Here is a 57,671-nt window from a genome sequence, read left to right as displayed (position 1 = left end):
TTTCATCTTGCCAATCACATGCATTTCGCACGGACGGCAGTCAAATTTCAGGGTCAGCACTTCGTCGCCATTCACCAGCTGCATCGGTGTGGCCTTCCAGCTTTTAATATTCCCTTTCGCCTGTTTCGGGCAGAGGTTGAAGGCGAAGCGGAGACAGTGCTTGGTGATCATCACCGGCACGTCGCCCTTCTCTTCATGCGCTTCATAGGCTGCGTCAATCAGCTGTACGCCGTGACGGTGATAGAATTCACGCGCTTTGTGGTTATAGACGTTCGCCAGGAAGGACAAGTGCGTGTCAGGGTAAACCGGCGCAGGAACGGTTTCGGCCTTGCGGCTGCCGCGTGGATAGTTAGCCAGGCGGGCGGCATCCAGCATTTCTGCCGTCTCGCGGCGGAACTGATTCAGCTGGCTGTTCGGAACAAACAGGGCATCCGGCAGGTTAACGTCGATATGACGCGCGTAGTAAAGGGTCTGCCCCAGCTTCGCCACGCCATCCTTCAGGTTGTTAAGGGCTTTTTCCGCGTTGTTTGCCACCTCGAACAGACCATCAAGCGTATGCGTCACGCTGATACCGTCTTCACAGGTCATGGTCAGGATCAGCTGCTCTTCCCAGCCGCCCAGTTCAATGTCCACCGCGATACGACGTTCGCTCGAGGTTTTCAGTAGCGCCTGCTGCCAGTTGTGGTCAAGGTTACGGTTCAGTGCCGCGTTAGGGCGCGCTTTGTAGAGATCCGCAGGCATCTCGTTTGGCCATACGCGATAGCGATTTTCACCGGTTTTTTCCACCGTATTCGCACGGAAGCCCACCACTTCACGCTTGATCATCACGTTCAGGCCATCGCCGTTGGCCAGCGGCTCGGTCACTTCCACGTCGAGGTGATCTTTTGCCACTTTCAGCACTTCACCCACCGGTAAACCGATAAACTTCGGTGAATCAAACGCGCCGATATCCCCTTTACGGGCATTCACAAAGTAGTCAGTGCTGCCGCGATGGAAAGTTTTGTCCGTTGACGGAATAAAGAAATGCTCGGTACGACCGGCCGACGCACGCGCCAGGTCACCGCGATCTTCAATGATGGCATCCAGCATCTGACGATAGTGAGCGGTGATGTTCTTCACGTAGCTCATGTCTTTATAACGCCCTTCAATCTTGAAGGAGCGCACGCCAGCGTCAATCAGCGCACCCAGGTTGGCGGTCTGATCGTTATCTTTCATCGAGAGCAGGTGTTTTTCGAACGCCACAACGCGGCCCTGATCGTCTTTCAGGGTATACGGCAGACGACATGCCTGAGAGCAGTCGCCGCGGTTGGCGCTGCGCCCCGTCTGGGCGTGGGAAATATTGCACTGACCAGAATAGGCGACGCACAGCGCGCCGTGGATAAAGAATTCAATGGTTGCGTCGGTCGCCTGGTGAATATCGCGGATCTGGTTCAGGTTCAGCTCACGCGCCAGCACGATCTGGGAAAAACCCACATCAGAAAGAAACTTCGCCTTCTCTACCGTGCGGATATCGCACTGGGTACTGGCGTGCAGTTCAATGGGGGGAATATCCAGCTCCAGCACGCCCATATCCTGCACAATCAGGGCATCGACGCCGGTCTGGTAGAGATCGGTAATTAAACGTTGCGCAGGCTCCAGCTCATCATCATGCAGAATGGTGTTCAGGGTCACGAACACTTTCGCCCCAAAGCGATGGGCGAACGGCACCAGTTCAGCAATATCGCTCAGGCTGTTGCTGGCGTTATGACGGGCACCAAAGCCAGGCCCACCAATGTAGACGGCATCAGCACCATGAAGGATCGCTTCACGGGCGATGGAGGCGTCGCGGGCCGGGCTTAAGAGTTCGAGATGATGGGATTGCAGGCGCATACTTCGTCGTTATCCGTTATGGTCAAAATGGCGGCTATTGTAGTCAGAAGTATGCGGCAGCGAAACAGTTTTGCGTCGCTTCAGCGGGGATAATGGATCAGGGAGTGAAAATGTACCGGCCGGTCGCTGCTGTTGCGATAGGCGTGCGGTTTATCCCCGGCAAAACGCACCCCCGAATCGGCAGTAATGGTCTGCCACTCGCCATCGATGTTCATCTCCAGTTCGCCGCTGATCACCACCACGTGTTCAATCACGCCAGCCTCGTGGGGCGTGGATTCGCTCAGGGCACCGGCAGCGAGGGTTATCGAAAAGTGGTCGAATTTTAGCGTCTCATCCCACGGGAATAACGGTTTCACCACCATCGCCTGCTGCTCCGGGTCGAATACCGCCTGCCTGTCAGCTGCCGGCGTGATGAAGGCAGAAAAAGGGATGTTCAGCCCCGTGGCGATTTTCCACAACGTGGATACCGTCGGGCTGGATTCATTGCGCTCGATTTGCCCGAGCATGGCCTTTGAAACGCCGGTCTCTTCCGCCAGTCTGGCGAGGCTCCAGCCACGCGCCTGACGCTCGGTTTTCAGTGTGTAAGCAAGATGTTGTGTGATGTCCATGTTCCCTCCTGAAGCGACCGATCATACCACTTGTACGCTATAACGCACAGTGTTACCTTAGGGCGGACGTTATAACGCACAACGGAGTCTTCATGCGCCCTTCATCCTCACTCTTTCCTGCCGTTCTCGCCGGTTTTGTCGCCGTTCTGGTGGGATATGCCAGTTCCGCCGCCATTATCTGGCAAGCCGCTGCTGCCGCAGGCGCAAACGCGCAGCAGATCGCCGGCTGGATGACGGCCCTGGGGATAGGTATGGGGGTCAGCACGCTGGCGCTTTCCTGGTGGTATAAAGCCCCGGTACTCACCGCCTGGTCTACGCCCGGCGCGGCGCTGTTAGCCACCAGCCTGCACGGGGTAACGCTTGCCGAGACCATCGGGATTTTTATCTTTGCCAACGCGCTCATTCTGCTGTGCGGCGTAACCGGGTTGTTTGCTCGCCTGATGAAGCTTATCCCGCATTCCCTTGCCGCTGCTATGCTTGCCGGGGTGCTGCTCAGGTTTGGACTGCAGGCGTTCAGCAATCTTGAGGGGCATTTTTTACTGTGCGGCAGCATGCTGGCGGCATGGCTGTTCGCCAAAGCGCTGGCCCCCCGCTACGCCATTGTCGCCACGTTGCTGGTGGGCAGTATGGTGGCCTGGGCGGGAGGTGACGTTGTCACAAAAGAGTTAACCCTTTCCGTGGTGATGCCCACGTTTATCGCGCCAACCTTTACGTTAACCAGTCTGATAAGCATTGGCGTGCCCTTCTTCCTGGTCACCATGGCGTCCCAGAATGCGCCGGGCTTCGCCACGATGCAGGCTTCCGGCTATCCTCTGGCCGTATCACCACTGATGATCGTCACCGGAGGGCTGGCTCTGGTGTTATCCCCGCTCGGCGTCTTTTCCATCTGTATCGCCGCGATCACCGCTGCGATTTGCCAGAGCCCGGATGCGCACCCGGATGCCAGCAAACGCTGGCTTGCCGCCATGGCCGCAGGCGGGTTTTATCTGCTGGCGGGCATTTTTGGCGGATCCATTTCCGGGCTGATGGCCTCCCTTCCCCTGAGCTGGATCCAGATGCTCGCCGGCCTGGCGCTGCTGGGCACCATCAGCGGGAGCTTGTATCAGGCACTGAACAACGAAACGGAGCGCGACGCGGCAATTGTCACCTTTCTGATGACCGCCAGCGGCGTCACGATCCTGGGTATTGGCTCTGCGTTCTGGGGGCTGGTGCTGGGCGGCGTATGTTATACGGTCTTTTCACACCTTCGCCGCGCGTAGCTGCGAGGGCGTTATGCCCATCATGCTGCGAAAGCGGTTACTGAAATGGCTGGCGGAGTTAAACCCGCAGGCCAGCGCGATATCCGTGAGCGGTGTGGTTGTGTGCTGCACCAGCGCTTTGGCTTTCTCCATTCGACGCTGCATCACGTACTGATGCGGTGCCAGCCCCATGGACTGACGGAACATCCTGGCGAAATGATACTCGCTCAGCGCGGCCTGTTCGGCCAGTTCCGCCAGCGTTAGCGGCTGGGAAAGGTTCTCTTCGATAAACGCCAGCACGTTACGCAGCACAAACGGCGACAACCCGCCGGTCACCACCGGCAGTTTCCACTGCACGCTGGAGTAATTCTGTAACAGGTGGGTCATCAACAGCGTAGACGCGGTACTCAGGGTGAGCTGGTTAGCTTTTTGCTGCCAGTCGCAGCCGAGCAAAAACTGACGGTAAAGCGCGGTAATTTTCGGGTCGCTGCCGAAGATCTTTTCATCCAGCGTCAGGGACAGCGGGCGCTTGTCCCAGATTTTTTCCCCGACATCACGCAGATGCTCATCGGTGCAGTAGAGATGGACAAACGTCAGGTCATCGCGAATATCCCACGTCGATTCACTCTCTTTTGGCATCAGACAGAAACGGTCCGGGCCGCCGCCGTTTTTCCAGCCGCCCGGCGTTTTTTGATAGCTCTCATAACCGTCCGCCACGTACAGGCTGAGGGTATGGTGATTACTTTTTACGGTTATCGTGTCGTGCTTGTTGTACCAGGCTGCCAGTTGAATACCGGAATTCAGCGCAACGGTTTCCCGCAGCACGGCGTTCTGCTGGCGTAGCGTTTCAAAGGTATCGTAAGCGCGAGACATAGCTATTAACGGGTGAGTAATCAGACTCTCAGTCTATGAAGTGTTGCGCCACGATGCCAGATCTGCAGCCACAAAAAAGCGCAAGAATATGCAAGTCCACCGCAAATCGGTGAAAGCAATGTCATGCCACTCGCGCCAGACTGCACTTTTCAGTATGTGAGAAGAGAGCAACAATGAACGCATTACTCTATGGACTGGTGGTGGTGATATGGGGAACAACCTGGATTGCCATTTTCCTGCAACAGGGGCCAGTCGCAGCCCCGGTGTCAATTTTCTGGCGCTTTGCCGTGGCCTGCGCCACGATCATGATCGTCTTAATTGCCCTGCGTCGGCTTCGTAAGCTGGCCTTGCGGGATCATCTCTTTTGCATGCTGCAGGGATGCTGCGTTTTTTGCTTCAACTTCTGGTGTTTTTATACCGCCGCCGCGCACATCAATACCGGGCTGGAGTCGGTGATTTTCTCGATGGCCGTACTGTATAACGCCATCAACAGCTTTATTTTCTTCGGTCAACGCCCACCCGCACGCTTCTGGACGGCGGCGGCCCTGGGGCTTATCGGGATCGTCACCCTCTTCTGGGACGACCTGCTGGCGAGTGGCTGGAGTGCCTCCCTGCTGACGGGGATTGGTCTTTCAGCACTGGGGACCTACGGGTTCTCGCTGGGCAATATGATCAGCATGCGCCACCAGCGAAAAGGGCTGGAGACCATGACCACCAACGCCTGGGCGATGTTTTACGGTACGGTCATTATGGGCTGCATTGCCCTGTTCCGGGGTGACAGTTTTATCCCCGAATGGACGGTGAGTTACATTGGCGCGCTGCTTTATCTCGCCATTTTTGGTTCGGTCATCGCTTTTGGTGCCTACTTCACGCTGGTGGGACGCATTGGCCCGGGCAAAGCGGCATACAGTACGCTGCTCTTCCCGCTGGTGGCGCTGTCCATCTCCACGGTCTATGAAGGTTACGTGTGGCATCTCAACGGCATCATTGGATTACTGCTGATTCTGGGCGGGAATATGGTGATGTTTACGAAACCGGAAACCTGGTTCAGACGTTTGCGTATGGCATAAAAAAAGGCCTGCATTGCTGCAGGCCGTTTTGATTATTTCGCGGTTTTCTTAACATCAAACATGGTGGCATCCGTCGCCATGTCATCCACAACCTGTTTTAACGTTGCGAAGCCCATTGGCGTGTTTTCGTTCGCCAGCTCTTTACCTTCGCCTTTACGCACGACCTTCATGACCGGCTTATTCGTCGCCGAATCAATCAGCTCACCTTCGAAGAAGAGATGGGTATCCATGGTGCGGTGCCCCGTTGCCATCTGCGTACCTGCTACCACTAACGCGACGGGCACTACTTCATAGAACTGCAGACCTTCTTTCTGTGAACTCACACCGGTAATCGCACCGCGGAAGATCAGGCTGTGTTTACCTGGTGTCGTAACAACAGGTTTACGCTGGCTGATTGCCGCTTTCATTTTGGTGTTGGTATAAGCCAGAAGCTCATCAAGCGTTTTTTGACCAATTTGGGTCGTTGGTTTTGGCGCTGGATAATAGGTGATTGGCGTCCATAAAATACTGTCGTAATTTGCCTCGTTATACGACGGGTCGACCCAACGCAGCGTCGGTTTACCCGTTGCGGACGTTGTTTGCTGCAATCCAGAATAATCTTTTAAAAAGCCTGAATATTGTTCGGGGGCGGCGACTTTAGACGAACAGCCCGCTAACGCCAACAGACCAGAAAGCACTGCAACTTTAAAAAAAGTGTGAGTACGCATGATGGTATTCCATGTTATCTGCAAGTATGCATTTGAAGTTATAGCAAAAGTCTGGCGGGTTTGTTGTGACAAAAAATGATGTAAGCAGCACAAATTGCGAAAAGATTGCCCGACTGAACGCCGGGCAGAGAAAAACTACTGATTAATATCAACCTGCCAGAACAAATGCTTGCCAAACGGATCGATTTCATAGCCCGTGACTTCCTTGCGCACCGGTTCAAAAATCGTCGAATGGGCAATCATTACTGCCGGCATCTGGTCATGCATCATCTGCTGGGCCTCTTTATACAGCGCCACGCGTTTATCATGATCGGTTATCGATTTCGCTTCAGCGATAATTTTATCAAATGGTTTGTAGCACCATTTGGCGGAATTAGATCCACCGTTAGCCGAAGTACAGGTAAATAACGGACCAAAGAAGTTGTCCGGGTCCCCGGTTGCGGTGGTCCAGCCCATCAGCGCGGCCTGATGTTCACCGCCCTTCACCCGCTTAAGATACTCGCCCCATTCATAGGTGACGATTTTGGTCTGGACGCCAATCTTCGCCCAGTCGGCCTGAATCATCTCCGCCATCCGTTTTGCGTTCGGATTGTAGGGGCGCTGAACCGGCATCGCCCATAAATCGATGCTGATGCCGTTTGCAAAACCAGCCTCCTTTAACAACGCTTTCGCTTTTTCCGGATCGAAGTCGTAATCCTTCAGTTCGCTGTCGGCGCTCCAGACGCCGGGTGGCAGCAGGTTTTTCGCCGCCGTGCCGGTGCCGTGGAATACCGCGTCAATAATGGCCGGCTTATTGATGGCCATTGCCAGCGCCTGGCGGACCTTCACGTTATCCAGCGGAGGTTTTTGCGTATTGAAGGCCAGAAAACCGGTATTCAGACCGGCTTTACTCATCAGATTAATGTCTTTGTTAGCCTTCATGCGCGGCAGGTCCGCCGGGTTTGGAAACGGCATCACCTGACATTCGTTCTTCTCGATTTTAGCAAAACGCACCGAGGCATCGGGCGTGATGCTAAACACCAGTCGATCCAGCTTCGATTTGCCCTGCCAGTACTCCGGAAACGCAGTGAACAGGATGCGCGAATCTTTCTGGTACTGCACCAGCTTAAACGGCCCGGTGCCAATCGGGTCCATATCCACCTTTTCCGGCGTGCCGGCTTTCAGCATCGCGTCGGCATACTCCGCCGACAGGATCGAGGCGAAATACCACGCCAGATCGGCGACAAACGGCGCTTCCGGATGAGCGAGCGTAAAGCGCACGGTGTGGTCATCGACTTTATCAATGGCCGTGATCAGGCTACCGAACTCAAGGCTCTCGAAGTTGGAATAGCTGCCGTTAGAGACGTTGTGATAGGGATGGTTTACATCCTTCTGGCGCATAAACGAGAAAATCACGTCGTCGGCGTTAAAGTCGCGCGTCGGCCTGAACGATTTATTACTCTGGAATTTCACCCCTTTACGCAGATGGAAGGTATAAACCTTGCCGTCCTCGCTCACCTCCCAGCGTTCCGCGAGGCTCGGGACCAGTTCCGTTGTACCCGCCCTGAAATCGACCAGCCGGTTATAGACCGGCACGGCACTGGCATCCACGCTGGTTCCCGACGTGTATAACTGAGGATTAAAGTTTTCCGGCGATCCTTCAGAGCAATACACCAGCGTTTTTGCCGCGACGGTGGAACTGACCGTGAGCGCAGCAAGTGCCAGCGTTAACATTGTGAGTTTGCATTTCATCATTTATTCCTGTCTTTTTAATTCGACGGCTAATTAATTCTTTTGCCATTTCATAAATATCATTAAAGTGATGTAGCAAACACCTGAAAAATAAATACAGAAGGAATCACTATGGGCTCGGCACTCTCCAGACAATTAACGCACCGCTTCTTCCGCTATCTCGCCATCACCAGCCAGAGCGATCCCAGAGTGAACACCCTTCCCTCTACGCCGGGCCAGCACGACATGGCGCGTGAGCTGGCCCAGGAGCTGGCCCAGCTGGGTTTAGACGATATTGTGATTGATGAATACGCGACGGTTACTGCGGTTAAAAAAGGTAATGTAGCCGGGGCGCCACGCATCGGTTTTATTACCCATATTGATACCGTCGATGTCGGTTTATCACCGGATATTCATCCACAAATATTAAAATTTACGGGTGAAGACCTCTGTTTGAATAAAGAGAAATCAATCTGGTTACGCGTAAAAGAGCATCCGGAAATTCTGGCTTACCCGGGTGAAGAGATTATTTTCAGCGACGGGACCAGCGTATTAGGCGCAGATAATAAAGCCGCCGTCACCGTGGTCATGACGCTGCTGGAAAACCTGACGCCAGAACATCAGCATGGCGACATTGTGGTCGCGTTTGTGCCGGATGAGGAGATCGGCCTGTGTGGCGCGAAGGCGCTGGATCTAAACCGTTTTGACGTTGATTTTGCCTGGACCATCGACTGCTGTGAGCTGGGTGAGATTGTTTACGAGAACTTCAACGCCGCGGCGGCAGAAATTCGCTTTACCGGCGTAACGGCTCACCCCATGTCCGCCAAAGGCGTGCTGGTTAACCCACTGCTGATGGCGACAGACTTCATCAGCCATTTTGACCGCCAGCAAACCCCGGAATGCACCGAGGGGCGTGAAGGCTATATCTGGTTTAACGGCATTCAGGCGGGGCAAAACGAGGCCGTCTTAAAAGCGAATATCCGTGATTTCGATAAAGCACAGTTTGCCGCCCGCAAGCAGCAGATTGCCGATGTCGCGGCGTTGATTGCCGGGCAGCATCCTACGGCAAAGGTGGAGTATCGCATTGAAGATACCTACAGCAATATCAGCAATGCGATTGGTGAGGATCGTCGCGCTATCGACCTGATGTTTGAGGCCATGGAATCCCTTGGGATCACGCCCAAACCGACGCCAATGCGCGGCGGTACTGACGGCGCAGCGCTCTCGGCAAAAGGCCTGCTCACGCCAAACTTCTTCACCGGCGCGCATAACTTCCACTCGAAGTTTGAGTTTTTGCCGCTGTCGTCGTTCGAGGCCTCATACAACACGGCCCTGCAGCTCTGCCTGCTGGCCGCCCGTTAAGCGGGCTTGCGCGCCAGCAGCGTGGCAAAACGCAGTTTGATGCGGTTACCGTTCTCGTCAGTGCGGTGCAGTTCGCCCACCTCTTCGTTGTACTTGAGCAACGCCCAGCCCTCGTAGTAGTTGCTCAGTTCACCGCTTTTGAACGCAAACGGGAAGCCGACGGTGCACGGGTAATCCGCCGTGTCCATCGCGGCAACAATCAGGTTATAACCGCCGGGTCTGGTGCAGCGCTGCATATTGCCGATCAGGCCCGGAATGGTTTTCGCTTCCAGGAACATCAGCACCACGGTAGAGAGAATAAAATCGTATTCGCCCTCAAAGCTCAGGTTGTTCAGATCTTTGATTGCCGTCTGCAGGTTTACGATGCCTTCTTCCGCTTTGATGCGCTCAATATTATCGATACTCAGTGGATTTTTATCCCACGCGGTCACGTCGTAACCGTTGGCTGCCAGATAGAGGCTGTTACGCCCGTTACCGCAGCCCAGATCCAACGTTTTACCCGGTTTCACAATGCCCGCGCTGTACAGCACTTCTGAGTGCGTACGGGTTAAGCCATATTTCTCTGTGAAGTAATTTTCATCAACAGCCATTATTGTTCCTCAGATTGCATAAGCAGCGCTTTATCAGTGCGCACCAGAAGTTTGCCCTGTATCAGCAAGATAAACGTTCGTACCAGCAGCATCCCGATGATGACATTGGTAAAGATAAACAGTGGGACGGCAATGGCGTGAAAAAAGCCCGACGGACTGCTCTGCCCAAGATGAAGCCCCGTGGTGGCCAGGGCCGACACGCCAAACGAGAAGCTCCAGAACGAGGCGTTAAACGGCTGGGATAAATACCATGGCATCAGCCGTAACATAAACAGCAGTTGCAACAGGCCGTAGCCGAACAGCATTTTGGCGAATGTATCCGCCTCACCGCCATTGACGCTAAACCAGGCGCTGCAGGCCACCAGCGCGGGGGCCAGCTGAATACCCAGCGAGGTTCGCAGCGCGGAAGGCAACTCCCCGGCGCTACGAAGTCGTTGCAAAATTACCGGCTCAAGGCTGAGCCAGGAAAAAACGCCCGCCCCGAGAAACACCAGCCCGGCATCGTTAAACCCCAGCGTGCCGCACGCCATGGCGCTGATAAAGTTGTTTGCTACCGTGGGCAGATATAACCCCGGCGTGGTGGCCTCTTGCGGATGGTTACCGCGCCATAATCCGGCGCTTTGCCAGGCAGCATAAGCCAGCTGTATCACCACCCCGACGCCAAATAACACCAGTGACACCGGGCGCAGCCAGGGCACAAAACCGATGGCGACCAGCATCGTTGTGGCGGGAAAAAGGCTGACAAAACTGCTCATCACCGGGTGGCGCATCTCGGCCAGCACACTTTGTGGGAAACGGATCGCCCGGGCGATAAACGCCACCGTCAGCAAAAACCAAATCACAATCGCAAGGGCCACCAGGCTCTCACCAGGCCAGCGCGTCACGGGCCAGAGCGTGCTGGCGTATCGCCAGGCGAACCCCATCCCAATGATGCCAAGCACCATACCGAAGTAACCCGCGGGCAGGTTAAGCACTTGTTGAGCGTTGTTATTTTTATTCATTAATTTGAATTTTTAAAATGTATTTTAAATGCCATTTTAAGGGGTTTCCGCGACGGATGCCAGCACTACGAAACGCCGAAAGTTTGCTACGTTTAGTGGAGACGCTTACCCGAGACTCCATGATGAAAAAGTACAGGCTCAGCGAGGACACCCGCCTCTGGCAATGGAAAAACGGCGAGACAACGCACACGACGTCGTTACGACAGATTATTGCCACGGCGAATTTTAACGACATCGTGAGCGGCACGAAAGGCGGCTGGGTTGAAGATGAGAGCGCCCTCGCGCACGAAGGCGACTGCTGGATCTACGATGAAAACAGCGTCGTCTTTGCCGGTGCGACGGTGTCCGGCAACGCCCGCCTTACCCTGCCTTGCATTGTCAGTCATGACGCGCAGATTGGCGACAACTGCTGGCTGGACGGCGCGGAGGTCAGTCACGGCGCGCGCATAAGTGACAACGTCACGATACAGCAATCCTGCGTACGCGGCGAATGCCATATTTTCGGCGAGGCGCGGGTGCTTCATAACAGCGTGGTGATTGCTGCCAAAGGGCTTACGCCGGACCATGAGCAGATCCTGAAAATTTATGACAAGGCGACGGTGAGCCAGTCCCGCATTGTGCATCAGGCGCAAATCTACGGCGAGGCAATGGTTAATTATGCCTTCGTTGAACACCGGGCGGAAGTTTTCGACAGCGCCATCCTCGAAGGCAACGATCTCAATAACGTCTGGGTATGTGACTGCGCAAAAGTGTACGGTAACGCCCGCGTCATTGCCGGTTTTGACGACGATGCCATCCCTACCGTCCGCTACAGCTCTCAGGTGGCTGAAAACGCGGTGGTGGAAGGAAATTGTGTCATTAAACACCACGTCCTGATTGGCGGTCAGGCCTGGCTGCGCGGCGGCCCTATCCTGCTGGACGATAAGGTCGTGATCCAGGGACGGGCGCGTATCAGCGGCGATGTGCTTATTGAGCATCGGGTTGAAATCACCGACGATGCGGTGATTGAGGCTTTTGCCGGTGAGAACATCCACCTACGCGGCGAAAAGGTGATTAACGGCGACCAGCGCATCACTCGTACGCCTCTGTTAGGGGCGTTATAGCGGGTAAATTTTGCCGTAGAGATTCACATCGTCATAACGGCCATTCAGAAACTCTGCTTCCCGCAGGCACCCTTCCAGCGTAAAACCGTTGCGCAGGGCAACGTTGTTGCTGGGTTTATTTGCCACCCGACACTTAATGACAAAACGGCGGATCTCGCCTCGCTCGACGTAATAGCGCATAAATGCCTGCAGCGCCTGCGACAGAATGCCCTGTCCCTGATGCGCCTCGTCCAGCCAGTAACCGATGTATCCGGCTTTGTTGGCGGGTTCAATTGCATTAAACGACAGCACGCCGACCAGGTCCTCATCCTTGAAAATCAGAAACATTTTGGCGTAGCCGCGCTGGTGCAGCATCTGATTACTCAGCACATTACGACGGGTGTCATCTTCGGTGCCCACATGCTGCGCCCAGTCAAAGGCGGTTTGCAGCCAGGCTTTGTTTCTGATGACCATGTTGTGCAAATCGGCGGTATAGCGCTCTTCGACGGCGCGAAGCTCGAGATGGTCAGTCACCGGGATAATTTCAGATTCAGTGGCGGTCATGGTCCCTTCCCGTCACCCTCTCCCCGCCGGGGAGAGGGAATAAATGGTCAACGCATGATGCGATCGTCAACGTAGTTACGTTTGTCCGGCGCAGGCGGGAAATACTGATACAGCCAGGTCTCACTGATCGCATCTCCCTGACAGCGCAGGAACAGGCGCATGTCCACCGGTTCGGTCGAATCCGAGGTAGGATACCAGTCGAACAGAATGCGATAGCCGTCAAACGGCTCAACGTAGAGGATCTCAACCTGCTTCGCTTCGCCGCTGGAGAGGGTAATGACCGGCTCAATGCCTTTTGGCGCGGCAGCTTTCAGATCGCCCCCGACGAAGTCGATAGCAAAGCGACGGGCCCACACTTTCGGGTAGTTTTCGCCCGGCGCCCAGCCTTCCGGGAACCCACCCATACCGGTACGGGTCGCGAAGACATTCGCCAGTGGGGAACGGACCGGCGGCATGGCGCTCCAGTAAAGACGGTATTTAAAGTCCAGCTCATCGCCCGCTTTCACCGGTTTTTCTGGCTGCCAGAAGCAGACCACGTTATCCAGTGTTTCACCCGTTGTCGGGATCTCCATCAGGCCAACCGCACCTTTACCCCAGTCGTTACGCGGCTCCACCCAGAGGCCTGGGCGTTTGTTATACCAGCCCATGACGTCCTGATAATGTGAGAAATCGCGATCGAGCTGAAGCAAGCCGAACCCTTTCGGGTTTTTGTCCACAAACGCATTGAACTGCAGCTTCTGCGGGTTGTTCAGCGGACGGCAAATCCACTCCCCGTTACCGCGCCACATGGCGAGACGGTCGGAGTCATGAATTTGCGGGTGGATGGTATCGCACATGCGGCGTTCGTTTGTACCGCAGCTGAACATACTGGTCATCGGCGCAATGCCGAGCTGTTTAATGTCTTTACGCGCATAGAGATGGTTTTCCACCTCCATGATCACCTGGCTCTTCTCGCAGTGGATCACGAACTTATACGCACCGGTGATGCTTGGGCTGTCCAGCAGCGTATAGACGGTGAAGGTGGTGTCGCCCGGTTTGACGGTTTCGAACCAGAACGCGGTGAAGTCAGGAAACTCTTCCGGCGTGTCTGTAAAGGTATCCACCGCCAGACCCCGCGCGGAAAGACCATACTGATAGGTATCATCAACCGCACGGAAATAGCTCGCCCCCAGGAATGAGACGATATCACGACGCGCCAGTTCTGGTGCCTTGAAGGCGCGGAAACCGGCAAACCCAAGATCGCTTTGCCCTTCCAGCTGCTTCGTATCAACACCGGTTTCACCGTAGCTGAACAGCTCAGGACGGAAGTGGATTTCGCGCGCCTGTGACGTTGACTGATCCAGCGAGAACATGCGCACGCGGCGACGGAAACCCATGCCCATATGGAAGAACTGCACGTCCAGCTGACGGCCTTCAATGTTATTCCACAGTGACTGTTTTTCATCGTAACGGATGGCGTTATAGGCCTGCGGCGTCATGGTCGCCAGCGTGTCCGGTAACGGTCGCGGTGCTCCGCCCCACGGGGTTTTCGCCAGGTCATGGGCCATGGATTGCAGTACGGAGAAGTCAAAACGACGGCTCTGACCGTCAGCGATGTCAGAGTCAGCAGCGTAAGCCGCTTTGGAAAACAGGGAAGCAAGGCCAGTTGTGCCGCTCAGGGCTGCCATTGCCAGCGAGCCTTTTAGAAAACGTCTGCGATTCATGCCTGGAAAAACGTCCTTATGGTCGTGTGAATGTGTTTCGCACTCGGCGAAATGACGGCAAGAAAGAACGCACAGCCTAAACAAAAATGGTTAAGAATCCAATTGTTGGGCGGCGATTATCTATACAAAGTGCGAAATATTTTCTGTCGACCAGAACGACCCGAAAAAGGTGTAAAGAAAGGTATAAAGACGTGTATAAAAATGCCCCGGCTGGACATCGTCAGTCGGGGCAAATGAGGCGGTTATTTTACGCTGACATCGATACCTGGGAAGTACTTATCAGCGAGTTTAGCGATCGTGCCATCGGCACGCACTTTATCAATTGCGGCATCAAGTTGCTTTTTGGTGGCCTCGTCCCCTTTACGCAACCCAAAGCCGATCCCACTGCCGAGGATAGTGTCGTCCGACACCGGTTTGCCGATAAAGCCAAACCCTTTCCCCTGCGGCTTGCTGAGGAAACCTGCCTGCCCGGCCGCGGACATAACCAGCGAGGCGTCGATACGGCCATTCAGCAGATCGCCCCAGGCCATATTCTGATCTTTATAAGACACCACGGTGACACCCTGCTTTTCCCAGTGCTCTTTCGCGTAGGTTTCCTGAATGGAGCCCTGCAGGACACCGATGGTTTTGCCCTTAAGCCCCGCGGGCGTTGCCTCTACCGCGGTACCGGCCTTGCCAACGAGCTGCGACGGGATGCGGTAAATCGGCTGGGTAAAATCAATACTTTTACGTCGCTGTTCGGTGATGTTCATCGCCGAGTTAATGGCATCAAATTTCTTCGCCACCAGGCCCGGTATTAACGCATCAAAAGAGGTTTCAACCCAGGTGCATTTCAGCGCTGCGGCTTTGCAGATGGCATTGCCCAGCTCAACGTCAAACCCTTCCAGTTCGCCAGCAGCATTTCGGCTTTCAAACGGCGGATATTCCGCCTCCAGCCCGTACCGCAGTTCGATGGCAGCGAATGACGAAAACGTACACAGCAATCCCATGCCGACAACTAACGCGCGTAATTTCATCTCCAACTCCTTAGCGTGGTTTAACCCGACACAGGGCCTGGGCACCTGCCCGTAACGTCGCCTCATCTTTCGCAAAAGAGAGACGAATCAATTTATTATCCGTACCATCCGCATAAAACGCCGACAGCGGAATGGTGGCCACTCCATACTCAACGATCAGCCGTTTCACCAGTTCACTGTCGCGCTCATCGCTAAACTGGCTGTAGTCGGCCAGCAGGAAAAACGAACCGGCGCTCGGCAAGAGTCTGAACGGTGATGCCTCCAGCAAACTTTGCAGCAGATCGCGTTTGCGCTGATAAAACGCCGCCAGCGACAGCCAGGTTTGCGGGTCAATCATGTGTTCTGCAAACGCATGCTGCATTGGCGTATCGGCCGAAAACATCAGAAATTGATGGACTTTACAAATCTCATCCATCAGTACCGCCGGAGCAACACAGTAACCCACACGCCAGCCGGTCACGTGATAGGTTTTTCCGAAGGAAGAGATAATGACGCTACGCTCCGCCAGTTGCGGATGTGTCGCCATACCGTGGTGCGGTTCACCATCAAAGACGACGTGTTCGTACACTTCGTCAGACAAAATAATGATATCGGTATTGCGGGTCACCGCCACCAGCTGCTGCAGGTCCTCTGCTGAAAAGACCTGCCCGCTCGGGTTGTGCGGGGTATTGATGATAATCATGCGCGTACGCGGGGTGATCGCCGCACGGACTTCATCCCAGTTGACGGCAAACTCCGGCACCGTCAGTTTAATGGCAACCGGCATGGCCCCCTGCAGGCGAACAATCGGGGCGTAACTGTCAAACGACGGTTCAAAGTAGATCACTTCGTCGCCCGGGTGCACCAGCCCGCTGATCGCCGAATAGAGTCCTTCACTGGCACTGGCGGTGACCAGCACTTCGCTGGCCGGGTCATAGCGCGTGCCGTAGAGGGTGGCAATTTTATCCGCAATACGCTCTTTAAGTGGCTGCAGGCCGGTCATTGCCGCGTACTGGTTGTGCCCTGCCTCCATCGCCCGGGTCACCCCGGCGACCAGTTTGGGATCGCAGGAAAAATTGGGTGCACCCTGAGAAAGATTGATGGCGTTATGCCGGGCGGAGAGCTGGCCGATAACGGTAAAAATCGTGGTTCCCACATCGGGTAATTTGGAACGGGTGTGCACCGGAGTGTGTAACGTCATCCTCTTTCCTTTCTCATGATGAATGCATAACTATTCAAACAACAAGTCAGTTGTCGGGACAATCGAATTGTTGTCATAATAGCCATGAGAAAAACGCATACCTGAGGTGTTTAATGTCACGCCGTTCGCTCCCGCTTAATGCCATTGATGCCTTTTTAGTCACCGCGCGTCATCTGAATCTGACCCATGCCGCAACAGAACTCTGTCTGACGCAGGGAGCCGTGAGTCGCAAAATCGCCACCCTTGAAGCGTGGTTCGGCTTTCCGCTGTTTGAGCGCCATGCGCGCGGACTGCGCCTCTCCCCACAGGGCAGCGCCCTGCTTCCGGAATTGCAATCCACTTTTGAAACGCTGCTGACCCTGGCCGATCGGGCCCGTACCCAGCAAACCGTGATCCGACTCAAAGCACCCACCTGCGCCATGCGCTGGCTGGTGCCTCGTCTGCTGGAGGTGGAGCGTGAGCAACCGGATCTGCAGATCGCATTGACCACTACCACCGACCATAACGTCAATTTCAAAACGGAATCTTACGACGCGGCCATTGTATTTGGCACCCATATGAGCGCGGGCGATCTGCTGTTTGAAGAGGCGTTAACCCCGGTAATGAGCCCCCTGCGAGCAGGTTGCGAACTGGGTGCGTTAACCTTCCTTCACCCGACACGGGATAAGACAGACTGGTCCTTGTGGCTGGCGAAGCAGGAAGGCCCGGGGGTTGTTATGCACAAAAATCAACACTTCGACACGATGGACCTTGCCATCACGGCCGCCATTCAGGGGCTGGGGGTGGCCATTGCCGACGAAACGCTGGTGGAAGAAGATGTCCGCGCCGGAAGGCTGGCGCGGCCTTTTGAGAGCAGCATTAAAACGGGTGCGAGCTACAGACTGGTTCTGCGCGAATCGCCTGGCCAGGAAAATGGGCTGGCGGCGTTTCGCGCCTGCCTGCTCAGTCGAGGCTCACATGGTGTTTCATGACGCGCTTAAAGAGACTCATGCGCGCGCGCATAAAGCGGTTTTCAAGCCTGAAACCTGCATGTTTATTCACGCCGATACGTAGCAGCACGTCCCTTCCTTTTCGACAGGCCGGCCAGTGCGTCGGGCCAGGAAGACTTTCCCGGTGACCGGCGTCACGCGCAAAACTCACCCAATAATCTGCAACCTGCGCTGCGAATTGCCGGTCTCGCGCATTAACGTAGTGGCAGGAAGGCTCAATCTCACCAAGGGTGTCAAACACGTACGGCACCTCATTACCGTGCCAGGCACCGTTGATATAGGTTGCGTGCTCTGCTTCCGCCACATAGTCGAACCAGTAACGCCAGCACAAGCCGCCCACGCGCTGTTGGGCCTGCATCACCACATATCCCATGGTGGTAAAAGCCATATCCCGGCACACCTGCCTGCCAAGCTCCACATCCCCTTTCACACCTGGATAAAGCAGTTTGATCAGCCCCAGTCCAAAACGACGTTCACGGCGAAGCTTCTGGATCTGACCGGCGAGATCGATACCAAATACCGCCATCACGCTGGCTTCGTCACTGTTCGACCCAATCATCACCGGAACAGGATGCTGACGCGCGGCAAAGAACACATCGAGCATTGATTCCGGCAGAACACAGTCTCCGACGATGGGTGCCGGGGCGATGTTCAGCGGCGCGGCCAGCGGCCAGAACGCTTCGGGGGGAATGGCACGTAACTGTTCTGCTGACGCCTCCTCAAGGCCGAAATGCGCCGCCAGCGCTTCCCCTTTTTGCAGGGCCTGTTCCCGCGGCGTATCCGGCAGGGTGTATCCGCTTTGCACAATCGCCTTGTGGAAGAGTCCCTTCGCCAGCGGAGACGCCAGCAGCGACAGCACGCTGCGCGCGCCGGCGGATTCACCAAACAGGGTGACGTTGTCAGGATCGCCACCGAAAGCGGCAATATTCTCCCGAACCCATTCAAGGGCGGCAATCTGATCCAGCAGCGCAAAGTTATGCACCACCCGGTCTTCTTCTCCTTCCAGCGCGGGATGGGCAAAGAAGCCAAGGTGACCAAGACGGTAATTGATCGTCACAACCACCACGCCGCGCGTTGCCAGCGCCTTACCGTTATAGGGCGGCAGGCCACCCGCGCCAATGGTAAACCCCCCGCCGTGTAGCCAGACCATGACGGGAAGCAGCGCCGGGCGCTCGACGGGTGACCAGACGTTAAGATACAGACAATCTTCTGAGAACCGGCCGGGATCGCCGCCGCCTAACGCCTGGCAATACTCACTGTTCTGCCAGCTTGAGGGCGAAAAAGCGGTGGCCAGACGCAGCCCCTCCCAGCGTTCAGGCGGCCGTGGCGAACGCCAGCGCCAGTTGCCAACGGGAGGCGCCGCATAGGGAATACCACACCAGAGATGTACGTTTTCATCCGTTAAACCAGACAGTGCGCCCTGGCGCGTTTCAATCACAGGGGCGGAGGGATTTTGCATAACAACCTTCTGTTTCCATCACACCCCAGAAGAGTAACGATTTCAGAGCAAACCGCAACGCTGTTTGCTGCGGATTTCAGCCTCCTGATAGAGCATGAACTCATCGTACACCGGGCAACCCAGCGCCGCTTCGAACGCGTCGCGACTGGCGTTACCGTGGCTACGCGCCTGGGTTTCATTGCCCAGATTCGACTGGAAAATCCCTGCGGCGCTGACCGGGAGGAAATCTTCATAGGTGATCGGCTGAGCGACAACCCACCCGCGCTCAATTAACGGCTGTGGATCGTCTCCCGGACGAAACGCATGTCGATGCGCTTCCCCGGATGGCGTCAGGCGATAGCGGAAATAGGCGAGTTCCTGACGGCGCATCAACAATTCGCTGTCCGGGAAGACGCTGAAGATCTCGCGCAAATGGAGCTGGTGCGTCATGTTGTCTTTACCGGTACCGGCTTCTGCAAGCAGGCTGTCATAAAGCGCACGACCTTTTGGCGTCAGCGCCACGCCGCGCTGTTCAATTTCGCCAAAGCGCGCGGTATGCGTTCCTGTATGCTCCCCGGCAAACAGCACCGGCTCTTCCAGCGCTTTAAAGCTGGTCTGGCGCAGTAATACGGGAACCTCGCGACGCGGTGGTCCTTCAATCAGAATTTTGGGTTCAATCCCGTACTTCGGCATCAGCTCCTGCACCCGGTCAATATCCAGCGTACGTGGCGTGAGGTGGTTGATATGGCACCCCGGGAAACAGACCACATCCGCAATCAGTCGGTGCTCGTTATGCAATGCCAGATAGGTCTCCTGGTCGACCGTCGCATGACGATGCCAGCGGAAGGTTTCTAACGCCTCCTGTACAAATGCCTGCGCCTGCGCATCCGTAAAGTGCCCTTCTGCCTCATGCAGCGCGATAAGTTCCAGACAACGCGGGGTAAAGATATTGCGGTGAGACAGGATCTCCGCGGCACGCTCACGCAGGACGACGTTGTCAATCAGTTCGAGGCGCAGCAGCGAGGTAAAGATACGAAACGGATTTCGGCACAGCGCCGCATCATCGACCGGGCGGAACGCCGTGGAGTGGACGGGCACGCCCGCCTGAGAGAGGTCATAATAGCTGACCGGGTACATCCCCATAATGGCAAACATACGACGCAAGGTCGAAAGCTCTTGCGCGGTACCCACGCGGATCGCCCCATGACGCTCCACATTCAGGCGCGCCAGTTCATCCGCGTTCGCCAGTTGTTCATGTAATAGTGGGTTATTTTCCAGAACCGCCAGGTTTACGTCCGCAACCAGGTCGAGCAAGGTGCCGTACTGCGGAACTTCCTGCTGGTACATCGCCGACATAGCCTGCGAAAAGTGTTCCCGAATATCATCAGCCGTGATGGTGTTCGCCATGATGTCATGCCTCCAGTGAATATTACCTGGAGTGTAGAGAAACCCGTTCCCTCTGGGGGGAAGAATTTCCGATTTGTGATCTTAAGACAGGAGTGGTTAAAGCGTGTGCTGGCCTGCCCCTGACACCCATATGACCTGGCAGATTCACCTTCTCTAAATGTAGATTCACCTTCTCTAAATAAAGCGTTTTCTGATCAAACTGTATTATTAATAACCTCATCGCTTAACCATTAAGAGGTAATAAATAGCATTATCTTAAGAGGTAATATCTCATTAAAAACAAATATCAGTGGCATATATCTTATTTCGTTAACGCAACAAGCGGATTTCCAATATTTTTCCTTAAGATTAATCTGTAATTTTTAGACTGCCGCACGCGCTTCAGGCATAAACAATGCAAGAAAAACAGTTATCCCCTGCGGCTCGCGGATTAACTCCATGAAGACAGGCAGTTAACCGCAAGCCATCCAGGATATATTCATATTAAACGAAGCGTTAACCATCAGAAATATCTCAGCAACGAAGCGATGGTTTACAAAACATATTTGACGAATATGAAACACCGACTAAAGTTATTATTCGAACGACGAGTGATACGGAATATTTTCGTATCTTAACTGACATAACCAATATATGAGGTTTAATATGGCAGAGCATCGTGGTGGTTCCGGTAATTTCGCACAAGACCGTGAAAAAGCATCAGAAGCTGGACGTAAAGGTGGCCAGCACAGCGGCGGTAATTTTAAAAACGATCCGCAACGCGCATCTGAAGCAGGTAAGAAAGGAGGAGAAAACAGCCACGGTGGTGGCCGTAAAAACTCCTGATCTGATGTAAATCTCTTTTATTTAAAACAGAGAGCATGCTGCGGGCCTCCAGGCTCGCAGTACCCCTTCTTTATTTTACCGGAGCGTAATGATGAATATGAAAAGTGTCGAAGATGTGTTTATTCACCTCCTGTCCGATACCTACAGCGCTGAGAAGCAGCTGACCCGCGCGCTCGGCAAACTGGCTCGTGCTGCCTCCGGTGAAAAACTGAGCGCAGCCTTTAGTGCACACCTTGAAGAGACGCAGGGTCAGATTGAGCGTATCGACCAGATTATCGAGCAAGAATCTGGCCTTAAGCTCAAGCGTATGAAGTGCGTAGCAATGGAAGGCCTGATTGAAGAGGCCAATGAGGTCATCGAGAGCACCGAGAAAAATGAGGTGCGTGACGCCGCATTAATTGCCGCAGCACAAAAAGTGGAGCATTACGAAATTGCCAGTTACGGTACCCTCGCCACATTAGCAGAACAACTGGGCTATAAAAAAGCCGTTAAACTTCTGGCCGAAACGCTGGAAGAAGAGAAAGAAACCGATCTTAAACTTACCGACCTGGCCGTAGGCAATATTAACCAAAAAGCGCAAAAATGACGCTATAGCAAAGGTTAAATAAAATGAGCATCAGTCCCAGGACTATTAAACGGTGCCATTTAACGGCAGCAATAATATGGTTCATACTCGCTATCCCTTCCGTTTTATGGTGGAAGAGCAGCGTGCTATGGGTCATTATCATCAGTATCTACGCCAATATTGTCGGCCATTTATCTGGCTACAGTGCTGCGCGTGCCGATCAGGCTGCTGAGAGTGAGACCAAATAAGCGACACCATAATGAGGACATTATAATGAATCACGTAGAACACTACCATGACTGGCTACGCGATGCCCATGCGATGGAAAAGCAAGCCGAATCTATGCTGGAATCCATGGCCAGCCGTATCGATAATTATCCCGATGTTCGCGCCAGAATTGAGCAGCATATTAGTGAAACAAAGCGACAAATTACCTTACTGGAAGAGATCCTCGACCGTAATGATATTTCTCGTTCGGTTTTAAAAGATTCGATGAGTAAAATGGCGGCGCTCGGACAATCCATTGGCGGGATGTTCCCCTCTGATGAGATCGTCAAAGGGTCTATCAGCGGCTATGTTTTCGAACAGTTTGAAATAGCCTGCTACACCTCCCTGCTGGCCGCGGCCAAAAAAGCGGGCGACATGGCTTCCGTGCCCGCCATCGAGAGTATCCTGGCGGAAGAGCGCGAGATGGCCGACTGGCTGATTCGCCACATTCCACAGACCACCGAACAGTTCCTGCTGCGTTCAGACGCATCCGGTGTCGAAGCAAAAAAATAACCTCAGGAGAGAAGACATGTTTCGACACGTCAAACAATTACAATATACGGTTCGGGTTGCCGAACCGAATCCCGGCCTTGCCAATTTATTACTGGAACAATTCGGCGGTCCTCAGGGCGAGCTGGCCGCCGCCTGCCGTTACTTCACTCAGGGGCTGAGTGATGACGACCCGGGTCGTAAAGATATGCTGATGGATATCGCGACCGAAGAGTTAAGCCACCTTGAAATTATCGGTACCCTGGTGGGTATGCTTAATAAAGGGGCTAAAGGCGCACTGGCGGAGGGCGTGGAAAATGAAGCCGAGCTGTATCGGTCCATGACCGAAAACGGTAACGACAGCCATATCACCTCCCTGCTTTACGGTGGCGGTACTCCGTTGACCAACTCCGCCGGGGTGCCGTGGACGGCGGCTTATGTCGACACCATTGGCGAGCCGACCGCCGATCTGCGCTCAAATGTGGCTGCCGAGGCCCGAGCGAAGATCATCTATGAACGGCTGATTAACGTCACGGACGATCCGGGCGTGAAGGATGCGCTGGCGTTTCTGATGACGCGTGAGGCGGCGCACCAGCTCTCCTTTGAGAAGGCGCTTCAGTCCATTCGTAATAATTTCCCTCCGGGAAAACTGCCGCCAATCGAGGAATACACCAACAAGTACTACAATATGTCTGAAGGTGGAGAGGTTCGCGGAAGCTGGAACAGCGATAAACATTTCGACTACGTTGAATCCCCCCAACCTGCCGTTGACGGCGGTGACGGGAGTGCAAGCGTGACGCTGACGACCGAGCAGGCCACGCTGGTCAAAGCGATGTCGGCCCGCACGAAGTCCGATCCACATTCCGACCCGCTGACCGGCGCCGAACTGGGTGCCGGGAAGAAAAAACCGTAACCGATTTTGCCAGGCAGCCCCGGACTGCCTGGCAATCCTCGTGCGCAACAGTTCCAGAGGTACGGACCATGTTCGAACTCGACGCATTTCATCTCGCCAGAATCCAGTTCGCTTTTACCGTCTCGTTCCATATTCTATTCCCGGCGATCACCATCGGTCTTGCCAGCTATCTGGTGGTGCTCGAAGGGATGTGGCTTCGCACCAAAAATGAGGTGTGGCGCTCGCTGTACCATTTCTGGCTAAAGATATTTGCCGTTAACTTCGGTATGGGGGTCGTTTCCGGTCTGGTCATGGCCTATCAGTTCGGCACTAACTGGAGCGGATTCTCACAGTTTGCCGGCAGTATTACCGGCCCGCTCCTGACCTATGAAGTCTTAACCGCCTTCTTCCTCGAAGCCGGATTTCTTGGCGTGATGCTGTTCGGCTGGAACAAGGTCGGCCCGGGCCTGCACTTCTTCTCGACCTGTATGGTCGCGCTGGGTACGCTGATGTCCACCTTCTGGATCCTCGCCTCCAACAGCTGGATGCACACGCCCCAGGGGTTCAGTATTCAGAACGGTCAGGTCATTCCGGAGGACTGGCTGGCCATCATTTTTAACCCCTCCTTCCCTTACCGTCTCATTCACATGGCTATCGCCGCGTTCCTGAGCAGCGCGCTGTTTGTGGGGGCGTCGGGCGCATGGCATCTGCTGCGCGGCAACGACACGCCCGCGATACGCACTATGTTTTCCATGGCGATGTGGATGGCCCTGCTGGTCGCGCCCATTCAGGCCGTCGTCGGTGATATGCATGGCCTGAATACCCTCGAACATCAGCCGGCCAAAATTGCCGCCATCGAAGGTCACTGGGAGAACCCGCCAGGCGAAGCGACACCGCTGCTGCTGTTTGGCCTGCCGGATATGGAGCAGGAGCGCACCCGCTACGCGCTGGAAATTCCTGCCCTTGGCAGTCTGATTCTGACCCACAGCCTGGATAAACAGGTCCCGGCACTGAAAGACTTCCCAAAAGAAGATCGCCCGAACTCACCGATTGTTTTCTGGTCATTCCGCATTATGGTCGGCATGGGTCTGCTGATGATCACGCTGGGTCTGGTCAGCGTCTGGCTACGCTATCGCCATCGACTCTACCAGTCGCGGCCCTTCCACTGGTTCGCGCTGTGCATGGGACCGGCGGGCCTACTGGCGCTGCTGGCCGGCTGGGTCACCACCGAAGTGGGCCGTCAGCCGTGGGTGGTGTATGGCTATCTGCGCACGATCGACGCGGTCTCGCTGCACAGCACGCTGCAGATGAGCATCAGCCTGCTGGCCTTCTTTGTGGTCTATTCGTCGGTGTTTGGCGTGGGCTACGTCTACCTGATTCGGCTTATCAAGAAAGGTCCGCAGCCCGTTGATACGTTGACGTCAAATACCTCGGGCACCCCTGCCCGTCCGCTGTCTGCCGCTGAGTCTGTTCCGGAACAGGAGAGAAACTGATGGGCGTCGATATCTCAGTTATCTGGTTTGCCATCATCGTGTTCGCCACGCTGATGTATATCATCATGGATGGCTTTGATTTGGGCATCGGGCTGCTTTTTAACTTCGTGGGCGATGCCAGAGAGCGTGACGTAATGGTCAACAGCGTGGCGCCGGTGTGGGACGGCAACGAGACCTGGCTGGTGCTCGGCGGTGCGGGGTTGTTCGGCGCGTTTCCGCTGGCCTATGCGGTGATTATTGATGCACTGACCATCCCTCTTACCGCCATGTTGATTGGCCTTATCTTTCGCGGCGTGGCCTTTGAGTTCCGCTTTAAGGCAACGCCTTCGCACCGCAAGTTCTGGGACTACGCCTTCGCCGGCGGCTCTTTGCTTGCCACCTTCAGCCAGGGGGTGGTGGTGGGAGCAGTGATTAACGGCTTTGACGTTGAGGGCCGGCGTTTTGTCGGCTCCGCCCTTGACTGGTTAACGCCCTTCAATCTTTTCTGCGGCATCGGGTTGGTAGTGGCCTACACCCTGCTCGGTACCACGTGGCTTATCATGAAAAGTGAAGGCGCATTGCAAAACCGCATGCGTGAACTGACCCGGCACGTGCTGCTGGCGCTGGTGGTGGTGATCGCGGTGGTGAGTATCTGGACGCCGCTCGGCTGGCAGTACGTTGCCGACCGCTGGTTTACCTTCCCCAACTTCATCTGGTTCCTGCCGGTTCCCCTGCTGGTAGGCGTGTTTAGCCTGTGGATCTGGCGACTGACGCGCAACCCGGCCAGCCACTCGCGTCCCTTCCTGCTGACCCTTGGGCTGATCTTCCTCGGATTCAGCGGTCTGGGAATTAGCCTGTGGCCTAACATTATTCCGCCGCACATTACCCTGTGGGAGGCTGCGGCACCACCGGCCAGCCAGCTGTTTATGCTGGTCGGAACGTTACTGATTATTCCGGTGATTCTGGTGTACACCGCCTGGAGCTACTACGTTTTCCGGGGCAAAGTTTCCGACACGGAAGGTTATCACTGAGGTGAACTATGGCAGACTGGCATACCCGAGCCATTATTTATCAGATTGATACTGCACTCTTTTATGATTTAAACGGCGATGGCTGCGGGGACATCGCCGGGATTGGCGCAAAGCTGCGCTACATTCGCCGCATGGGGGCGACGGTTATCTGGATCACCCCTTTCTACCTCACCCCGTTTCTGGATGAAGGCTACGACGTCAGCGACCATCTGCAGGTTGATCCTCGCTTCGGAAAGCTGGCCGACATTATCGCCTTTATTGAACAGGCCCGGGAGCTGGGTATGCAGGTCATTATTGAGCTGTTGATTCAGCACACCTCGGACGCCCATCCCTGGTTTCAGCAGGCTCGCCGCAACCCAACTTCACCTTTTCGTGACTACTATATCTGGTCGGATAATAACGAGGACGATACCTCCCCGATGTTTCCCGGCGTGGAAGAGAGCGTCTGGACATGGGATGACGAGGCCGGGCAATACTACCGACATATGTTCTATCACCACGAGCCCGACCTGAATCTGACCTGCCCCGCGCTGCTCAACGAGATCGAAAATATTATCCTCTTCTGGCTCAAGCTCGGGGTGTCGGGATTTCGCCTCGATGCCGCAACGCACCTGACCGCGCAGGCAGGCGGCGGTGACGAGAAAAAGGGGTTATGGATCCTGGAGCATATGCGCCGCCTTATTGAAGCACGTAATCCGGAAGCGATCCTGCTCGGTGAGGTGGACGTCGACGTGGAGGCGTATAAAGACTATTTCGGCGAAAATAACCGTCTGAATCTGGTGCTGAATTTCTGGCTCAATAAGTATTTCTACGTCAGCCTTGCCAGGAAAAGCGCCCGACCGCTGCGCAATGCCATAAAGAAGATGATTGTCCCGCCTGACTCGTGCTGCTTTGCCAACTGGCTGCGCAACCACGATGAGTTGGATCTGGAAGGGATCGGTAAAAAAGAGAAACAGATTGTGGTCGACACATTCGCCCCTGACGAAGAGATGAACGTCTACCAGCGCGGGATACGACGCCGTCTGGCACCGATGTTAAAGGGCGATCAAAAACGGCTGGCGTTCTGCCACGCGGTGCTCTTCTCACTCCCGGGCGTGCCGGTCATGCGCTATGGCGATGAGATTGGCATGGGTGATGATCTGACGCTGGAAGAGCGCTATGCCGTGCGTACGCCAATGCAGTGGGCGGGGTCAGAAGGCGGTGGCTTTTCAGCAGCGGATCCTGAGCGGTTTATCGCCCCGATCATCGATCGCGGTCCCTGGCGTTACCAGAAAATCAACGTGGCCGATTCCCTGCTGCACCGCAATTCCCTGCTGCACCGGATCATCGACATGGCCAATACGCGCTCTGAATTTCCGGAGATTGCTGTCGCACCGTTTCGTCTCATCAATATTGATGATGACGCGGTGCTGGGCATTTATTACGAGGCCGAAGCGCGCAGTATCCTTACCTTCGTTAACTTTAGCGACAAGCCGGTCCAGTTTACCGCCCGCGGGATCCGTCACGCCACCTGGACCGCCTGCCTGGCGGATAAACGCTATGACGACGCGCTGATCTGTGGCAAAACCGTCCAGCTTACCCTCAGCGGCTACGGCTATCGCTGGTTCTGGACTAACCGTAGCGCGCTGCGCTGATTACCTTTTACGCCGGGTCATCAGCCGCGTCAGCACAACGCCCGCCACCGCGAGGGAGCCTAACAGGACTTTCCCGGGCACACCTGACGTGATAGCCGTGGCGCGGTTTTTCGCTTCCGGGGTAAAACGTCCATGGATTTTGTGCAGGTCGTTGACCGGCTGGTCGAGATAATCCTGGCGATCCCGGTCATTCAGATCGTCAGTCATCTGACCTTCCCAGGCCTTCTTCACCATCAGCCGGTCCAGGAAACCCGGGAAGAGGAATTGTCCGACGATCGACTGAATGGTACTGCTGCCCACCCACAGTTCGCGCACCGGTTTTTGCGCGACCTTAAAAATCGCGCTCGCCGCGACTTCAGGCTCAAACACCGGCGGAACCGGACGCATAGCCCAGGCGAATTTGTTTCTTGCCCAGTCAAACTGCGGTGTATTCAGCCCCGGCATCTGCACCATTGAGAGCTGCACCCGGCTGTTCTCATGCATCAGTTCCGTGCGCACCGCATCGGTGAATCCCCGAATCGCCGCTTTGGCGCCGCAGTAGGCCGATTGCAACGGGATCGAGCGGTAGGCCAGCGCGGACCCGACCTGAATAATCACGCCGCGATCGCGTGGCACCATCAATTCCAGCGCGGCGCGGGTTCCGTTTACGAAGCCAAGATAGGTCACGTCAGTGACGCGGCGAAATTCATCCGGCGTCAGGGTACGAAACGGTGCCAGCACCGCACCCATCGCATTGTTAACCCATACATCAATCGCGCCGAGGCGATATTCAATCTCGTTTGCCGCGTCCACCACCGCCTGGCTGTCGGCGACATCCGCCTGTACCGCACAGGCTTTAACGCCAAATCGCGTTAACTCCTCCTGGGTCGAGTGCAGGCTTGTCTCATCGCGGGCAATAATCCCCACATCGTAGCCTGCCTTTGCGAAGTGCAGCGCCGTTGCCTTTCCCACACCCGCCGTACCGCCGGTAATGACAATCACAGCCATAGAACCTCCGCGTTAATTTACTCGTTATCCCAGCCGGATAATCTGGTCACTAATTCAGACAATGAATACTGCACCGCCTTCTCAACCACATCCTGGCAGTCGCCGGAAAACAGGACGGTACGGGTTTCCGTGTGTCCGCGAAGGTTCCAGGCGAAGCAAACGGTCCCTGCCGCCGTGCCATCGTCGCCCCCTTCTGGCCCGGCATAACCGCTGATGGCAATACTGACATCCGCCTGGGCAATCTCCAGGATCCGGGCGGCCATTTCGGTCACCGTCTGTTCACTCACGGCCGTATACCGTTCAAGGGTCTCAGGACGCACGCCCAGAATGCGCTCTTTCGCGCCGTCACTGAACACGACCAGGCCGACATCATAAAATTCGGCCGTGTTCTCTTCAGCACAAAGGGCGACGGAGAGTTTTCCGCCGGTGCAGGATTCTGCCGTGGTTAAGCGAAGCCCTAAGTCTGTCAATTTGCTCGCCACTTTTTTGGTCAGTTCGGCGACGGTATAATTGTTATCATGGTGAAGGTTGCTCATTTCGTGGCCTCTTACTTCTCAAAAGGAATGATTGAAATATGACCATTGCGCTCAAGAATGGCATATTTAATTTCACTCAGCTGCGTAACACCATTATTCTGGCGTGCCGATACCAGAATATCATCACAGGAAACGTCGACTTTTTTGAGTTTATCTGCTAACGGCACGCCGTTCTCAACCAATATCACCGGAGTACCATCAAGAATATTTTCTACCGGTGAGAAATATTTTTTCATTATCCCAAAGATAATATCCACTACCACCAGCGTGGTAATGGTAATCATTGCGCCGGTGACCGAAAAATCTTCCCCGAGCAGCGCCTGTTGCGTCGCCTCACTGATAATTAACAGGAGAATCAGATCAAAGCTGGTCATCTGCAGCAAAGCGCGCCGCCCGGCAACTTTAAATACCACGACGAGGAACAGATAAATAGCCAGCGCACGAAAGACCATATCCATATCAGCCTCCTACGGGTAAATTAATTGCCAGAAAGGGATTTCCGGCTCGTTGTTTATGCGAACGACATTGTCCCATTTACCTGCGCGTGCAGGGGTCGTGAAAAGTAAGACAGAGAAGTTGTCGGACATTTTCAGGTTGTTATAAACAAAAAAGAGCGTATTCCCGCGACTGAACATGCTGTCCGGTTGCGGCCAAACGCTTCCTGGCTCGTAAACATCGTTGCTCTCGCTGGTCACACTCAGGGTGTATTTCCCTTCTGTTCTGACCGGGAATGAAAGGTGGATCTTCGACTCCGTCTGGCGTCGGCCAAAGCGTTCGTAGTTGATGGTCAGCGACTTTGCCGAGTTTGTTCTTTGCGTATCACTCACCACACCGCTTGAAAAGAAGCCCGCTATCGCCGCAACGATAATGGCCAGCAGGACAATAAAACCCACCTGACGAAATCCATATTCAAACGTCAGCAATCGGTAATTCTCATCTATCCCAGGTAGCTTATCACTTTGACGCTTCATGGCGGCTATCACCGTTTCGCTTATTAACCGATATTTTTGATTTCAAAAGCGAATGTTTTTAAGACTTATCACATTTGCCACATAAAGGAATAGCAACAATACTTAATAAGTCAAGACACACAAAATGAAGGATATCAGATGAAATTATCGCTTATTTCCGCTTTTTTGATATTTCTGGTACCGGCCGCATGGGCAGATAATAACGGCGGGTTACAAAAAGGTGAAGCACCGCCACCGCCGCACGCACTGGATAGCGGTTATCGTGGAACCGATGACGCACGAATTATGACCATCGATCATGCAAAAGAAATGCATGATGGTGCGACTATTTCATTACGCGGAAACCTTATTGACGGCAGCGGCGATAAGTTTGTATTCCAGGATAAAACCGGAAAAATAGACGTTATTATTCCCCAGGCAGTATTCGACGGCAGAACAGTAAAACCCGATCAGATGATCAGTATCAACGGATCGCTTGATAAGAAATCATCGCCGCCTGTCGTGCGCGTCGATCATTTGCAGAAATAATTCAGCGAAGCGTTAACGCTGCAACTATCCATCAAATCTCACCCCTTGGCTTAAGGAGTCAGCTATGAGTGATACTACACAACGTCAGAACGCTTACCCGCAACCCCCTTTCCCGGAGCAACCGCAAACGCCGCCGGGACTGGCATCAGAAATGCAACCCGTACCCGACCACGGGGAAACGAGCTATAAAGGGCATGGCCGCCTTGCCGGCAAGAAAGCATTGATCACCGGAGGTGACTCCGGTATTGGTCGCGCAGTCGCGATCGCTTACGCCCGTGAAGGGGCTGACGTCGCAATCAACTATCTGCCTGAAGAAGAGAAAGACGCGGTTGACGTCATTGAGCTTATCAAAGCGGAAGGACGCATTGCCGTCGCGCTGCCGGGTGACATACGTGACGAGACGTTCTGCCAGAAGCTGGTAGAAGAGGCGGTGGCCAAACTGGGGGGACTGGACATTCTGGTGAATAACGCCGGTCGTCAGCAATACCGGGAATCCCTTGAAGAGCTCACCACGGAAGATTTTGACGCGACCTTCAAAACCAATGTCTATGCGCCTTTCTGGATAACCAAAGCGGCGCTGCGCCATCTGAAACCGTCGGCCTCTATCATTAATACCTCCTCGGTCCAGGCGGTTAAGCCCAGCCCTGTGCTGCTGGATTATGCCCAGACAAAAGCCTGTCTGGCGGTATTCACCAAATCCTTAGCGAAACAGCTTGGTCCAAAAGGAATACGCGTCAACGCGGTTGCCCCGGGCCCTTACTGGACGGTGCTGCAATCCAGCGGCGGCCAGCCGATGGAAAAAGTGAAAGAGTTTGGTGGTGATACCCCGCTGGGGCGTCCGGGTCAACCTGTTGAAATCGCACCGCTCTATGTCACGCTGGCCTCGGATGAATGCTCATTTACCTCCGGTCAGGTATGGTGCTCTGATGGCGGTGATGGCGTGATTTAACCCGGCTATACACTGACGTAACGCTCTCAATGTGCTCGAAAAGAACAAGGACGTTCTTCCTCTCCCCCCTGCCAAAAAACATGTTGTAACTCAAACAGATCAAATGTTAAAAATATTTTGCTATCAAGTTATCAAAATTAAACAACTTAGCTTGTCACCCGCATCGCTCTGTTTTTAACATCGCCTATGGAAAAAAATGGTCTGTTCAGTCAGCGCATACGCTTGCGCCATTTGCATACATTTGTGGCCGTCGCTCAACAGGGAACGCTGGGGCGAGCGGCTGAAACTCTCAACCTAAGCCAGCCTGCGCTCTCCAAAACGCTGAACGAGCTGGAACAACTCACCGGAACCCGTCTCTTCGACCGCGGTAGGCTGGGGGCACAACTCACCCTCGTGGGTGAACAATTCCTGACGCACGCCGTCAAGGTGCTCGATGCGCTGAATACTGCCGGACAGTCGCTCAACCGCAAAGAGGAGCACGCCACGGAGATTGTGCGCGTGGGTGCCCTGCCAACGGCGGCGCTCGGCATTCTGCCTCCGGTCATTGGGCAGTTCCACAAACATCAGCGGCATACCACTATTCAGGTTGCCACCATGAATAACACCATGCTGCTCGCCGGGCTAAAATCCGGCGAACTGGATCTCGGTATCGGGCGCATGTCCGACCCCGAGCTTATGGGCGGGCTTAACTACGAGCTGTTGTTCCTGGAATCCCTGAAGCTGGTCGTGCGTCCCGGTCACCCCCTGCTGCAGGATACGGTGACGTTAAGCCGCGTAATGGAGTGGCCGGTGGTAGTATCCCCAAAAGGCACCGTTCCGCGTCAGAACGCTGAGACACTGCTGCAGATGCAGGGCTGCTCACTGCCTTCAGGTTGCATCGAAACGCTGTCAGCCTCGCTTTCGCGCCAGCTTACGGTGGATTATGACTACGTCTGGTTCGTTCCCTCCGGCGCGGTGAAAGATGATCTCCGCCAGGGCACGCTTACCGCACTGCCGGTGACGTCGCCAGGTGCGGGCGAACCTATCGGTATATTAACCCGCGTGGATACCCCGCTCTCCCCGGGTGCGCAGACGCTGCTCAGCGCCATCCGCAAATCCATGCCTGCCTGAGACGCCTTTACAACCTCACCCACTAACCCGTCCTGTCGACGGGTTTTTTGTTTCTGTGGTCAAAAAATGCGAAATCATCCATTAACAATTGCGTAAAACAATTTAACAGTTTTATCATAGCCGCGAATTCACCAAATGGTTCGCATGCTATTTGTTAAACAGGAATTCAACCGCACATGATGCGGATAAACCGTATAAAACCTCATCCCCCTCCGCGATTATTACCCAATTGGTACATATTCGGCACCGTTCCGCAACGCGGGGGAATTAAAGGAGACAGAAATGGCATTTGGCAGCGCGCCACGTGGGATACCCCGTATCCTGCAGTGGCTCCTTGCCGGACTGATGACGCTCATCGGTCTGGCTGTTGGCGGCTTAGGTTTAAAGCTTGTTACCGTAGGCGGAAGTGGGTACTTCCTGATCATGGGCGTGGCGATGGTGATTGCCGCCGTCCTGATTTTCATCAACCGCGCCAGCGGGATCGTCCTCTATGGCATCGCGTTTATTGCCTCGCTGTTCTGGGCCGTCAGCGATGCCGGATGGGATTTCTGGCCGCTCTTCTCGCGCCTCTTTACGTTTGCCGTGCTGGCCTTCCTCTGTGCCATCGTCTGGCCGTTTATGCGCGCAGCAAACCACAACGCCCCGAATAAAGCACCGGCGTTTGGCGTCGCGGCCGTTCTGGCGGTCGTGATGCTGGTGAGCCTCGGCTGGATGTTCAAGCCGCAAACGCTGGTGGCGGCGAATGAGCCGGTACCGGTAAAACCGGTCGCACCGGGTCAGGAGCAGAAAAACTGGGCGCACTGGGGCAATACCACCCACGGTGACCGCTTCGCCGCCCTCGATCAAATTAACAAACAAAACGTGAACGATCTGAAGGTGGCCTGGGTTGCCCACACGGGGGATATTCCTCAGAGCAACGGCTCCGGTGCGGAAGATCAGAACACCCCATTGCAAATTGGCGACACGCTGTATGTCTGTACGCCGTACAGTAAAGTCCTGGCGCTGGACGTCGACTCCGGTAAAGAAAAATGGCGTTACGACGCGAAAGCCTCGGCACCGAACTGGCAGCGTTGCCGCGGTCTGGGCTATTTTGAAGACCACAGCAGCGTGACAACGTCACAGGGAGATACACAACCTGCGGCATGCCCTCGTCGTCTGTTCCTGCCGACCACCGATGCGCGACTGATAGCCATCAATGCAGATAACGGCAAGGTCTGTGAAGACTTTGGCAATCGTGGCACCGTTGACCTGAGCATCGGGATGGGGGAAATCAAGCCGGGTTACTATCAGCAGACCTCCACGCCGCTGGTCGCGGGGAATGTGGTGGTGGTTGGCGGTCGTATCGCGGATAACTTCTCCATCGGCGAACCGCCGGGCGTCGTGCGTGCGTATGACGTTCATGCCGGCAAGCTGGCATGGGCATGGGATCCAGGTAATCCGCAGCTGACCGGCCTTCCACCGGAAGGACAGACCTATACACGCGGCACGCCGAACGTCTGGTCTGCCATGTCTTACGATGCAAAACTGAACCTGATCTATCTGCCAACCGGCAACGCCACGCCAGATTTCTGGGCGGGTGAGCGTACGGCGCTGGATGACAAGTACAGCTCCTCCATCGTGGCGGTGGACGCCGCCACCGGTCAGGTGCGCTGGCATTTCCAGACCACCCACCACGACCTGTGGGACTTTGATCTCCCTTCCCAGCCGCTGCTGTACGATTTACCCGACGGTAAAGGTGGCACCACGCCGGTGCTGGTGCAGACCAGCAAGCAGGGCATGATCTTTATGCTCAACCGCGAAACCGGCAAGCCCGTGGCGAAAGTGGAAGAGCGCCCGGTACCGGCCGGTAACGTTGAAGGTGAGCGTTACTCCCCGACCCAACCGTACTCTGTTGGCATGCCGATGATTGGCAACCAGACGCTGACCGAATCGGATATGTGGGGGGCGACACCAGTAGACCTGCTGCTGTGCCGCATTCAGTTTAAAGAGATGCGTCACCAGGGCGTCTTCACCCCACCTGGTCTCGACCGTTCCCTGCAGTTCCCGGGTTCCCTTGGCGGGATGAACTGGGGCAGCGTCTCAATCGACCCGAACAACAGCCTGATGTTCGTTAACGATATGCGCCTGGGACTGGCAAACTACATGGTACCGCGTGCCAACGTGGCGAAAAACGCCAGCGGCATTGAGATGGGTATTGTGCCTATGGACGGTACACCGTTCGGGGCTATGCGTGAACGCTTCCTGTCGCCGTTGGGCATTCCGTGTCAGAAGCCACCGTTTGGCACCATGTCAGCCGTTGACCTGAAATCAGGCAAGCTGGTGTGGCAGGTTCCGGTCGGTACGGTGGAAGATACTGGCCCGCTTGGCATTCGCATGCATATGCCGATCCCAATCGGTATGCCGACCCTGGGCGCGTCCCTCGCTACCCAGTCCGGTCTGCTGTTCTTTGCCGGCACCCAGGATTTCTACCTGCGCGCGTTTGATACCGCCACCGGAAAAGAGATCTGGAAAGACCGTCTGCCGGTCGGTAGCCAGTCCGGACCGATGACCTATGTTTCACCGAAAACCGGTAAACAGTACATCATCATCAACGCGGGGGGTGCCCGTCAGTCGCCGGATCGCGGTGATTACGTGATTGCCTACGCGCTGCCGGATAAGCAGTAACGCAATAAAAAAGGGACCTGACGGTCCCTTTTTTTTCACCCGTTTACCCGGATGACTCAGAACGTTTCCCAGTTATCACCCGACACCGCAGGCGCAGGACGTAAAGGTGCGTTTTTCGCCGCTGGCGCAGACGAGACCGGCCGGCCAGGCTTTGCGCCACTCAGACGAAATGCCCCGACTGCCTCGGTCAGGCGTGCGCCCTGTTCTTCCAGGGAGGCCGCCGCCGCAGAGGCTTCTTCCACCAGCGAGGCGTTCTGCTGCGTCACTTTGTCCATCTCCGAAATCGCCTGGCTGACCTGCTCGATACCGCGGCTCTGTTCGTCGGAGGCGGCGGCAATTTCCAGCATAATATCGGTGACGCGTTTCACCGCATCGACGATGTCGTTCATGGTGTTGCCCGCGGCGACCACTTCACCGGAACCCTGATCGATCAGGGAAACCGACTCGTTGATCAGGCTTTCAATCTCTTTCGCGGCATTTGCACTTCGGCTCGCCAGGGTACGCACTTCGCTCGCCACCACCGCAAAGCCGCGTCCTTGTTCACCCGCACGCGCTGCTTCTACTGCCGCATTGAGCGCCAGGATATTGGTCTGGAACGCAATGCTGTTAATTACCGCAGTAATCTCAGAGATCTTCTTCGAGCTGGTGGAGATATTGCTCATCGTTTTCACCACGCCGGAGACCATCTGGCCGCCACGGCTGGCTTTACCGGAGGCATCTTCCGCCAGCTTGCTGGCATGGTGCGCGTTATCGGCATTCTGTTTCACCGTCGCGGTCAGCTGTTCCATACTTGCGGCAGTCTGCTCAATGGCGGCCGCCTGCTGTTCGGTACGGGATGAGAGATCGGTGTTGCCAGCCGAGATTTCACTGGTTCCGCGATAGATCTCTTCCGCCCCCTGGCGTACGGTGCCGACCGTGGTCTCCAGCGAGTGCTGCATGGTTTGCAGGTCGCGCGTCAGTCGGCCAATTTCGCTGCGCCCGGCGACATCATCCGGCATCGTCAGGTCGCCTTTCGCAATGTTCTCGATTCGCGTAGCAGCACGCTGAAGCGGATTGATGACCGTGCGGCGCAGCACGATAAAGGTCAGCGCGGTCAACACCAGCGCCAGGGCAAACGCCCCGACCATAAACATCAGGCCCAGCTGCGTGCGGCTGTGCGCCTGCGCCGTCAGGGCATTGGCCCGGTCGGTACGGATCTTAATCGCCTTCAGCAGGACGGCGTTATAGGCGTCATCCAGCGGGCGCGCGGATTCGTTTTCATGGTTAATGATCGCTTCAAACATGCCGTTTTTGGCAAATTTAACCATCGGCTGAAGGCCCGCGATATAGGCGTCAAAGCGTGTTTTCAGTTCGGCATCCAGTGCTTCATCCTCCGCCGTACGAACGGGGCGGTTCATGTACGCATTAAAGCCATCCTGAGACTGCTTAATACGTTTTTCCGCCTCGCTGATGTTCTGCTTCATTGCATCCATCTCAGCGATACGGCTGGCCGCGCCAGCGTGGATCATATTGATACGCGCGGTGCGAAGATGGTTAGAACTGTTCGACAGCCCCATACGCACCTGAATTTCTGATGTGACATCCTGCTGATCGGCGTCTGCCTGCAGCAGGAAATAGCCCGCCAGACCTGAGCTCAAGGCGAACAGCAAAATAATGCCACCGAGAATGGAGGAAAACAGCGGAACCAGCCTGATATGATGCAAAAAGCTCAGCGTGCGCTGCGCCTGCACCGTTGTTGTGTTGTCCATGACCGTCGACTCTCTTGTAGGTAAGATGCGTAAAAACACGCCTGTAAAATAGTCATCGGCACGGCTGGAGATTAGCTTACGGCTAAAAGCGCAAGGCAGGTCACACTTTAGAGAAGATTATGCAGGAAACGCCAGCGGCAAAAAAACCGCTGGCAGAAGAGTTACTTGTCGCCGAAGTGAATCACGGTACGGATGGACTTACCTTCGTGCATCAAATCGAACGCGTCGTTGATTTGGTCCAGCGGCAGGCGATGGGTAATGAACGGGTCGAGCTGAATTTTCCCGACCATTGCATCTTCCACCATGCCCGGAAGCTGGGTGCGCCCTTTCACGCCGCCAAACGCTGAACCACGCCACACTCGGCCGGTCACCAGCTGGAATGGACGGGTTTTGATCTCCTGGCCCGCACCGGCAACGCCAATGATGATGCTCTCACCCCAGCCTTTGTGGCAGCATTCAAGCGCGGAACGCATCACGTTAACGTTACCGATACATTCGAAGCTGAAGTCAACGCCGCCATCGGTCATCTCAACGATCACATCCTGAACCGGCTTATCGTAGTCTTTCGGGTTCACGAAATCAGTGGCACCCATTTCGCCTGCCAGTGTGAATTTCTCCGGGTTAGTATCGACAGCGATAATACGACCCGCCTTCGCCTGCACCGCCCCCTGGATAACCGCCAGACCGATACCGCCCAGACCGAACACCGCAACGGTGTCGCCCTCTTTCACTTTTGCGGTGTTATGCACCGCGCCAATCCCGGTGGTCACGCCGCAGCCCAGCAGGCAAACTTTATCCAGCGGCGCCTGTGGGTTCACTTTCGCCAGCGAAATTTCCGCACACACGGTGTATTCGCTGAAGGTACTGGTGCCCATGTAGTGATAGATCGGTTCACCGTTATAGGAGAAGCGAGTGGTACCGTCTGGCATCAGACCTTTACCCTGAGTAGCGCGAACCGCCTGGCAGAGGTTAGTTTTGCCGGATTTACAGAACTTACACTCACCACATTCTGCCGTGTACAGCGGAATCACATGGTCACCCGGTTTCAGGCTGGTCACGCCCTCGCCGACTTCCACCACAATCCCGCCGCCTTCGTGGCCGAGTACCGCCGGGAACACGCCTTCAGGATCGTCACCCGAAAGGGTAAACGCATCGGTATGACACACGCCGGTATGGGTAATTTTGATCAGGACTTCGCCTTTCTTCGGCGGAGCCACGTCGATTTCAACGATTTTGAGCGGCTGGCCGGGGCCAAATGCGACAGCAGCGCGAGATTTCATAATGTCTCTTCCCTTATTGTGAGGTCTGTGGGTTTATTTTAGATAAGAGCGCAGCAAATGGCCGACTTCTGCCATGCGAACGGCCCGCTGGTCCGGCGTTGTTTCCCCGGTCACCAGCTCATCTTTGAGGTGAATTTCAACCATTTCGCCCATCAGCCCATTCGCAGCACCGCGCACGGCGGCAATTTGCTGCAGGATGGCCAGACAGGGGTCGCCCGATTCCAGTGCACGCTCAAGAGCATCAACCTGCCCTCGAATGCGGCGGACGCGCGTCAGAATACGTTTTTTATCTGCGGGTGAATGCGGCATACGCCCTCCTGATACTATAGGGGGGTATTGTATCTTTGAAAGCAGCTTTATGTAAACATTAGGTTTGACGTGGTTATCGTGTAGTTAGCTGAGAGGGTAAAAGGCTCTTTCGGATATAAAGTAACTTTATACTCATTCCATTACCTATTTTTCTAAAATATTCAGTATGTTACATGTCTACACCCCCTTATTCTTAGCCAATTGATAGGTACAACGTCGCACCAGGCACGCGAGCCCTGTTGCTGAGCAAACAAGGGACTGTAGCCATCACATCCCGCTCATTCATCACAATAAAAAAGGCCACCGAATGGCAGCCCTGGTCGCTAGGTATTTATCAATATCGTTTCATGGTGCCGACTGGCGTCCTTTCTGACCAATCAGGCCTCTCGCCAGCCATGATCGCACGCTGTTGGGATGGCGTCACAGACTGGGTTATCTCTGGCATTGCCTTGTATTCAGGTTTTTGAGGTGGGCTGAGAACCAGATCGGAACTACAACCTGTCAGCAAAAAAATCGCAAGAAGAGAGGAATTAAACTTGTGCACTCTATACCCTTCCAATGGGATAAAAAATTAAAGAAAGAATCGTGGTGTCGGGTGCATTCCAGTGACTCTTCCCAGATAAGCAAAGACGCGAGCATACCTGCGGACAGCAGTAGTCTGGAACGCCCTCTCTTGTGAGAGGATTCACCACAGAAATAAATTATGTCGAATTTATTCCTTCGGTCAATGCATGATTGCTGCGAGTCGTCGCAGGATCGGGGGAATACGAGGTGACGTGATCGGAGCCATAGAAAAGAAACGTGTATGTTTATGTTCGCCGGGGTTTGCCCTGAACGTTCACTTTCTTCAATTACAGGACTACAATTCAATAAATTTCATTCACATAGAGTTGATACGATGAGTACAACCCCCTTTATCCGCCCTCAACTTACCCTGCCAGACGGTGCCGACAAACTGCTGCTGCACTCCTGCTGCGCACCCTGCTCGGGAGAAGTGATGGAAGCCATCCAGGCCTCGGGAATTGATTACACCATATTTTTCTATAACCCCAATATTCATCCACAAAAGGAATACCTCATCCGTAAGGAGGAGAATATTCGCTTTGCGGAAAAACATGGCGTGCCGTTTGTCGATGCCGATTACGACACCGATAACTGGTTTGAACGCGCTAAGGGCATGGAATGGGAACCCGAGCGCGGCATCCGCTGCACCATGTGCTTCGATATGCGTTTCGAACGCACGGCGTTGTATGCGGCAGAAAATGGTTTTCGCGTCATCAGTAGTTCATTAGGGATCTCCCGCTGGAAGAATATGCAGCAGATAAATGACTGCGGCCAGCGTGCGGCAGCGCGCTATCCGGGGATGGTCTACTGGGACTACAACTGGCGCAAACAGGGTGGTTCCTCGCGCATGATTGAGATAAGCAAGCGAGAACAGTTTTACCAGCAGGAATATTGCGGGTGCGTGTATTCGCTCAGGGACAGTAACCTGCACCGCAAGTCTCAGGGCCGCCCGCTTATCCGGATTGGGAAACTGTATTACGGTCAGGATGAGAATGAGAAATAAAGGGTTTGTGGCATAGAGATATATCCGAAAACAGGAGGATTTTGTGCCAAATTCCGCCCTGCTTCCCTTAAAACGCAAAAGAGAGGCTATCCTTATACTATCAACACAAGGAGGCAAAAATGACTGATTTCAATACTGATAAAAATACACAGTTTGCAGAAGACAAAGCGAAAAATAAACTCGATGAACTGGCAGGCTCAGCCCAGCAGCAGTTTGGCGATTTCGTTGACTCCCCTAAGCATCAGGTTAAAGGTGCTGCCAAGAAATATGCCGCACAGGCCAGCGACGCCGTTTCCGATGTCACTGAAGCGGTGAGAAACAATCCCCTGACGGGTTTAATTGCTGCGGGGGCGGTAGGTATTGTTCTCGGCCTGTTACTGGGTCGAAAATAAATAAAGGCCCTTCGGGGCTTTATTTTTGCGCTTTAGCTAAACAATCTGACCATACGATCTAATTCGTCTTCTTTCACGGCCCGTGACAGATAATAGCCCTGAAAACTTTTAACCCCAAGGGCGACTAACTTCTCAAACTTCTCTTCGCTATCCACCCCTTCAGCAATACAATCCGTGCCGGTCATATCGCTGTATATCTGTATCGCTTTAATAAGATTATAATCGTTGTCATTCGCCACAAAATGCTCGACGATATCCCGGTCAAGCTTTAATCCATCAAAATGCACCTGCCTTACCGGGAACATGGTTTGATGGTTGGAAAAGCAGTCATCGAGAAACAGCCGGCACCCGGTATTGCGTAAACGCCGCATGGTTTCTGGGATCGTCCTATCCTTGGTTACATCAATATCTTCGGCAAATTCAAAGACCAGTTTGTCGGCCCACTGCGGATTGAGCAGCATCGCCACAGCCTTTTTGGCCATGTCGGGAAGTGCATTACCCGAGGCAAGACGCGGGGGGATATTGACGGAAAAATAATATTTACCGTTATATTTATTAATACCTGACACCGCAGCATGAATCACTAGCGCAGTAATTTTTAGCCATATTTCCTGGCTTGAAATATCAGTAAGAAAATTAACTGGCTTGATAATTTTACCATTATTATTCCAGCGAATGAGTATCTCAAACCCCACCCCTTTCTTATAACGATCGGTTATGATCTGATATGCAGGGAATATTTCTCTTTTTAGCAATGCATTATACACCGCCGTCTCTTTGGCAGAGAGACTTTCTTTTTGCGTTAACCGTTCCGTGCTTCCTTCGATTCTTAAGGCATGCGGATCTTTCAGCCAGCGTCGGATCTGGTGTAATTTTTTCACCCCTTCCTTACGATGGGTATAAACCGTTTTATTAGACAGCCCCATTTTTTCACACTGCTCTTTTACTGACATTCCGCGATAAAAATTTAATAAAACGCTTACCTCTCTTTCGGTTAAACCTTTTACGTTTTCCTGATAAGACAACCCCCAGTATTGGTCACGCAAAGAACGTGAGTTATCCTTAAATACGTCATTATGCATACGAAAACAGGTCATAACATCAGACACGCTGGCTATACGAATCAATGAAAGCTGGAAAGTATTATTTAAAAGATTCCCCAGAGTTCGATACAGCCAGCCATCCGGCATTTCCCCGTACAGGGTTACCTTTCGAATAACAGGAAGTTTATTTAGCACGCAAGCGAGTCGCTTCAGGCTCTCCAGCAGAGAGACCACACCTTTGCCGAGGAACACCGAGATTTGAGCATTTTGACTGATAAGGATATTTTCCAGATCCTGCCGGGAAGGTTCATCCCCCTCAAAACGAACGTGCGAAGCATCTATACCGTACTGTTTAAGCAACAGACTGTACCCCTGAAATGTGAAATGGCAGGTTGAGATGACAAATTTTTGCTCATAAAAAGCAGCATTTCTGAAAGAAATATTTTGGGTCATAACCTGCTCCTGGGCACAAAAACAAATATCCCATTTGTGAATGTAACAAAATATAAAAAACCCTGTTGTTGATAATAATTTTACAGTACACCATCAGGTTAAGAAACCGTTATCAACGTGACTAACGAGAACATCTTTGTGTTAATCACCGTCTGTATCCATATGCAGTTTAAATATAAAATTCGCATCAAATAATAACGGTAAATATGTCAATCTCAAGGTATAATGAAAAATCCGAAAGAAGACTGGATACTTCATCTATCGGCTCATTCATATAAGAGACAAACGCTATGGATAATCATATCTCATCCAGGGCCTTGCTACATCGAAGGGATGTCATTAAAAACAATCCGCGATTCAGTGAGGCAATAACAGAGCACTACACCATTAATGACGCCATCTACAAAAAACAACCTTTGTTCTACAAAACGATGCTTCAGGAATCACGGTTCAACATTATTCTTTCCATGTGTTGTTTTATCTTTGGAAATCAGGCTGAGTCAGTATCAGAAATTAAAGAATTATGTTCCCGTTATAAAATAGCCAGCCCCAACAGTGTGATTGCGATCATCACCTTGCTCAGAACCACCGGGCGCATCAAGACCTGGCGCTGCAGTGAAGACAGACGCAAAACGAGAATTGCACCGACTGAAAAGGGACTTAATGAACTTAAACGCTACATGTCCGGCGCATTTTTGCCGGTAAGTATTCTTTTCCCAAAGTTTAATATCAACGTTAATCTGCTGGATAACGACATCCTGCGAAATAACTTTTTCCGTCGCGCAGCGGAATACCTTTTCAGAGGATTAACGTTCAGAAAGGTTTTACCTGAAGTGGGATTGTTTATTGATAAAGACGGAGGGCGGATGATAATGTTATATCTTTACCTGCAGGCCATAAAAAATAAAACCGCACATGGCGCAGTAATACCTTATTCAGCCAACTTACTGGCTAAAGAATTTTTTGTTTCACGGATCCACGTCAACCGTATTATTAAATCGGCGCAAGAGGCGGGTTATCTTAAAGATCAGGGTGATGGCCAGATGTCGATTTACCCGGCGTTTATAGAACTGGTCGAAAACTATGCCGGATTATACTTCGCCTATGTGACTCACTATATCAACGTTGTTCCTAAAGAACGACGCCACGTTGTTAACGTAACGTCGACGGTATAATGTTTCTGGCGTTCGGTTTCCCGAACGCCCTTTGCTTACCGTTCCCGCAGTGCCTCTTTCGCCTTATTAAGCGGTTTCAACAGATAATCCAGAATCGTTTTGCTGCCTGTTTTAATATCAACGGTCGCAATCATCCCCGGAAACACCGGGAAGGCTTTGCCTTGTTTATTGGTCAGATGGTTACTGTCAGTGCGGATATAGACCCGATAGTAATACACATCCCTTTTCACCTCATCCTGAAGCGTATCCGGCGAAATCATGGTCACCTCGCCCTCCAGCCCACCGTAAATGGAGTAGTCATAGGCGGTCACTTTCACCAGCGCTTTTTGTCCCGGATGAATAAAGGCGACATCGCGCGGCGAGATTTTCGCTTCAATTACCATCTGGTCATCAAGCGGAACCAGGCTCATCAGCTTGCCGTTTGGCGGAATCACCCCTCCCACGGTTGTCACGTCGATATCCTTAACGATCCCGCGCACCGGCGCATTGAAGGTCAGTCTGGTCAACGAATCTTCACGCCCTTTCATCACCGAACGTTGCGCTTCAATCTCCGCGTTCGCTTTCGCCAGCTCTTCACGGGCGCGAACGTAATACTGGTTTTTCATCTCGGTGATTTTGTTCTCAAGCTCATTTTTTTGACGCTCAAGACGTAACACCTCCACCTTACTGGCTGCCCCCTGCGTCACCAGCGGACGGGTTAGCGACAGCTCACGCTGCACCAGTTCGGCCCCCTGCCGTAACCCTGCCAGCCCTTTCTCAAGACTTTCGCGACGAGACTGATACAGCGCCGTTTCCTGTTTGACCAGCTCAACGTCATCATCCAGCTCTGCCGGAAAAGCCAGTGCCGTGTCGTTCACTTCGGCCTTCAGACGCGAGGCGGTTGCCAGCGCGGCATTCAGGCGCGATTCACTTTCCAGCACGCTTGATTCGGTTTTCGTCCGGTCAAGCTGTGCCAGCTGCTGACCACGCTCAACGATGTCGCCTTCACGCACCAGCAAACTGTGAATAATGCCCCCCTCAAGGGACTGGATCACCTGCTCGTGCGAAGAGGGGATCACCTTGCCGCTACCGGTGGTGACCTCATCAAGGCTGAACAGGCTTGCCCAGGTGATAAATACCGCCAGCAGGGCGAACAGCGACCAGGCGACCCAGGTTGACCGCGGCAAGCGTGGCTCCTTCAGGCGGCTGTTGACGCGAGAGAAATCAGTCATGCTACGCCCTCCTCTGCTACTGGTGTCGGTTTCATGGTCACGGTACGCTGTGGGGCTTTTTGCGGCGCCATACCGTGCTGGCGAAGAATTGCGTCGCGCGGGCCATCCATGATCACCTTGCCGTTTTCCAGCACGATGATACGGTCAACCAGTTCCAGAATAGGCAGACGATGGGTCGCGACCACCAGCGTCCGGCGCTTGCCCAACCACGGTTTAAGGTGCTGGATAAACTGCTTCTCACTCATCTCGTCAAGCCAGGCGGTAGGTTCATCCAGCAACAAAATGTTCGGAGAGGTGATCAGAGCACGGGCCAGTAATAACGCCTGACGCTGCCCGCCGGACAGGCCCGCGCCGCCTTCGTTGATAATGTAGTTGAGCCCCATTTTCTGTTTGCGGACAAACTCCAGCGCACCACTGTTCACCAGCGCCTGATGGATTTCATCGTCGGTGGCCAGCGGGTTGCCCATCAGAATGTTGTCCCGCACGGAGCCAAAGAACAGCCGCGCCTGCTGGCTCAGCAGCTGCATGTCGCGGCGCACGTCAGCCGGGTCCAGATGGTTTAACGCGATATCATCCAGCAGAATGCTGCCCTGCTGAGGCTCCTGCATCCCTGCCAGCAGCTGCAGCAGCGTGCTTTTGCCGGAGCCATTGCGTCCGAGCACCGCCACCCGCTCACCGGCGCGAATCTGCAGTTTGCTGATGTTCAGAACGGTGAGTTTTTCTTCATCGTCGTACCAGAACCCCACCTCTTCCAGCGCATAATCCCCCCGCAGATGGGCTTTATGCACCTTCTTGCCCTGCTGAGGATCGTCAATCGGGCGCTGCATCAGATCGTCGAGTCCTTTACGCGCCACTTTCGCCGACTGCCAGCGGGAGAGCACGCCTGAAATTTGCGACAGCGGCGCGATGGTCCGCGACGCGAGAATAGAGGTCCCCACCAGCGCACCGGTGGTCATGTCCCCGCTGATAACCAGGTAACACCCCACCAGCAGCACCACGGCATACACAATCGACTGCACCTCCTGCGTCCAGGTCAGCAACAGCCCGGTCAGCCAGCGCTGCTTCATGCCGACGTTAGCGGCAACATCATTGGTGTTATTCCACTGATTCTGGAAGCGCTGTTCAGCGCGCATCAGCTTGATGTCTTCTATGCCCTGAACCGCTTCCACCAGCGTGGCGTTACGAATGGCAGACTCGCGCATCCCTTCGCTGGACAGTTTGCCCAGCGGGCGCTGGACCAGCAGGCCCGGGATAAGCAGCAGCGGTACGGCAAGCAGGACAACCAGTACCAGCGGTCCGCCAATCATCCACAAAATGAACACAAACAGCAGGAAGAATGGCAGATCGGAGATGGCCGCAATGGTGGTGGACGTGATCAGTTCACGAACCGACTCCAGCTCGCGGATCTGGGCAATAAACGACCCGGTTGACTTAGAGCGGGCTCCGTTTTTAATCCGCAGCGCGTGTGCAAAAACGCGTTCAGAAATACGCAGGTCGGCGCGTTTACCCACCACATCCGAAATGTGCACGCGCAGCATGCGCATGATGAATTCGAAAACAATGGCGATCATCACGCCGCCAAACAGTACCCACAGCGTGGCTTCCGATTGCGAGGGCACCACCCTGTCATACACCTGCATGGAAAAGACCATGCCGGAAAGGGCCAGGACGTTAGCGACCAGCGCCACCAGCATAATATCGCTGTAGCGTCGCCAGTCCTTCAGGGCCAGCTGCCAGAACCAGTTTTTCTCGTATGGTTTGATGTAATCATCCACCCGGGCATCCGGCGTGGACTCGAGCGGGCGCAGCACCAGCAGTCCTGTCAACCGTGAGCACAGCGCATCACGCGTCAGCGTCGTCTCCAGGCCGCCGTCACCGCTGAACTGCAGGCTCACGTTGCCCTCGCTGTCCATGCGGTTAATGACCGCGATTTGTCCGCCGGTAAATTCCGCAAGCAGAGGTAAACGCCACGGGTCGAGGGAGACCGCGTCGGCCGCCACCATACGCATCCCTAACCCAAGCTGGCGTGCCATCTCTTCCAGCACCAGCTGGCGTGGAGACTGGCTTTCATGGTTAATCGTGACCCGAACATGCTCTGCCGAGAAGTCCAGCCGATAGTGCTTCGCGATGATGAGCATGCCCTGCAACCAGGGTTCGTACTGTGGATGTGTCTTCATAATGTTGTGAAATCTTTTATCGCTCTTCGTTGTAGCCACGCAAAAGGCCGCGAGGATCGCTCCTCGCGGCATAGTTTTACGCAATTAACAGTTGATGATTTGCCAGCAGCGTAGCCAGATCGGTCTGCACGCCGTTCAGCGTGACCAGCGTTGTGGGTGAGAACTGGCCGCCGCTACCGTCCAGGTCAACCTGGATTTCGGTATTGCTGCCGTTTTGCACCACGCGGATGTAATCGGTGATATTCCCCGCACTGCCGTCCAGCGTGGCGACCCCATTCACATAGCTCGCTGAGCCCGTACCGGTGTAGCCGCTGCCTGAAAGCAGGTCGCGCAGGTCAATACGGTCCGTATCCGCCGTGCCTTCCCAGGTGCCTACCGTAAAGCCGTTCACCACATCACTGCCGTTACCGCCTGTGGCATTGGAGGCGTTGATCAACGTGTAGAGCAGCGTATCGTGACCGCCGCTGCCAATATTGAACGTATCGTTACCGCCACGGCCTTCGAACTGGTTGTTACCGCTGTTGCCGGTAATGACATCGTCAAAGTCCGAGCCGTTAATGCCCTCAATGTTCAGCAGGCGTGAGGTACCAAACCCGGTGTCCTGCGCGGTAGAAAGACGCAGATCGACGGTCACGCCGGACGTCGCATTGCGGTAGTCCACCACGTCCATCCCCCCGGTGTTACTCCAGGTGTCGTGATCCGAGTGGGTCGTCCAGCCGCCGGAACCGTTATAGGTATACGTGCCGTCCTCGGCGATAAAGGTGTCGTTATACCCGGTACCGGTAAGCGTCCCGCTGTGCCCCCCGGTTGCTGCTTCGGCAGTGAGCACGTAGCCCTCTTTGCCGTTGCCGGCTTCCAGACCGCTCCAGGTGACGTTATCCGACACGCCATTGGTGATTTTCAGGATCTCGGCCGAGTAAGTTTCATTCGGATCCAGACCGTAGAAACTCACCAGTGCAGAGGTATCGTTCGAACCAATACCGGACTGGGCGTTGATGATCTGCGAGGCCACCAGTACGCCCGCCGCGTTATACAGATTGACCGTATTACCGTAGTAGGCGTTGATACCCTCACTGTCGACAATGTGCAGATGCATCGCCGTGCCGTCGGCAACGGTTTTGCTGTTTTGCACCAGCACCACTTTGCCGTTCTGCTGCGACACCAGCAGATCCTGCACGCCGTCCCAGTTGTAATCCACGGCGGCCACACCGGTGACGTTCGCCAGTCCGGAAGCCAGCTGACTTGATGTCCAGCTTGAACCGTAACCGTTGTTGGTAAACAGGGTTGCGGTCTGCGCTCCGCTGTAGGTACTGAGCTTGATGACGTCCATCTGGCCGTCAGCGTTCCAGTCCACCGCCACCGACAGATACCCTGCTGACGCGTTAGAGGCCTCAACCGCGCTCTTGGTGGTGGACAGTTTCCCGGTACCGTCGTTGTAGTAGATCACCCCGCCGTTGTTGTTGTAGCTGCTGCCCAGGTACAGATCCATGTAGCCATCGCCGTTGAAATCCGCCCACGTCATCGACGCCGCTGTGGTGGTATTCGCCACGTTTGCCACAAACACGTTAGTCAGGTTCTGACCGAGGGATAACGTCCCGTTACCGTTGTTGTTAATCACGGTAAGCGAGTACGCGCCGCTGCGGTTGGTGTGCTGAACCACATCCACGGTGCCGTCGTTATTCAGGTCAACGCCGGAGATTTCACGCATGGTGGTGAATTGTCCCCAGAACCCGGCGCCGCCATAGTTCCCATCCGGCGTGAGTACCCCCTTGTTGTTAATAAGGTAGGTAATGGAGTCCGCACCGGCATCGCCATACGCAAGGTCCAGATACCCGTCACCGGTTTTATCGTAGGCAATGACACCGCCGTACCAGATAGTGGTTCCCATACCCAGTTGGCTGGCGTTGTAAGTGCTGCCATCGTAGGTCCACATCACCTGTGTAGACCCGCCGTAGGTGGTTTCAGTCGCAAAGATGTCCTGCGTGCCGTTACGGTCGAAATCGGCGGCGGTCTGGCTTACGGCAGGGAAGCCACGCGTATTGGTCAGCGCGTTCGCCGCGTAGGTTGAATCATCACTGCTGGAATAGGACTGTCCGTTAGCAATGATATTCCACAGGCCGCTGCTGTTCATGCCGACGGTCATGGTCGAGTTTTCGCTGTTACCCGCCGTGGTGGCCCAACTGGTATTCACCGTGGTGGTGTCAATCACCAGGCTGCCGCTCGCCGTCCCGGTGGTATTGCCGTTACCCGCGCTGCTCTTCACCTGTGCCGTTACGTTATAGCTGGCAACGCTCAGTGCATCGCTGTCCGGGATCTGCAGATACCAGGTGTTGTGATCCGGGTCGACCACCACCGCGCCGCCCGTCTGCGAGGTGTAGGTTTTACCGTTCACATTCACCACCAGGTACTCGCCGTTCACCAGATCCGCGGAGACCGTTCCGCTGACAATCGGCGTGGTATCCGATGTTGTCTGCGCGGTAATTGCCGCCGTGGTGGTCGGGATACTGGTATCGACGTTCAGTACAAACCCGTCCGATTCCGTATAGTTACCGGCTTTATCGGTTACCCGCAGGATATACGTATGATTGCCATCGCTCAGGCCGTTATCCTGGAAGGACCAGCTTGCGCTACCGTTCATCGTGACCTGGCCCAGCAGGATCCCGTCACGATAAAGCTGCACAATCTCACCGTCATCCGGCGCGCGGTTCAGCGTTCCGTTGATCAGCGGCGAGCTGTCATCCGTCGCCATCGCGCTGCCAAAGGAGCCCAGACGCTCACCTTCGTCATCGGTATAGCTCACAACGGTTCCCACGGTGGTTGGCGGCGTGGTATCCACCGTCACCACCTGCGATGAGGTTGAGCCCACGTTGCCTGCCTGGTCGATAATCCGCACCTGATAGGTGTAATCACCGTCAGCCAGATCGCGGGTATCGGTGTAGCTCCAGCGCTGGTTGGTTACCGTTGCATCTGTCCAGGTATTCCCGCCGTCCAGGCTAATCTGCACGCGTTCATCATTGGCCAGCGCGCTGCCAAGCGAGCCGTTGAGCGTAAGCGTGGTGTCCATGGTGATGAAATCAGTGCCGGACTGCCCGGTATCTTCACTGATGCTGTCAATGGTGATGCCGTACTGAGGCGCGTGGGTATCAACCGTGACCGTCTGCGACGTGGTTGCCCCGACGTTTCCGGCCAGATCGACCACCCGCACCTGATAGTTATAGCTACCGTCGGCCAGGGTACGCGTGTCGTTATAGCTCCACTGTGTGCCATTCACCGTCGCGTTAACCCAGGTGGTACCGCCATCCATACTGACCTGAACATACTCGCCCGCACCGGGTTGCGCCCCCAGCGTCCCGTTCAGGGTGTAGGACGTTGAACTGGTCAGGAAGTCGTTGTTGTCAAAGCCGGTATCCACGGTGATGTTATCCACGGTCACCGTAATCGCCGCATCCGGGGCGACCGTATCGACAGTCACCTGCTGATGGGCACTGGATCCCACGTTACCTGCGGCATCCACCACGCGCACATAATAGTCATAGGTGGCATTACCCAACGTACGGCCGTCCACGTAGTACCAGCTGTTGCCGGTGACAATCACGTTCTGCCAGGTCACGCCACCGTCGATGCTGATTTGCGCATATTCGCCGTCAGCCAGCGTCGCGCCGAGCGAGCCATGCAGCGTCAGCGAGGTATCATGGGTGATAAAGTCGCTGCTGCTCAGGCCAGTGTCATCGCTGATGCTGTCAATGGCGATGGTTTTACTGGCATCGGGTGCCACGGTATCAATGGTGACCACCTGGCTGGTGGTGGCGCTGATATTGCCCGCATCGTCAATCACGCGAAGCTGATAGTTATAATCGCCGTCCGCCAGCGTGCGGGTATCAACCCAGGTCCAGCTCAGTCCGCTGACGCTGACGTCCGTCCAGGTTACGCCGCCGTCGAGGCTGATCTGCGCGTGATCGCCACTCCCCAGCGCCGCACCGAGCGTCCCTTTCAGGCTGATCTGGTTATCGCTGGTGATAAAGTCGCTGCCAGACAAACCGGTATCCTGACTGACGGAATCGACCGTAATGGTCGTCGCCGCAGGCGCGGTGAGATCCACCACCACGTTCTGGCTGTCCGTTGCCCCTACGTTACCCGCGTTATCAATCACGCGGACCTGGTACTGATACGTACCGTCCGTCAGGGTGCGGCCATCGGTGTAGCGCCAGGTGGTGCCCGTGACGGCCAGGTCAATCCAGCTCGCCCCGCCGTCCACGCTGATCTGCACTTTCTCGTTATTGCCGAGCTGCGCGGTCAATGAACCGTTAACAATAATCTGGCTGTCGTTGGTGATGAAATCACTCGCGCTCAGCCCGGTATCGTTTTGCAGGGCGTCGATACTGATCCCCATTGACGGCGCGGTCAGATCCACGGTCACGGTGTGATCGTCGCTGGCAGTGTTACCGATGGTATTACTCACCTGGGCATGGATCACATACGATCCTCCGTCTGCCAGCGCGGTCACGTCTGCACTGCCTACGGTATAGTTCCAGCTACCGTCAGCCTGCACGGTTGTGGTGTAGGTTTTGCCGTTCAGGGTGATGGTCACCGTCTGGCCCACAGGCGCGTCGGTGGTACCACTGACCACCAGAGGGATACCATGTTCAGCGGCGCTGACGATATCGTCCTGCGCAAAGGTGTGGATAGTTATGGTCGGGACATCACCGTTCAGCGTCACGTCGTGCGTCGCGCTGCCCGGGTTACCGGCCTTATCGTTCACCGTCGCCGTTAGGGTGTAATTCCCGTCGCTCAGGCCGAGGAAATCATGCCCCGGCACAAAGACCGACCACGAGCCGTCCGCCCCCACGGTCGCCTGATAGCGGTGATCGTTGAAGGAAACCGTCACCGTCTGGCCCTGTTCCGCCGTGGTGGTGCCGCTGATGGTCTGGCCTGCCAGCTGCTCAGCGTTATTGACAATATCGTCATCCGCCACAGTACCGATGGTTACGGTTGGCGCCACGGTATCCACCGTCAGAGTGTGAGTGGTCTGTCCGCTGTTACCCGCTTTATCGTTGACTGAAGCGGTCAGCGTCAGCGCCCCTTCATTCAGGGCCGCCAGATCGGCGGCCGGCACATCCAGCGTCCACGTACCATCGTTCGCCACCGTTGCGCTGTAGGTTTTCCCCCCCAGCGTTACGGTAACGGTCTGCCCGGCTTCCGCGCTGGTAGAACCGTGCACGGTCAGCGGCTGCTGTGCTTCTGCTGCATTTAACACGTCGTCGCCAGAGAGCGTATTCACGCCGATCACCGGCGCGGTGGTATCCACGCTGATGCCGTGCGTTGCCGACGCGCTGTTGCCCGCGCTGTCCTGGGCAGCAACGGAGACAGGATAATGTCCGCCATCGGTCAGTGCGCCCACATCAGCAGCCGGCACGGTAGTCGCCCAGGAGCCGTCGCTCTGAATGGTGGCGGTGTAGCTTTTACCGTTCAGGGTTACCGTGACCTGCGTCCCGCTGGCAAACTGCGCGCTCGAGCCGTTAATCACCAGCGAGGTGCCTGCTTCTGCCGCGTTGATCACGTCGTCGCCGGCAATGGTATTCACGGTCAGCGCCACCGAGGCCGTGTTGACCACCACATCATGGGTCTTCGTGCTGCTGTTGCCCGCACTGTCGGTAATGGTTGCGCTGAGGGTCGCGGTGCCGTCAGCCAGCGAGGAAATGACGCTGGCCGGTACGCCCACACTCCAGTTGCCGCTCGCATCTACCGTTGTCGTGTACTGATGAGACCCGACGGTAATCACCAGCCTGTCGCCGACGTTTGCACCGGTTGCACTACCGCTGACGATCTGCGCCTGCGCATGCTCCACGCTGTTGATCACATCATCAACGGCGACCGCGTTAAAGCTGATAACCGGTGGCGTGGTGTCAAGGGTAATGGCTTTATCCGCGCTGCCTGGGTTACCGGCCGCATCGCTCACGCTAACCTGTACGGTGTAGCCGTTGTCGGCCATCGCGGTCAGGTCGGCCCCGGGCACATTCACACTCCACGTGCCGCCTGCCTGAACCTGCGCGGTGTACTGCTTATTGCCGAGCGTTACGGTGACCGTCTGACCCGCTTCTGCCGTGGTGGTGCCGGTGATGGCCACACCTGCAGACGCTTCGCTGGCGTTGATCACATTGTCGCCGGCAACCGTATCAATCGTCACGGCAGGCGCGGTCGCATCGACGCTGTATTCGCGCCCTGCTGAGGCGCTGTTGCCGTTCACGTTGGTGACGCTCACCTGTACGCTGGCATCGCCGTCTTTCAGACCGGCCAGGTCAGCAGACGGTACCGTCGCCGTCCAGTTACCGCTGGCATCAACGGTGGCCGTGTAGTGCTTGCCACCAAACGTGATGCTGACGGTCTGGTTGGCTTCCACGTTGCTGGTGGTGCCGGAAAGCAGCAGATCTGCCCCTTTCTCCGCCGCGTTAATCACATCGTCAACGGCAATGGTATCAATGCTGATGGCGACGGCCGCCAGATCAACAGTGACGTCATGGCTGATGGTCACCGGATTGCCCGTGGTGCTTTGGCCTGCAACGGTAACGGTTACCGTTCCTGCCGGCAGCGCGCTTACATCCGTCGCCGGAATAGCCGCGTTCCAGGTCCCGTCCGCCAGTACGGACGCCGCATAGGTTTTGCCGTTCACGGTGACGGTCAGTGCCGTGCCCGCTGCCAGCCCATCGCTGGAGCCGCTGACAATCAGGTTCTGACCATGCTCGATGCTGTTGATCACATCGTCGCCTGCCACGGTATCGACTCGCAGGCCCGGCAGGCTGGCATCGATGGAGATATTACGCTCGCCGGAACCGGTATTGCCGTGTCCGTTGGTAACCGTTGCGGTGACGGTCAGGTCGCCATTACCCAGCGCGGTCAGCACGGACTGCGGGACGTCAACGGACCAGCTCAGATCGCTCTGTACCGTTGTGGTGTAGGTATTGCCACCGACAGAAACCGTCACGGTGTTACCCGCTTCGGCGTTCACCACTTTCCCGCCGATCGTCTGGCCTGCCGCCACTTCCGCTGCATTGATCACGTTGTCACCGGCCACGGTGTTGATGGTGACGGTCGGCAGCGCGGTGTCGACCTGCAGGTTCGCCGTATTGCTGACGCTGTTACCCACGGTGTTCGTCGCGGTTGCGCTCAGGGTGTAGTTCGCCTCACCCAGCGCGGCCAGATCCGCTGCCGGTACCGTCAGGCTCCAGCCGCCGTCCGCCGCGGTTGTTGCGGTGTATTGTTTGCCGTTCAGGGTCACGGTAACCAGGGTACCTTCCGCAAGGTTGGCGCTGGTACCGCTGACGCTCAGATCCTGACCTTTCTCCACCGCGTTCAGCACGTTGTCGCCGCTGAGGGTACTGAAGCCCACGGAAGGCAGCCCGGTATCGACGGTCACGTTATGGATGCCGGATCCGGTATTGCCCGCGGCATCGGTGACGCTGACGCTGACCGTCACGGTGCCATCCTGCAGCGCGGAAATCACGTTCGCCGGAACGCCGACGCTCCAGTTACCCGCGGCGTCCAGCACGGTGGTGTAGGTCTGGCCGCCAACGGTCACGTTGACTTTATCGCCCGCCGCCGCACCGGTGGCGGAGCCGCTGACGATCTGCGCCTGTGCATGCTCAGCCACGTTAATCACGTCGTCGCCCGCCACGGTGTTGATGGTCACGACCGGCACCGTCACGTCGACCGTCAGGTTGTGAGCCACCGAGGCCGGGTTACCCGCCTTGTCACTGACGGCGGCCGTCACGGTCACGCTGCCGTCCGTGAGCGCCGCCAGGTCGGCTGCCGGAACGTCCAGCGTCCAGTTGCCGTCTGCGCCCACGGTGGTGGTGTAGTCCTTCCCGTTCAGGCTCACGGTGACCGTCTGACCCGCTTCGGCGGTGCTGGTACCGGACACCGTCAGGTCAGCTTTCGCTTCGGTCGCATTCAGTATGTCGTCAGCCGCCAGGGTGTTAATCGTTACGGACGGCGCAGTGGTATCCACGCTGTACTCGCGGCCCGCAGACGCGCTGTTGCCGTTCACGTTGGTGACGCTCACCTGCACGCTGGCATCGCCCTCTTTCAGGCCGGCCAGGTCAGCAGACGGTACGGTATAAGTCCAGTTACCGCTGGCATCGACAGTGGTGGTATAGATTTTACCGCCCATGGCGAGGGTGACGGTCTGTCCTGCTTCCACGTTGGTGGTCGCACCTGACAGCACCAGATCGGTCCCTTTTTCCGCCGCGTTAATCACGTCATCGGTAGCGATGGCGTTAATGCTGATCGCCACGGTCGCCAGATCCACCGTCACGTCGTGGCTGATGGTCATCGGGTTGCCCGTCGGGCTATCGCCGGTAACGGTAATTTTCACGGTGCCTTCCGGCCACGCGCTGACGTCTGCGGCCGGCACGGCTGCGTTCCAGGTCCCGTCAGCCAGTACAGACGCCGCATAGGTTTTGCCGTTCACGGTGATGGTCAGTGCCGTGCCCGCTGCCAGCCCATCGCTGGAGCCGCTGACAATCAGGTTCTGACCATGCTCGATGCTGTTGATCACATCGTCGCCTGCCACGGTATCGACTCGCAGGCCCGGCAGGCTGGCATCGATGGAGATATCACGCTCGCCGGAACCGGTATTGCCGTGTCCGTTGGTGACGGTGGCCGTCACGCTCAGTCCGCCGTTACCCAGCGCTGCCAGCACCTCTGAAGGCACGTTGACGGACCAGGTCAGGTCATCCTGTACCGTCGCCGTCCAGCTGTTACCGCCCATCGTAACGGTGACGGTATTGCCCGCTTCGGCGTTCACCACTTTCCCGCCGATCGTCTGGCCTGCAGCCACTTCCGCCGCATTGATCACGTTGTCACCGGCCACGGTGTTGATGATGACGGTCGGCATCGCGGTATCGACCTGCAGGTTCGCCGTATTGCTGACGCTGTTCCCCACGGTGTTCGTCGCGGTTGCGCTCAGGGTGTAGTTCGCCTCACCCAGCGCGGCCAGATCCGCTGCCGGTACCGTCAGGCTCCAGCCGCCGTCCGCCGCGGTTGTTGCGGTGTACTGTTTACCGTTCAGGGTCACGGTGACCAGGGTGCCTTCCGCAAGGTTGGCGCTGGTACCGCTGACGCTCAGATCCTGACCTTTCTCCACCGCGTTCAGCACATTGTCGCCGCTCAGGGTACTGAAGCCCACGGAAGGCAGTCCGGTATCGACGGTCACGTTATGGGTACCGGATCCGGTATTGCCCGCGGCATCGGTGACGCTGACGCTGACCGTCACGGTGCCGTCGCTGAGGCCTGAAATCACGTTCGCCGGAACGCCCACGCTCCAGTTGCCCGCGGCGTCCAGCACGGTGGTGTAGGTCTGGCTGCCAAGGGTCACGGTGACTTTATCGCCCGCCGCCGCACCGGTGGCGGAGCCGCTGACGATCTGCGCCTGTGCATGCTCAGCCACGTTAATCACGTCGTCGCCCGCCACGGTGTTGATGGTCACGACCGGCACCGTCACGTCGACCGTCAGGTTATGATCCACCGAGGCCGGGTTACCCGCCTTGTCACTGACGGCGGCCGTCACGGTCACGCTGCCGTCCGTAAGCGCCGCCAGGTCGGCTGCCGGAACGTCCAGCGTCCAGTTGCCGTCTGCGCCCACGGTAGTGGTGTAGTCCTTCCCGTTCAGGCTTACGGTGACCGTCTGACCCGCTTCAGCGGTGCTGGTACCGGACACCGTCAGGTCAGCTTTCGCTTCGGTCGCATTCAGGATGTCGTCAGCCGCCAGGGTGTTAATCGTTACGGACGGCGCGGTGGTATCCACGCTGTACTCGCGGCCCGCAGACGCGCTGTTGCCGTTGACGTTGGTGACGCTCACCTGCACGCTGGCATCGCCCTCTTTCAGACCGGCCAGGTCGGCAGACGGCACCGTCGCCGTCCATTTGCCGTCAGCATCCACCGACGCCGTATAGGTTTTACCGCCGAAGAGGATGCTGACGGTCTGATTCTCCTCCACGTTGGAGGTGGTGCCAGAGAGCACCAGGTCCGCGCCCTTCTCAGCCGCGTTAATCACATCATCCGTGGCAATGGCGTCAATCCCGATGGCGACCGCCGCAAGGTCCACCGTCACATTGTGGCTAATAGACACCGGCGTACCGGCGCTGTTCTGCCCCTCAACGGTGACAGCTACCGTGCCTGCCGCCAGCGCGCCAACATCGGCCGCCGGAATAGCCGCACTCCAGGTGCCGTCAGCCAGCACGGTGGCCGGATAGATTTTATTATTTACCGTTACGGTCAGTGCGGTCCCTGCCGCCAGTCCTTCGCTGGTGCCGGTCACGATCAGGTTCTGGCCATGCTCGATGCTGTTGATCACATCGTCACCCGCCACGGTATCCACGCGCAGGCCCGGCAGGCTGGCGTCGATGGTGATATCGCGCTCGCCGGTGCCGCTGTTGCCCACGCCGTTAGTCACGCTGGCGGTGACGGTCAGTTCGCCGTTACCCAGTGCGGTTAACACGGACTGCGGTACGTTGACGGACCAGGTCAGGTCATCCTGCACCGTTGCGGTCAGGGTGTTACCGCCGAGGGTCACGGTGACGGTGTTGCCCGCCTCGGCGTTCACCACGGTACCGCTGAGAGTCTGGCCGGTCGCCAGCTCCGCGGTATTGATAATATCGTCGCCAGCCACGGTGTTGATGGTGACACCCGGCAGGACAGACTCCACGTTCACGGTGTGAGTCACGCTGGTACTGTTGCCAACAGCATCGGTAGCAGACGCGGTGAGGGTGTAGATCGCTTCACCCAGTGCGCCGACCTGATCCGCCGGAACGGTAGCCCTCCACAGCCCGTTATCATCCACCGTCGCGCTGTAGGCTTTGCCGTTCAGCATCACGGTGACGATCGCGCCCGCCGCCAGACCTGACGCGGTGCCGGTGAGGGTGAGATCCTGCGTTTTCTCGGTGCTATTGATGACATCGTCGTCTGAAACGGTGTCAATGGTCAGCACCGGAGCGG

At 55.6% G+C, this 57,671-nt stretch carries 44 protein-coding genes (2 of these 44 running past the window's edge); 20 read left to right on the top strand and 24 right to left on the bottom strand.

Annotated features, from left to right (window positions below):
- Both BH714_RS07025 and BH714_RS07020 read right to left on the bottom strand, forming a co-directional pair.
- On the bottom strand, window positions 1-1,869 hold the 5' portion of the coding sequence (locus BH714_RS07025) for a peptidase U32 family protein (RefSeq protein ID WP_040017455.1). The gene continues 96 nt to the left of window position 1, outside the view; 1,869 of the gene's 1,965 nt are visible here — the first part of the coding sequence; its start codon is at window positions 1,867-1,869; its stop codon lies beyond the left edge, outside the window.
- A gap of 80 nt (window positions 1,870-1,949) precedes the next feature.
- Window positions 1,950-2,477: a helix-turn-helix domain-containing protein gene (locus BH714_RS07020; protein WP_014170026.1), complete on the bottom strand. Its 528-nt coding sequence runs from the start codon at window positions 2,475-2,477 to the stop codon at window positions 1,950-1,952.
- Window positions 2,478-2,569: 92 nt separating this feature from the next.
- Between BH714_RS07020 and BH714_RS07015 the strand changes: the two genes are divergently transcribed.
- The gene (locus BH714_RS07015) at window positions 2,570-3,736 is read left to right on the top strand and encodes a benzoate/H(+) symporter BenE family transporter (RefSeq protein WP_020884173.1); all 1,167 of its coding nucleotides are present in this window, start codon (window positions 2,570-2,572) and stop codon (window positions 3,734-3,736) included.
- Here the strand turns inward: BH714_RS07015 and BH714_RS07010 are convergent.
- Window positions 3,716-4,588, bottom strand: a complete 873-nt coding sequence (locus tag BH714_RS07010) for a helix-turn-helix domain-containing protein (RefSeq protein ID WP_040017453.1) — start codon at window positions 4,586-4,588, stop codon at window positions 3,716-3,718. The genes BH714_RS07015 and BH714_RS07010 overlap by 21 nt on opposite strands.
- Window positions 4,589-4,761: 173 nt before the next feature.
- Here BH714_RS07010 and BH714_RS07005 point away from each other — a divergent pair, with 173 nt between their 5' ends.
- Window positions 4,762-5,658, top strand: a complete 897-nt coding sequence (locus BH714_RS07005; protein WP_040017451.1) for a DMT family transporter — start codon at window positions 4,762-4,764, stop codon at window positions 5,656-5,658.
- Between the two features lie 32 nt (window positions 5,659-5,690).
- On the opposite strand, the gene BH714_RS07000 is transcribed toward BH714_RS07005, so the two are convergent.
- Both BH714_RS07000 and BH714_RS06995 read right to left on the bottom strand, forming a co-directional pair.
- Complete coding sequence (locus BH714_RS07000) at window positions 5,691-6,365, bottom strand: DUF3313 domain-containing protein (protein ID WP_020884175.1); 675 nt, start codon at window positions 6,363-6,365, stop codon at window positions 5,691-5,693.
- A gap of 135 nt (window positions 6,366-6,500) precedes the next feature.
- Entirely contained in the window at window positions 6,501-8,096 is a 1,596-nt protein-coding gene (locus BH714_RS06995; protein ID WP_040017450.1) for an ABC transporter substrate-binding protein, read from the bottom strand.
- A gap of 111 nt (window positions 8,097-8,207) precedes the next feature.
- Between BH714_RS06995 and pepT the strand changes: the two genes are divergently transcribed.
- On the top strand, window positions 8,208-9,437 hold the full coding sequence (gene pepT, locus BH714_RS06990) for a peptidase T (protein WP_020884177.1): 1,230 nt from the start codon (window positions 8,208-8,210) through the stop codon (window positions 9,435-9,437).
- Here pepT and tehB read toward each other — a convergent pair.
- Window positions 9,434-10,027, bottom strand: a complete 594-nt coding sequence (tehB, locus tag BH714_RS06985; protein ID WP_032678133.1) for a tellurite resistance methyltransferase TehB — start codon at window positions 10,025-10,027, stop codon at window positions 9,434-9,436. The two genes, pepT and tehB, sit on opposite strands and share 4 nt — an antisense overlap.
- Entirely contained in the window at window positions 10,027-11,028 is a 1,002-nt protein-coding gene (tehA, locus tag BH714_RS06980; RefSeq protein WP_040017448.1) for a dicarboxylate transporter/tellurite-resistance protein TehA, read from the bottom strand. Before tehA ends, tehB begins: the two co-directional genes overlap by 1 nt.
- Before the next feature lie 122 nt (window positions 11,029-11,150).
- On the opposite strand from tehA, the gene ydcK reads away from it, so the two are divergent.
- A complete protein-coding gene (gene ydcK / locus BH714_RS06975) occupies window positions 11,151-12,131 on the top strand; it encodes a YdcK family protein (RefSeq protein ID WP_025204226.1) in 981 nt (326 codons plus the stop codon).
- Here the strand turns inward: ydcK and rimL are convergent.
- From rimL to BH714_RS06955, 4 genes are all read right to left on the bottom strand, one after another.
- The gene (gene rimL / locus BH714_RS06970) at window positions 12,126-12,674 is read right to left on the bottom strand and encodes a 50S ribosomal protein L7/L12-serine acetyltransferase (protein ID WP_040017447.1); all 549 of its coding nucleotides are present in this window, start codon (window positions 12,672-12,674) and stop codon (window positions 12,126-12,128) included. The two genes, ydcK and rimL, sit on opposite strands and share 6 nt — an antisense overlap.
- Window positions 12,675-12,721: 47 nt before the next feature.
- Window positions 12,722-14,377 (bottom strand): glucan biosynthesis protein D, encoded by a 1,656-nt coding sequence (locus BH714_RS06965; RefSeq protein WP_025204228.1) that lies wholly within the window; start codon window positions 14,375-14,377, stop codon window positions 12,722-12,724.
- Window positions 14,378-14,619: 242 nt separating this feature from the next.
- Window positions 14,620-15,393: a transporter substrate-binding domain-containing protein gene (locus BH714_RS06960; RefSeq protein ID WP_040017445.1), complete on the bottom strand. Its 774-nt coding sequence runs from the start codon at window positions 15,391-15,393 to the stop codon at window positions 14,620-14,622.
- Between the two features lie 10 nt (window positions 15,394-15,403).
- Window positions 15,404-16,573, bottom strand: coding sequence for a pyridoxal phosphate-dependent aminotransferase (locus BH714_RS06955; protein WP_040017444.1), 1,170 nt, complete (start codon window positions 16,571-16,573; stop codon window positions 15,404-15,406).
- A gap of 113 nt (window positions 16,574-16,686) precedes the next feature.
- On the opposite strand from BH714_RS06955, the gene BH714_RS06950 reads away from it, so the two are divergent.
- Window positions 16,687-17,544 carry a LysR family transcriptional regulator gene (locus BH714_RS06950; protein ID WP_020884185.1) on the top strand — a complete coding sequence of 286 codons (858 nt, stop codon included), beginning with the start codon at window positions 16,687-16,689 and terminating at the stop codon, window positions 17,542-17,544.
- Here the strand turns inward: BH714_RS06950 and BH714_RS06945 are convergent.
- The gene (locus BH714_RS06945) at window positions 17,516-19,021 is read right to left on the bottom strand and encodes a carboxylesterase/lipase family protein (protein WP_040017443.1); all 1,506 of its coding nucleotides are present in this window, start codon (window positions 19,019-19,021) and stop codon (window positions 17,516-17,518) included. The genes BH714_RS06950 and BH714_RS06945 overlap by 29 nt on opposite strands.
- Window positions 19,022-19,063: 42 nt before the next feature.
- Entirely contained in the window at window positions 19,064-20,407 is a 1,344-nt protein-coding gene (gene hglS, locus BH714_RS06940; RefSeq protein WP_040017442.1) for a 2-oxoadipate dioxygenase/decarboxylase HglS, read from the bottom strand.
- Window positions 20,408-21,052: 645 nt separating this feature from the next.
- Between hglS and BH714_RS06935 the strand changes: the two genes are divergently transcribed.
- From BH714_RS06935 to BH714_RS06900, 8 genes are all read left to right on the top strand, one after another.
- On the top strand, window positions 21,053-21,232 hold the full coding sequence (locus BH714_RS06935) for a con-10 family general stress protein (protein WP_020884187.1): 180 nt from the start codon (window positions 21,053-21,055) through the stop codon (window positions 21,230-21,232).
- Between the two features lie 91 nt (window positions 21,233-21,323).
- Entirely contained in the window at window positions 21,324-21,818 is a 495-nt protein-coding gene (locus BH714_RS06930) for a YciE/YciF ferroxidase family protein (RefSeq protein WP_040017440.1), read from the top strand.
- Between the two features lie 23 nt (window positions 21,819-21,841).
- A complete protein-coding gene (locus BH714_RS06925; RefSeq protein ID WP_020884189.1) occupies window positions 21,842-22,045 on the top strand; it encodes a hypothetical protein in 204 nt (67 codons plus the stop codon).
- Window positions 22,046-22,070: 25 nt separating this feature from the next.
- Window positions 22,071-22,577: a ferritin-like domain-containing protein gene (locus tag BH714_RS06920; protein ID WP_014170004.1), complete on the top strand. Its 507-nt coding sequence runs from the start codon at window positions 22,071-22,073 to the stop codon at window positions 22,575-22,577.
- A gap of 16 nt (window positions 22,578-22,593) precedes the next feature.
- Window positions 22,594-23,466, top strand: coding sequence for a manganese catalase family protein (locus BH714_RS06915; protein WP_020884190.1), 873 nt, complete (start codon window positions 22,594-22,596; stop codon window positions 23,464-23,466).
- A 68-nt stretch (window positions 23,467-23,534) separates the two neighbouring features.
- Window positions 23,535-24,938 carry a cytochrome ubiquinol oxidase subunit I gene (locus BH714_RS06910; protein WP_020884191.1) on the top strand — a complete coding sequence of 468 codons (1,404 nt, stop codon included), beginning with the start codon at window positions 23,535-23,537 and terminating at the stop codon, window positions 24,936-24,938.
- Window positions 24,938-25,948, top strand: a complete 1,011-nt coding sequence (gene cydB / locus BH714_RS06905; protein ID WP_014170001.1) for a cytochrome d ubiquinol oxidase subunit II — start codon at window positions 24,938-24,940, stop codon at window positions 25,946-25,948. Before BH714_RS06910 ends, cydB begins: the two co-directional genes overlap by 1 nt.
- An 8-nt stretch (window positions 25,949-25,956) precedes the next feature.
- Window positions 25,957-27,582 (top strand): alpha-amylase family protein, encoded by a 1,626-nt coding sequence (locus BH714_RS06900; protein ID WP_020884193.1) that lies wholly within the window; start codon window positions 25,957-25,959, stop codon window positions 27,580-27,582.
- Here BH714_RS06900 and BH714_RS06895 read toward each other — a convergent pair whose 3' ends face one another.
- The 4 genes from BH714_RS06895 to BH714_RS06880 are packed head-to-tail and all read right to left on the bottom strand — an operon-like array spanning window position 27,583 to window position 30,076.
- Entirely contained in the window at window positions 27,583-28,569 is a 987-nt protein-coding gene (locus tag BH714_RS06895) for an SDR family oxidoreductase (protein ID WP_025204235.1), read from the bottom strand.
- A gap of 17 nt (window positions 28,570-28,586) precedes the next feature.
- Window positions 28,587-29,105 (bottom strand): 2-oxo-tetronate isomerase, encoded by a 519-nt coding sequence (locus BH714_RS06890; RefSeq protein ID WP_014169998.1) that lies wholly within the window; start codon window positions 29,103-29,105, stop codon window positions 28,587-28,589.
- A gap of 11 nt (window positions 29,106-29,116) precedes the next feature.
- Window positions 29,117-29,563: a DUF421 domain-containing protein gene (locus BH714_RS06885; RefSeq protein ID WP_020884195.1), complete on the bottom strand. Its 447-nt coding sequence runs from the start codon at window positions 29,561-29,563 to the stop codon at window positions 29,117-29,119.
- Between the two features lie 9 nt (window positions 29,564-29,572).
- Window positions 29,573-30,076, bottom strand: a complete 504-nt coding sequence (locus tag BH714_RS06880) for a hypothetical protein (protein WP_032681048.1) — start codon at window positions 30,074-30,076, stop codon at window positions 29,573-29,575.
- A 138-nt stretch (window positions 30,077-30,214) separates the two neighbouring features.
- Here BH714_RS06880 and BH714_RS06875 point away from each other — a divergent pair, with 138 nt between their 5' ends.
- From BH714_RS06875 to BH714_RS06860, 4 genes are all read left to right on the top strand, one after another.
- Window positions 30,215-30,604, top strand: coding sequence for a YdeI family stress tolerance OB fold protein (locus BH714_RS06875; protein ID WP_020884197.1), 390 nt, complete (start codon window positions 30,215-30,217; stop codon window positions 30,602-30,604).
- Between the two features lie 64 nt (window positions 30,605-30,668).
- Window positions 30,669-31,553, top strand: coding sequence for an SDR family oxidoreductase (locus BH714_RS06870; RefSeq protein ID WP_032678123.1), 885 nt, complete (start codon window positions 30,669-30,671; stop codon window positions 31,551-31,553).
- A gap of 186 nt (window positions 31,554-31,739) precedes the next feature.
- Entirely contained in the window at window positions 31,740-32,663 is a 924-nt protein-coding gene (locus BH714_RS06865) for a LysR substrate-binding domain-containing protein (RefSeq protein WP_014169993.1), read from the top strand.
- 282 nt (window positions 32,664-32,945) lie between these two features.
- Complete coding sequence (locus tag BH714_RS06860) at window positions 32,946-35,327, top strand: glucose/quinate/shikimate family membrane-bound PQQ-dependent dehydrogenase (protein WP_040017438.1); 2,382 nt, start codon at window positions 32,946-32,948, stop codon at window positions 35,325-35,327.
- 56 nt (window positions 35,328-35,383) lie between these two features.
- Here the strand turns inward: BH714_RS06860 and BH714_RS06855 are convergent, their stop codons facing one another.
- From BH714_RS06855 to BH714_RS06845, 3 genes are all read right to left on the bottom strand, one after another.
- Entirely contained in the window at window positions 35,384-37,075 is a 1,692-nt protein-coding gene (locus tag BH714_RS06855; protein ID WP_020884200.1) for a methyl-accepting chemotaxis protein, read from the bottom strand.
- A 161-nt stretch (window positions 37,076-37,236) separates the two neighbouring features.
- The gene (locus tag BH714_RS06850; protein ID WP_040017433.1) at window positions 37,237-38,355 is read right to left on the bottom strand and encodes an S-(hydroxymethyl)glutathione dehydrogenase/class III alcohol dehydrogenase; all 1,119 of its coding nucleotides are present in this window, start codon (window positions 38,353-38,355) and stop codon (window positions 37,237-37,239) included.
- A 33-nt stretch (window positions 38,356-38,388) separates the two neighbouring features.
- A complete protein-coding gene (locus tag BH714_RS06845; RefSeq protein ID WP_014169989.1) occupies window positions 38,389-38,664 on the bottom strand; it encodes a metal/formaldehyde-sensitive transcriptional repressor in 276 nt (91 codons plus the stop codon).
- Between the two features lie 898 nt (window positions 38,665-39,562).
- On the opposite strand from BH714_RS06845, the gene BH714_RS06840 reads away from it, so the two are divergent.
- Complete coding sequence (locus BH714_RS06840) at window positions 39,563-40,231, top strand: epoxyqueuosine reductase QueH (protein WP_020884202.1); 669 nt, start codon at window positions 39,563-39,565, stop codon at window positions 40,229-40,231.
- A 119-nt stretch (window positions 40,232-40,350) separates the two neighbouring features.
- On the top strand, window positions 40,351-40,623 hold the full coding sequence (locus BH714_RS06835; RefSeq protein WP_014169987.1) for an ElaB/YgaM/YqjD family protein: 273 nt from the start codon (window positions 40,351-40,353) through the stop codon (window positions 40,621-40,623).
- A gap of 32 nt (window positions 40,624-40,655) precedes the next feature.
- Here the strand turns inward: BH714_RS06835 and BH714_RS06830 are convergent, their stop codons facing one another.
- Window positions 40,656-42,119 (bottom strand): EAL domain-containing protein, encoded by a 1,464-nt coding sequence (locus BH714_RS06830; RefSeq protein WP_040017431.1) that lies wholly within the window; start codon window positions 42,117-42,119, stop codon window positions 40,656-40,658.
- Between the two features lie 290 nt (window positions 42,120-42,409).
- Here BH714_RS06830 and BH714_RS06825 point away from each other — a divergent pair, with 290 nt between their 5' ends.
- On the top strand, window positions 42,410-43,294 hold the full coding sequence (locus BH714_RS06825; RefSeq protein WP_014169985.1) for a MarR family transcriptional regulator: 885 nt from the start codon (window positions 42,410-42,412) through the stop codon (window positions 43,292-43,294).
- Between the two features lie 35 nt (window positions 43,295-43,329).
- Here BH714_RS06825 and BH714_RS06820 read toward each other — a convergent pair whose 3' ends face one another.
- The 3 genes from BH714_RS06820 to BH714_RS06810 all read right to left on the bottom strand — a co-directional run.
- Window positions 43,330-44,505 carry an HlyD family type I secretion periplasmic adaptor subunit gene (locus BH714_RS06820; RefSeq protein ID WP_020884204.1) on the bottom strand — a complete coding sequence of 392 codons (1,176 nt, stop codon included), beginning with the start codon at window positions 44,503-44,505 and terminating at the stop codon, window positions 43,330-43,332.
- Window positions 44,502-46,682: a type I secretion system permease/ATPase gene (locus tag BH714_RS06815; protein WP_040017429.1), complete on the bottom strand. Its 2,181-nt coding sequence runs from the start codon at window positions 46,680-46,682 to the stop codon at window positions 44,502-44,504. Before BH714_RS06815 ends, BH714_RS06820 begins: the two co-directional genes overlap by 4 nt.
- A 76-nt stretch (window positions 46,683-46,758) precedes the next feature.
- On the bottom strand, window positions 46,759-57,671 hold the 3' portion of the coding sequence (locus BH714_RS06810; RefSeq protein ID WP_040017428.1) for an Ig-like domain-containing protein. The gene runs 7,093 nt beyond the window's last position; 10,913 of the gene's 18,006 nt are visible here — the last part of the coding sequence; its start codon lies beyond the right edge, outside the window; the stop codon is at window positions 46,759-46,761.

Source organism: Enterobacter ludwigii, assembly GCF_001750725.1.
GTDB classification, from domain to species: domain Bacteria; phylum Pseudomonadota; class Gammaproteobacteria; order Enterobacterales; family Enterobacteriaceae; genus Enterobacter; species Enterobacter ludwigii.
The sequence above is the reverse complement of the archived record's forward strand: the minus strand, read 5'-3'. Positions and strand labels throughout refer to the sequence as shown.

Excerpts from the sequence above, each read along its gene's own strand:
- BH714_RS06890 (WP_014169998.1), bottom strand. The coding sequence starts at position 29,105 with ATGAGCAACCTTCACCATGATAACAATTATACCGTCGCCGAACTGACC.
- BH714_RS06920 (WP_014170004.1), top strand. The coding sequence starts at position 22,071 with ATGAATCACGTAGAACACTACCATGACTGGCTACGCGATGCCCATGCG.
- BH714_RS06860 (WP_040017438.1), top strand. The coding sequence starts at position 32,946 with ATGGCATTTGGCAGCGCGCCACGTGGGATACCCCGTATCCTGCAGTGG.
- BH714_RS06925 (WP_020884189.1), top strand. The coding sequence starts at position 21,842 with ATGAGCATCAGTCCCAGGACTATTAAACGGTGCCATTTAACGGCAGCA.
- BH714_RS07010 (WP_040017453.1), bottom strand. The coding sequence starts at position 4,588 with ATGTCTCGCGCTTACGATACCTTTGAAACGCTACGCCAGCAGAACGCC.
- BH714_RS07000 (WP_020884175.1), bottom strand. The coding sequence starts at position 6,365 with ATGCGTACTCACACTTTTTTTAAAGTTGCAGTGCTTTCTGGTCTGTTG.
- BH714_RS06945 (WP_040017443.1), bottom strand. The coding sequence starts at position 19,021 with ATGCAAAATCCCTCCGCCCCTGTGATTGAAACGCGCCAGGGCGCACTG.
- BH714_RS06915 (WP_020884190.1), top strand. The coding sequence starts at position 22,594 with ATGTTTCGACACGTCAAACAATTACAATATACGGTTCGGGTTGCCGAA.
- rimL (WP_040017447.1), bottom strand. The coding sequence starts at position 12,674 with ATGACCGCCACTGAATCTGAAATTATCCCGGTGACTGACCATCTCGAG.
- ydcK (WP_025204226.1), top strand. The coding sequence starts at position 11,151 with ATGAAAAAGTACAGGCTCAGCGAGGACACCCGCCTCTGGCAATGGAAA.
- BH714_RS06885 (WP_020884195.1), bottom strand. The coding sequence starts at position 29,563 with ATGGATATGGTCTTTCGTGCGCTGGCTATTTATCTGTTCCTCGTCGTG.
- BH714_RS06865 (WP_014169993.1), top strand. The coding sequence starts at position 31,740 with ATGGAAAAAAATGGTCTGTTCAGTCAGCGCATACGCTTGCGCCATTTG.
- BH714_RS06850 (WP_040017433.1), bottom strand. The coding sequence starts at position 38,355 with ATGAAATCTCGCGCTGCTGTCGCATTTGGCCCCGGCCAGCCGCTCAAA.
- BH714_RS06995 (WP_040017450.1), bottom strand. The coding sequence starts at position 8,096 with ATGAAATGCAAACTCACAATGTTAACGCTGGCACTTGCTGCGCTCACG.
- hglS (WP_040017442.1), bottom strand. The coding sequence starts at position 20,407 with ATGGCGAACACCATCACGGCTGATGATATTCGGGAACACTTTTCGCAG.
- BH714_RS06900 (WP_020884193.1), top strand. The coding sequence starts at position 25,957 with ATGGCAGACTGGCATACCCGAGCCATTATTTATCAGATTGATACTGCA.
- BH714_RS06955 (WP_040017444.1), bottom strand. The coding sequence starts at position 16,573 with ATGACGTTACACACTCCGGTGCACACCCGTTCCAAATTACCCGATGTG.
- BH714_RS06875 (WP_020884197.1), top strand. The coding sequence starts at position 30,215 with ATGAAATTATCGCTTATTTCCGCTTTTTTGATATTTCTGGTACCGGCC.
- BH714_RS06820 (WP_020884204.1), bottom strand. The coding sequence starts at position 44,505 with ATGACTGATTTCTCTCGCGTCAACAGCCGCCTGAAGGAGCCACGCTTG.
- BH714_RS07015 (WP_020884173.1), top strand. The coding sequence starts at position 2,570 with ATGCGCCCTTCATCCTCACTCTTTCCTGCCGTTCTCGCCGGTTTTGTC.
- BH714_RS06825 (WP_014169985.1), top strand. The coding sequence starts at position 42,410 with ATGGATAATCATATCTCATCCAGGGCCTTGCTACATCGAAGGGATGTC.
- BH714_RS07005 (WP_040017451.1), top strand. The coding sequence starts at position 4,762 with ATGAACGCATTACTCTATGGACTGGTGGTGGTGATATGGGGAACAACC.
- BH714_RS06960 (WP_040017445.1), bottom strand. The coding sequence starts at position 15,393 with ATGAAATTACGCGCGTTAGTTGTCGGCATGGGATTGCTGTGTACGTTT.
- tehB (WP_032678133.1), bottom strand. The coding sequence starts at position 10,027 with ATGGCTGTTGATGAAAATTACTTCACAGAGAAATATGGCTTAACCCGT.
- BH714_RS06840 (WP_020884202.1), top strand. The coding sequence starts at position 39,563 with ATGAGTACAACCCCCTTTATCCGCCCTCAACTTACCCTGCCAGACGGT.
- cydB (WP_014170001.1), top strand. The coding sequence starts at position 24,938 with ATGGGCGTCGATATCTCAGTTATCTGGTTTGCCATCATCGTGTTCGCC.
- tehA (WP_040017448.1), bottom strand. The coding sequence starts at position 11,028 with ATGAATAAAAATAACAACGCTCAACAAGTGCTTAACCTGCCCGCGGGT.
- BH714_RS06830 (WP_040017431.1), bottom strand. The coding sequence starts at position 42,119 with ATGACCCAAAATATTTCTTTCAGAAATGCTGCTTTTTATGAGCAAAAA.
- BH714_RS06835 (WP_014169987.1), top strand. The coding sequence starts at position 40,351 with ATGACTGATTTCAATACTGATAAAAATACACAGTTTGCAGAAGACAAA.
- BH714_RS06935 (WP_020884187.1), top strand. The coding sequence starts at position 21,053 with ATGGCAGAGCATCGTGGTGGTTCCGGTAATTTCGCACAAGACCGTGAA.
- BH714_RS06815 (WP_040017429.1), bottom strand. The coding sequence starts at position 46,682 with ATGAAGACACATCCACAGTACGAACCCTGGTTGCAGGGCATGCTCATC.
- BH714_RS06950 (WP_020884185.1), top strand. The coding sequence starts at position 16,687 with ATGTCACGCCGTTCGCTCCCGCTTAATGCCATTGATGCCTTTTTAGTC.
- BH714_RS06930 (WP_040017440.1), top strand. The coding sequence starts at position 21,324 with ATGAATATGAAAAGTGTCGAAGATGTGTTTATTCACCTCCTGTCCGAT.
- BH714_RS06870 (WP_032678123.1), top strand. The coding sequence starts at position 30,669 with ATGAGTGATACTACACAACGTCAGAACGCTTACCCGCAACCCCCTTTC.
- BH714_RS06855 (WP_020884200.1), bottom strand. The coding sequence starts at position 37,075 with ATGGACAACACAACAACGGTGCAGGCGCAGCGCACGCTGAGCTTTTTG.
- BH714_RS06910 (WP_020884191.1), top strand. The coding sequence starts at position 23,535 with ATGTTCGAACTCGACGCATTTCATCTCGCCAGAATCCAGTTCGCTTTT.
- BH714_RS06845 (WP_014169989.1), bottom strand. The coding sequence starts at position 38,664 with ATGCCGCATTCACCCGCAGATAAAAAACGTATTCTGACGCGCGTCCGC.
- BH714_RS07020 (WP_014170026.1), bottom strand. The coding sequence starts at position 2,477 with ATGGACATCACACAACATCTTGCTTACACACTGAAAACCGAGCGTCAG.
- BH714_RS06965 (WP_025204228.1), bottom strand. The coding sequence starts at position 14,377 with ATGAATCGCAGACGTTTTCTAAAAGGCTCGCTGGCAATGGCAGCCCTG.
- BH714_RS06895 (WP_025204235.1), bottom strand. The coding sequence starts at position 28,569 with ATGGCTGTGATTGTCATTACCGGCGGTACGGCGGGTGTGGGAAAGGCA.
- pepT (WP_020884177.1), top strand. The coding sequence starts at position 8,208 with ATGGGCTCGGCACTCTCCAGACAATTAACGCACCGCTTCTTCCGCTAT.
- BH714_RS06880 (WP_032681048.1), bottom strand. The coding sequence starts at position 30,076 with ATGAAGCGTCAAAGTGATAAGCTACCTGGGATAGATGAGAATTACCGA.